At 70.7% G+C, this 55,881-nt stretch carries 60 protein-coding genes and 1 pseudogene (1 of these 61 only partly in view); 41 read left to right on the forward strand and 20 right to left on the reverse strand.

The window, feature by feature from the left end; translation table 11 throughout:
• Nucleotides 1–317: transposase family protein (locus LV75_RS05185; protein WP_253885494.1), on the forward strand; the 317-nt coding region annotated here is incomplete at its 5' end.
• Between the two features lie 237 nt (nucleotides 318–554).
• On the opposite strand, the gene LV75_RS05190 is transcribed toward LV75_RS05185, so the two are convergent.
• Genes LV75_RS05190 through aroA form a run of 3 tightly spaced genes read right to left on the reverse strand, consistent with a single transcriptional unit; the run spans nucleotide 555 to nucleotide 3,678 of the window.
• A complete protein-coding gene (locus LV75_RS05190) occupies nucleotides 555–1,394 on the reverse strand; it encodes a PhzF family phenazine biosynthesis protein (RefSeq protein ID WP_253885495.1) in 840 nt (279 codons plus the stop codon).
• A 9-nt stretch (nucleotides 1,395–1,403) separates the two neighbouring features.
• Nucleotides 1,404–2,408 (reverse strand): ribosome small subunit-dependent GTPase A, encoded by a 1,005-nt coding sequence (gene rsgA, locus LV75_RS05195; RefSeq protein WP_253885496.1) that lies wholly within the window; start codon nucleotides 2,406–2,408, stop codon nucleotides 1,404–1,406.
• A 1-nt stretch (nucleotide 2,409) separates the two neighbouring features.
• Nucleotides 2,410–3,678, reverse strand: coding sequence for a 3-phosphoshikimate 1-carboxyvinyltransferase (aroA, locus tag LV75_RS05200; protein ID WP_253885497.1), 1,269 nt, complete (start codon nucleotides 3,676–3,678; stop codon nucleotides 2,410–2,412).
• Nucleotides 3,679–3,811: 133 nt separating this feature from the next.
• Between aroA and LV75_RS05205 the strand changes: the two genes are divergently transcribed.
• The 4 genes from LV75_RS05205 (at nucleotide 3,812) to LV75_RS05220 (ending at nucleotide 6,460) form a co-directional block, all read left to right on the forward strand.
• Nucleotides 3,812–4,615, forward strand: a complete 804-nt coding sequence (locus tag LV75_RS05205) for an SOS response-associated peptidase (protein WP_253885498.1) — start codon at nucleotides 3,812–3,814, stop codon at nucleotides 4,613–4,615.
• 4 nt (nucleotides 4,616–4,619) lie between these two features.
• The gene (locus tag LV75_RS05210; RefSeq protein ID WP_253885499.1) at nucleotides 4,620–5,240 is read left to right on the forward strand and encodes an alpha/beta hydrolase family protein; all 621 of its coding nucleotides are present in this window, start codon (nucleotides 4,620–4,622) and stop codon (nucleotides 5,238–5,240) included.
• Between the two features lie 85 nt (nucleotides 5,241–5,325).
• Nucleotides 5,326–6,141 (forward strand): SCO4651 family lipoprotein, encoded by an 816-nt coding sequence (locus LV75_RS05215; RefSeq protein ID WP_253885500.1) that lies wholly within the window; start codon nucleotides 5,326–5,328, stop codon nucleotides 6,139–6,141.
• 97 nt (nucleotides 6,142–6,238) lie between these two features.
• The gene (locus LV75_RS05220) at nucleotides 6,239–6,460 is read left to right on the forward strand and encodes a hypothetical protein (RefSeq protein ID WP_253885501.1); all 222 of its coding nucleotides are present in this window, start codon (nucleotides 6,239–6,241) and stop codon (nucleotides 6,458–6,460) included.
• Nucleotides 6,461–6,478: 18 nt separating this feature from the next.
• Here LV75_RS05220 and ybaK read toward each other — a convergent pair whose 3' ends face one another.
• The gene (gene ybaK / locus LV75_RS05225; protein WP_253885502.1) at nucleotides 6,479–6,955 is read right to left on the reverse strand and encodes a Cys-tRNA(Pro) deacylase; all 477 of its coding nucleotides are present in this window, start codon (nucleotides 6,953–6,955) and stop codon (nucleotides 6,479–6,481) included.
• Between the two features lie 250 nt (nucleotides 6,956–7,205).
• Here ybaK and LV75_RS05230 point away from each other — a divergent pair, with 250 nt between their 5' ends.
• Entirely contained in the window at nucleotides 7,206–7,919 is a 714-nt protein-coding gene (locus LV75_RS05230; protein WP_372504141.1) for a sigma-70 family RNA polymerase sigma factor, read from the forward strand.
• On the forward strand, nucleotides 7,916–8,236 hold the full coding sequence (gene rsrA / locus LV75_RS05235; protein WP_253885504.1) for a mycothiol system anti-sigma-R factor: 321 nt from the start codon (nucleotides 7,916–7,918) through the stop codon (nucleotides 8,234–8,236). Before LV75_RS05230 ends, rsrA begins: the two co-directional genes overlap by 4 nt.
• An 82-nt stretch (nucleotides 8,237–8,318) precedes the next feature.
• On the opposite strand, the gene LV75_RS35815 is transcribed toward rsrA, so the two are convergent.
• On the reverse strand, nucleotides 8,319–8,393 hold the full coding sequence (locus tag LV75_RS35815) for a 50S ribosomal protein bL37 (RefSeq protein ID WP_096498094.1): 75 nt from the start codon (nucleotides 8,391–8,393) through the stop codon (nucleotides 8,319–8,321).
• 134 nt (nucleotides 8,394–8,527) lie between these two features.
• Between LV75_RS35815 and LV75_RS05240 the strand changes: the two genes are divergently transcribed.
• Complete coding sequence (locus tag LV75_RS05240; RefSeq protein ID WP_253885505.1) at nucleotides 8,528–8,743, forward strand: biotin/lipoyl-binding carrier protein; 216 nt, start codon at nucleotides 8,528–8,530, stop codon at nucleotides 8,741–8,743.
• Nucleotides 8,744–8,759: 16 nt separating this feature from the next.
• Complete coding sequence (locus tag LV75_RS05245; protein WP_253885506.1) at nucleotides 8,760–10,271, forward strand: sensor histidine kinase; 1,512 nt, start codon at nucleotides 8,760–8,762, stop codon at nucleotides 10,269–10,271.
• Between the two features lie 220 nt (nucleotides 10,272–10,491).
• Here the strand turns inward: LV75_RS05245 and LV75_RS05250 are convergent, their stop codons facing one another.
• On the reverse strand, nucleotides 10,492–10,746 hold the full coding sequence (locus LV75_RS05250) for a WhiB family transcriptional regulator (protein WP_054051690.1): 255 nt from the start codon (nucleotides 10,744–10,746) through the stop codon (nucleotides 10,492–10,494).
• Between the two features lie 264 nt (nucleotides 10,747–11,010).
• Nucleotides 11,011–11,940: a diacylglycerol/lipid kinase family protein gene (locus LV75_RS05255; RefSeq protein WP_253885507.1), complete on the reverse strand. Its 930-nt coding sequence runs from the start codon at nucleotides 11,938–11,940 to the stop codon at nucleotides 11,011–11,013.
• Between the two features lie 282 nt (nucleotides 11,941–12,222).
• On the opposite strand from LV75_RS05255, the gene LV75_RS05260 reads away from it, so the two are divergent.
• Together LV75_RS05260 and LV75_RS05265 are read left to right on the forward strand one after the other, a co-directional pair.
• Entirely contained in the window at nucleotides 12,223–12,615 is a 393-nt protein-coding gene (locus LV75_RS05260) for a hypothetical protein (RefSeq protein ID WP_253885508.1), read from the forward strand.
• Nucleotides 12,612–13,088 (forward strand): GNAT family N-acetyltransferase, encoded by a 477-nt coding sequence (locus tag LV75_RS05265; protein ID WP_253885509.1) that lies wholly within the window; start codon nucleotides 12,612–12,614, stop codon nucleotides 13,086–13,088. The genes LV75_RS05260 and LV75_RS05265 overlap by 4 nt, the downstream gene beginning before the upstream one ends.
• Here the strand turns inward: LV75_RS05265 and LV75_RS05270 are convergent.
• Both LV75_RS05270 and LV75_RS05275 read right to left on the reverse strand, forming a co-directional pair.
• Nucleotides 13,069–13,533 (reverse strand): GNAT family N-acetyltransferase, encoded by a 465-nt coding sequence (locus tag LV75_RS05270; RefSeq protein ID WP_253885967.1) that lies wholly within the window; start codon nucleotides 13,531–13,533, stop codon nucleotides 13,069–13,071. The genes LV75_RS05265 and LV75_RS05270 overlap by 20 nt on opposite strands.
• A gap of 2 nt (nucleotides 13,534–13,535) precedes the next feature.
• Nucleotides 13,536–14,078: a histidine phosphatase family protein gene (locus LV75_RS05275; protein WP_253885510.1), complete on the reverse strand. Its 543-nt coding sequence runs from the start codon at nucleotides 14,076–14,078 to the stop codon at nucleotides 13,536–13,538.
• A 243-nt stretch (nucleotides 14,079–14,321) separates the two neighbouring features.
• Between LV75_RS05275 and LV75_RS05280 the strand changes: the two genes are divergently transcribed.
• Entirely contained in the window at nucleotides 14,322–14,849 is a 528-nt protein-coding gene (locus LV75_RS05280) for a helix-turn-helix domain-containing protein (RefSeq protein ID WP_253885511.1), read from the forward strand.
• A 27-nt stretch (nucleotides 14,850–14,876) separates the two neighbouring features.
• Nucleotides 14,877–15,458, forward strand: a complete 582-nt coding sequence (locus LV75_RS05285; RefSeq protein WP_253885512.1) for a PIN domain-containing protein — start codon at nucleotides 14,877–14,879, stop codon at nucleotides 15,456–15,458.
• 89 nt (nucleotides 15,459–15,547) lie between these two features.
• On the opposite strand, the gene sodN is transcribed toward LV75_RS05285, so the two are convergent.
• On the reverse strand, nucleotides 15,548–15,955 hold the full coding sequence (sodN, locus tag LV75_RS05290) for a superoxide dismutase, Ni (protein WP_253885513.1): 408 nt from the start codon (nucleotides 15,953–15,955) through the stop codon (nucleotides 15,548–15,550).
• A gap of 84 nt (nucleotides 15,956–16,039) precedes the next feature.
• Here sodN and LV75_RS05295 point away from each other — a divergent pair, with 84 nt between their 5' ends.
• Nucleotides 16,040–16,354 carry a S26 family signal peptidase gene (locus LV75_RS05295; RefSeq protein ID WP_253885514.1) on the forward strand — a complete coding sequence of 105 codons (315 nt, stop codon included), beginning with the start codon at nucleotides 16,040–16,042 and terminating at the stop codon, nucleotides 16,352–16,354.
• On the opposite strand, the gene LV75_RS05300 is transcribed toward LV75_RS05295, so the two are convergent.
• Entirely contained in the window at nucleotides 16,351–16,953 is a 603-nt protein-coding gene (locus tag LV75_RS05300) for a dTDP-4-dehydrorhamnose 3,5-epimerase family protein (protein WP_253885515.1), read from the reverse strand. The genes LV75_RS05295 and LV75_RS05300 overlap by 4 nt on opposite strands.
• Before the next feature lie 393 nt (nucleotides 16,954–17,346).
• Here LV75_RS05300 and LV75_RS05305 point away from each other — a divergent pair, with 393 nt between their 5' ends.
• Nucleotides 17,347–18,528, forward strand: coding sequence for an NAD(P)-dependent malic enzyme (locus LV75_RS05305; protein ID WP_253885516.1), 1,182 nt, complete (start codon nucleotides 17,347–17,349; stop codon nucleotides 18,526–18,528).
• 61 nt (nucleotides 18,529–18,589) lie between these two features.
• Nucleotides 18,590–21,148: a sensor domain-containing protein gene (locus tag LV75_RS05310; RefSeq protein ID WP_253885517.1), complete on the forward strand. Its 2,559-nt coding sequence runs from the start codon at nucleotides 18,590–18,592 to the stop codon at nucleotides 21,146–21,148.
• 1 nt (nucleotide 21,149) lies between these two features.
• On the opposite strand, the gene LV75_RS05315 is transcribed toward LV75_RS05310, so the two are convergent.
• Entirely contained in the window at nucleotides 21,150–21,974 is an 825-nt protein-coding gene (locus tag LV75_RS05315) for a hypothetical protein (protein WP_253885518.1), read from the reverse strand.
• Nucleotides 21,975–22,133: 159 nt separating this feature from the next.
• On the opposite strand from LV75_RS05315, the gene LV75_RS05320 reads away from it, so the two are divergent.
• From LV75_RS05320 to LV75_RS05330, 3 genes are all read left to right on the forward strand, one after another.
• Nucleotides 22,134–22,496, forward strand: coding sequence for a hypothetical protein (locus LV75_RS05320; RefSeq protein WP_253885519.1), 363 nt, complete (start codon nucleotides 22,134–22,136; stop codon nucleotides 22,494–22,496).
• Nucleotides 22,497–22,694: 198 nt separating this feature from the next.
• Nucleotides 22,695–23,441: a GntR family transcriptional regulator gene (locus LV75_RS05325; RefSeq protein ID WP_253885520.1), complete on the forward strand. Its 747-nt coding sequence runs from the start codon at nucleotides 22,695–22,697 to the stop codon at nucleotides 23,439–23,441.
• Between the two features lie 175 nt (nucleotides 23,442–23,616).
• Complete coding sequence (locus tag LV75_RS05330) at nucleotides 23,617–23,922, forward strand: hypothetical protein (RefSeq protein WP_253885521.1); 306 nt, start codon at nucleotides 23,617–23,619, stop codon at nucleotides 23,920–23,922.
• Between the two features lie 22 nt (nucleotides 23,923–23,944).
• Here the strand turns inward: LV75_RS05330 and LV75_RS34760 are convergent, their stop codons facing one another.
• Complete coding sequence (locus tag LV75_RS34760; RefSeq protein ID WP_308210863.1) at nucleotides 23,945–25,435, reverse strand: bis-aminopropyl spermidine synthase family protein; 1,491 nt, start codon at nucleotides 25,433–25,435, stop codon at nucleotides 23,945–23,947.
• A gap of 153 nt (nucleotides 25,436–25,588) precedes the next feature.
• Between LV75_RS34760 and LV75_RS05340 the strand changes: the two genes are divergently transcribed.
• From LV75_RS05340 to LV75_RS05360, 5 genes are read left to right on the forward strand one after another with little or no spacing between them, the layout of a single operon-like run.
• On the forward strand, nucleotides 25,589–26,695 hold the full coding sequence (locus LV75_RS05340; RefSeq protein ID WP_253885522.1) for an ABC transporter ATP-binding protein: 1,107 nt from the start codon (nucleotides 25,589–25,591) through the stop codon (nucleotides 26,693–26,695).
• Nucleotides 26,692–27,342 (forward strand): ABC transporter permease, encoded by a 651-nt coding sequence (locus LV75_RS05345; RefSeq protein ID WP_253885523.1) that lies wholly within the window; start codon nucleotides 26,692–26,694, stop codon nucleotides 27,340–27,342. The genes LV75_RS05340 and LV75_RS05345 overlap by 4 nt, the downstream gene beginning before the upstream one ends.
• Nucleotides 27,339–28,043, forward strand: coding sequence for an ABC transporter permease (locus LV75_RS05350; RefSeq protein WP_253885524.1), 705 nt, complete (start codon nucleotides 27,339–27,341; stop codon nucleotides 28,041–28,043). Before LV75_RS05345 ends, LV75_RS05350 begins: the two co-directional genes overlap by 4 nt.
• Nucleotides 28,044–28,069: 26 nt before the next feature.
• A complete protein-coding gene (locus tag LV75_RS05355; protein WP_253885525.1) occupies nucleotides 28,070–28,999 on the forward strand; it encodes an ABC transporter substrate-binding protein in 930 nt (309 codons plus the stop codon).
• A 52-nt stretch (nucleotides 29,000–29,051) separates the two neighbouring features.
• Nucleotides 29,052–29,834 (forward strand): class I SAM-dependent methyltransferase, encoded by a 783-nt coding sequence (locus LV75_RS05360; RefSeq protein WP_253885526.1) that lies wholly within the window; start codon nucleotides 29,052–29,054, stop codon nucleotides 29,832–29,834.
• 61 nt (nucleotides 29,835–29,895) lie between these two features.
• Here the strand turns inward: LV75_RS05360 and LV75_RS05365 are convergent, their stop codons facing one another.
• The 5 genes and pseudogenes from LV75_RS05365 to LV75_RS05380 form a co-directional block, all read right to left on the reverse strand.
• A complete protein-coding gene (locus tag LV75_RS05365; protein ID WP_253885527.1) occupies nucleotides 29,896–30,309 on the reverse strand; it encodes a hypothetical protein in 414 nt (137 codons plus the stop codon).
• 62 nt (nucleotides 30,310–30,371) lie between these two features.
• A complete protein-coding gene (locus tag LV75_RS05370; protein ID WP_253885528.1) occupies nucleotides 30,372–31,091 on the reverse strand; it encodes a hypothetical protein in 720 nt (239 codons plus the stop codon).
• A gap of 51 nt (nucleotides 31,092–31,142) precedes the next feature.
• Nucleotides 31,143–31,577: an NB-ARC domain-containing protein gene (locus LV75_RS05375; protein WP_308210884.1), complete on the reverse strand. Its 435-nt coding sequence runs from the start codon at nucleotides 31,575–31,577 to the stop codon at nucleotides 31,143–31,145.
• 78 nt (nucleotides 31,578–31,655) lie between these two features.
• A pseudogene (locus tag LV75_RS35390) lies at nucleotides 31,656–31,748 on the reverse strand (BTAD domain-containing putative transcriptional regulator); the annotation flags it as partial.
• A gap of 219 nt (nucleotides 31,749–31,967) precedes the next feature.
• Nucleotides 31,968–32,771, reverse strand: a complete 804-nt coding sequence (locus LV75_RS05380) for an IclR family transcriptional regulator (protein ID WP_253885530.1) — start codon at nucleotides 32,769–32,771, stop codon at nucleotides 31,968–31,970.
• A 72-nt stretch (nucleotides 32,772–32,843) separates the two neighbouring features.
• Between LV75_RS05380 and LV75_RS05385 the strand changes: the two genes are divergently transcribed.
• The 9 genes from LV75_RS05385 (at nucleotide 32,844) to hutI (ending at nucleotide 42,910) form a co-directional block, all read left to right on the forward strand.
• The gene (locus tag LV75_RS05385; protein WP_253885531.1) at nucleotides 32,844–33,341 is read left to right on the forward strand and encodes a SigE family RNA polymerase sigma factor; all 498 of its coding nucleotides are present in this window, start codon (nucleotides 32,844–32,846) and stop codon (nucleotides 33,339–33,341) included.
• Nucleotides 33,338–34,339, forward strand: coding sequence for a hypothetical protein (locus LV75_RS05390; protein ID WP_253885532.1), 1,002 nt, complete (start codon nucleotides 33,338–33,340; stop codon nucleotides 34,337–34,339). The genes LV75_RS05385 and LV75_RS05390 overlap by 4 nt, the downstream gene beginning before the upstream one ends.
• A gap of 74 nt (nucleotides 34,340–34,413) precedes the next feature.
• Nucleotides 34,414–34,908 (forward strand): RNA polymerase sigma factor, encoded by a 495-nt coding sequence (locus tag LV75_RS05395; protein ID WP_253885969.1) that lies wholly within the window; start codon nucleotides 34,414–34,416, stop codon nucleotides 34,906–34,908.
• On the forward strand, nucleotides 34,905–35,945 hold the full coding sequence (locus tag LV75_RS05400) for a hypothetical protein (protein ID WP_253885533.1): 1,041 nt from the start codon (nucleotides 34,905–34,907) through the stop codon (nucleotides 35,943–35,945). The genes LV75_RS05395 and LV75_RS05400 overlap by 4 nt, the downstream gene beginning before the upstream one ends.
• A gap of 70 nt (nucleotides 35,946–36,015) precedes the next feature.
• On the forward strand, nucleotides 36,016–37,542 hold the full coding sequence (gene hutH / locus LV75_RS05405; protein WP_253885534.1) for a histidine ammonia-lyase: 1,527 nt from the start codon (nucleotides 36,016–36,018) through the stop codon (nucleotides 37,540–37,542).
• Nucleotides 37,543–37,636: 94 nt separating this feature from the next.
• A complete protein-coding gene (gene hutU / locus LV75_RS05410; protein ID WP_253885535.1) occupies nucleotides 37,637–39,298 on the forward strand; it encodes a urocanate hydratase in 1,662 nt (553 codons plus the stop codon).
• Complete coding sequence (locus tag LV75_RS05415) at nucleotides 39,295–40,479, forward strand: allantoate amidohydrolase (RefSeq protein ID WP_253885536.1); 1,185 nt, start codon at nucleotides 39,295–39,297, stop codon at nucleotides 40,477–40,479. The genes hutU and LV75_RS05415 overlap by 4 nt, the downstream gene beginning before the upstream one ends.
• Nucleotides 40,476–41,753, forward strand: coding sequence for a formimidoylglutamate deiminase (locus tag LV75_RS05420; RefSeq protein WP_253885537.1), 1,278 nt, complete (start codon nucleotides 40,476–40,478; stop codon nucleotides 41,751–41,753). Before LV75_RS05415 ends, LV75_RS05420 begins: the two co-directional genes overlap by 4 nt.
• Nucleotides 41,753–42,910: an imidazolonepropionase gene (gene hutI, locus LV75_RS05425; protein WP_253885538.1), complete on the forward strand. Its 1,158-nt coding sequence runs from the start codon at nucleotides 41,753–41,755 to the stop codon at nucleotides 42,908–42,910. The genes LV75_RS05420 and hutI overlap by 1 nt, the downstream gene beginning before the upstream one ends.
• Here the strand turns inward: hutI and LV75_RS05430 are convergent.
• On the reverse strand, nucleotides 42,858–45,410 hold the full coding sequence (locus tag LV75_RS05430) for an NACHT domain-containing protein (RefSeq protein ID WP_253885539.1): 2,553 nt from the start codon (nucleotides 45,408–45,410) through the stop codon (nucleotides 42,858–42,860). The genes hutI and LV75_RS05430 overlap by 53 nt on opposite strands.
• An 86-nt stretch (nucleotides 45,411–45,496) precedes the next feature.
• Here LV75_RS05430 and LV75_RS05435 point away from each other — a divergent pair, with 86 nt between their 5' ends.
• The 8 genes from LV75_RS05435 to LV75_RS05470 all read left to right on the forward strand — a co-directional run bounded on the left by LV75_RS05435 (nucleotide 45,497) and on the right by LV75_RS05470 (nucleotide 55,688).
• On the forward strand, nucleotides 45,497–46,477 hold the full coding sequence (locus tag LV75_RS05435) for an aldo/keto reductase (RefSeq protein ID WP_253885540.1): 981 nt from the start codon (nucleotides 45,497–45,499) through the stop codon (nucleotides 46,475–46,477).
• Between the two features lie 19 nt (nucleotides 46,478–46,496).
• Complete coding sequence (locus tag LV75_RS05440; RefSeq protein WP_253885541.1) at nucleotides 46,497–47,489, forward strand: aldo/keto reductase; 993 nt, start codon at nucleotides 46,497–46,499, stop codon at nucleotides 47,487–47,489.
• Nucleotides 47,490–47,733: 244 nt separating this feature from the next.
• Nucleotides 47,734–48,048: a hypothetical protein gene (locus LV75_RS05445; protein WP_253885542.1), complete on the forward strand. Its 315-nt coding sequence runs from the start codon at nucleotides 47,734–47,736 to the stop codon at nucleotides 48,046–48,048.
• A 74-nt stretch (nucleotides 48,049–48,122) separates the two neighbouring features.
• Complete coding sequence (locus LV75_RS05450) at nucleotides 48,123–49,742, forward strand: SulP family inorganic anion transporter (RefSeq protein ID WP_253885543.1); 1,620 nt, start codon at nucleotides 48,123–48,125, stop codon at nucleotides 49,740–49,742.
• Entirely contained in the window at nucleotides 49,739–52,453 is a 2,715-nt protein-coding gene (locus LV75_RS05455; RefSeq protein WP_253885544.1) for a YbcC family protein, read from the forward strand. Before LV75_RS05450 ends, LV75_RS05455 begins: the two co-directional genes overlap by 4 nt.
• Nucleotides 52,450–53,652 carry a proton-conducting transporter transmembrane domain-containing protein gene (locus LV75_RS05460; RefSeq protein WP_253885545.1) on the forward strand — a complete coding sequence of 401 codons (1,203 nt, stop codon included), beginning with the start codon at nucleotides 52,450–52,452 and terminating at the stop codon, nucleotides 53,650–53,652. Before LV75_RS05455 ends, LV75_RS05460 begins: the two co-directional genes overlap by 4 nt.
• Complete coding sequence (locus LV75_RS05465) at nucleotides 53,649–54,794, forward strand: hypothetical protein (RefSeq protein ID WP_253885546.1); 1,146 nt, start codon at nucleotides 53,649–53,651, stop codon at nucleotides 54,792–54,794. The genes LV75_RS05460 and LV75_RS05465 overlap by 4 nt, the downstream gene beginning before the upstream one ends.
• Nucleotides 54,795–54,845: 51 nt before the next feature.
• Nucleotides 54,846–55,688 carry an ADP-ribosylglycohydrolase family protein gene (locus LV75_RS05470; protein WP_253885547.1) on the forward strand — a complete coding sequence of 281 codons (843 nt, stop codon included), beginning with the start codon at nucleotides 54,846–54,848 and terminating at the stop codon, nucleotides 55,686–55,688.
• A 125-nt stretch (nucleotides 55,689–55,813) separates the two neighbouring features.
• Here the strand turns inward: LV75_RS05470 and LV75_RS05475 are convergent, their stop codons facing one another.
• On the reverse strand, nucleotides 55,814–55,881 hold the 3' portion of the coding sequence (locus tag LV75_RS05475) for a DUF6104 family protein (RefSeq protein ID WP_253885548.1). Its footprint extends 112 nt past the window's final position; only the last 68 of its 180 coding nucleotides appear in the window; its start codon lies beyond the right edge, outside the window — the gene reads right to left on this strand; the stop codon is at nucleotides 55,814–55,816.

The raw sequence follows: 55,881 nt of genomic DNA on the forward strand, positions 1-55,881 counted from the left end.
CGGGAAGCCGACACGACTCGTACTGCCTGCGGACATCGGGGATCCTGGACGAATACGATGTGACCGCCTGGATGGGCGACAAAGGCTACATCGGTACCGCGATGCTGACACCGATCAGGAAACCCAAACATCGCGACCTGCTCGACTGGGAGAAGGACTTCAATTATCACCACAACAAGAAACGAGCCATCGTCGAACACGTCATCGCCAACCTCACAACCTGGCGCATCCTCCACACCGACTACCGGCGGCCCATCGACACCTTCGCGACAACCATCTCCGCGGTCCTCGGCCTACAGTTCTACAGACAGGCGTGAATAACCCTCACAGCCTACCGAGGAACCCCGACAAACCCGGACCAGCGAACGAACCCTGTGCACAGCCGAGCACGTTGTGGGCAACCAACCACCGCAGGGTGCATCCGCAAGATCATCCGCGCCAAGAGCCCCCAAATACACAGCTTACCGAGGAAGTCCGACACAACGGCAGCGGCAAACAGCGGCCTGTGGATAACCAGAGCCATTGTGGATAGCTGGCACCGTTGCTGTGAACAGCTACTCGATCAGCACAGCATGTCCCGTCACGTGAATCCCCGCGCTCAACTCCGACGGGATCCCCACGGTGATCACCCCCGGTCGCCCGAGGTCGTCTCCCTGGTACACCGTCAGCGCCGCTGGCAAGGAGACCAGGCCCAGTTCTCGCAAGTAGCCGCCCAACGCCGCTGCTGCGGCTCCCGTGGCTGGATCTTCCACGACCCCGCCCGGTGGGAACGGGTTGCGCGAATGGATCACCGCCTCTGACTCGCGGTAGATCAATTGAACAGTCGTCCACCCCTGCTCGGCCATCAGATCTGCCAACGCCGGGAAGTCGTAGTCCAACTCAGCCAATCGCGAACGCGTTCCGGCGGCCACCACCGGATGCCACGCGCCCGCATAAGCCGCCCGCACCGGCAGCGCGGCATCAAGATCTTCAGCCGACCAGCGCAGCGCCGACAACAGAGCCGCTTGGATCTCCGCGGGGATCTCCTCCGTTCGAGGTGTCACGCTCGCCAGGGTCGCGGTGATCTCACCGGCCTCGGACTCCGTCGTGCTCACCTCCACCAACCCGGCTCGTGTGTGCAGCCTCAGCGGGCCCGCGCCGTGGGCTGCGGCGTGGGCCACGGAGGCCGCGACGGTGGCGTGGCCGCAGAAGGGGACTTCGGCCAGGGGGCTGAAGTAGCGGATGTCCAGGTCGCCGTCGGGGCGGGGGAGGAGGAAGGCGGACTCGGAGTAGTTGATCTCGGCGGCGGCCGCTTGCATCTCGCTGTCGGGTATGCCGGTGGCGTCCAGGACGACTCCGGCGGGGTTGCCGCCGTCGGGGTCGGTGGTGAAGGCGGCGTAGCGAAGGATCTGCACGAGGGCAGATTAGTCCTCGGACTTGGACTTCAGCAGTCTGCGAAGGGATTCCAACCGACCGGTGGTCGCTGTGCCCTCGTCGACCACCGTGTCCAGGTAGCAGTCGGGGTCCTCTGGCGCGCCGAGGTGGCCGCACCCCGACGGGCACTCTTCGGCTGCCGCGACGAACTCGGGGAAGGCGGAGACGATGTCGTTAGGCTTGATGTGGGCTAGGCCGAAAGCCCGGACGCCGGGTGTGTCGACTACCCAGCCGCCGCCGGGCAGAGGTAGGGCTACCGCTGATGTTGAGGTGTGCCGACCCTTGCCGACGCCGCTCACCGCGCCGATGGCTCGGGCCGCGTCCGGGACCAGCTTGTTGACCAAAGTGGACTTGCCCACCCCGGAGTGACCCACGAGCGCCGACACCCGGTCCGCGAGTAGCGACCGCACCTCATCCGGGTCGACGTCGAAACGGCTGACGACGACAGGTAGGTCCAACTCCTCGTACGCCGCCATCAGCGCTGCCGGGTCGCCTAGGTCTGCCTTGGTCAGGCACAGCCACGGTTCTAGCCCGCCTGCGAAAGCCGCCACCAGGCACCGGTCGATGAACCCGGTGCGAGGCGGCGGGTCTGCCAGCGCGCAGACGATCAGTAGCCGTTCGGCGTTGGCGACGACGACGCGTTCGTAGGCGTCCGTGTCATCGGAGGTGCGGCGCAGTTCGCTGACGCGATCGGCGACGCGGACGATGCGGGCCAGGGTGTCCGGGTCGCCGGTGGTGTCACCGACGATGTCGACCTGGTCGCCGATGACGATCGGGGTGCGGCCCAGTTCCCGGGCCCGCATGGCGACCACCAGGTGGTCCGGGTCGCGGTCCACCGCGCAGGTCCACCGGCCGCGGTCCTTGCCGACGACCATCCCGGTGACCGCGTCGGCGTGCTCCGGTCGCAGCTTGCTGCGCGGACGACTGCCCTTGCCGGGGCGCACGCGGACATCGGCCTCGTCCAGCCTGCTCCAGTCGCCGCGCCGGGCCGCCACGTCAGCGCGCCTCGTCCAGCATCCTGGCCCACATGGCGGGGAAGTCCGGCAGCGTCTTCGCGGTGGTCGCGATGTCGTCCACGCTCACCCCCGGCACGACGAGGCCGACGATCGCGCCCGCGGTCGCCATCCGGTGGTCGGCGTAGGCGCGCCACAGGCCGCCGTGCAGCGCGGTCGGGCGGATCGCGATGCCGTCCTCGGTCTCGGTGGCGTCGCCGCCGACCGCGGTGATCTCGGCCGTCAACGCGGCGAGCCGGTCGGTCTCGTGGCCGCGCAGGTGGGCGATGCCGCGCAGGACCGACGGCCCGTCGGCGAGAGCGCACAGCGCCGCCACGGTCGGGGTGAGCTCGCCGACGTCGCGCATGTCGATGTCCACACCGGACAGCTTCGACGGTCCCCGCACGGTGAGCGTGCCGTCGACAAGAGTCACCTCAGCGCCCATCTGCGCCAAGATCTCGCGGATAGCGTCACCGGGCTGGGTCGTGCTGGAGGGCCACCCGGTCACGGTGACCTCGCCGCCGGTGACAGCCGCCGCGGCCAAGAACGGCGTGGCGTTCGACAAGTCCGGCTCGATGACCCAGTCGACAGCGTTAACGGTGCCCGGTTCGATCCGCCACGTGTTGGGCTCACCGTCGTCGACGGTCACGCCCGCGGTGCGCAGCATCTCCACGGTCATCTCGATGTGTGGCATCGATGGAACGGGTTTGCCGCTGTGGTGCACGGTCAACCCCTTGTCATACCGGGCACCCGACAGCAGCAACCCGGAGACGAACTGAGAGGAGCCAGAGGCGTCAATTGTGACTGTGCCGCCGGTAACCCCACCGGTGCCGACCAGCGTGAACGGCAGGGCGTCCCCTTCGACTACCGCGCCGAGCCCGCGCAGCGCCTCCAAGATGGTGCCCATCGGCCGCTCCCGCGCGCGGGGGTCACCGTCGAAGCGGATCTTGCCGTCGGCGAGCACCGCGGCGGGGGGTACGAAGCGCATGACCGTGCCCGCGAGCCCGCAGTCGATCTCCGCCGGGCCGTGGAACCCGTCGTGGGCGCCCACGACGATCGTCGTGCCGTCGACCTCGACGGGCACGCCGATGGCGCGCAGCGCGCCGGTCATCATGTCGGCGTCGCGGCCGGTGAGCGCTCCGGTCACGGTGCTGGCCCGCCCGCTGAGCGCGGCGAGGACCAGGGCGCGGTTGGTGATGGACTTGGATCCGGGGATGGTGACAGTGGCGCTGATGGGTCCCGGTGCGACCGGGGCTGACCAGGGCTGCGGCATGCCGCAATCCTCGCGCACCGGCCGCCGCATCGGGTGACCGGCTCGCCACTGTCGGCCCGGCATGTCACGATTCGCCCACACCGTGGGTGGCGGTGGCGCTCCCGGTCGGGCGCGGAAGGGAAGGTGATCGGCCTTGTGCGGCAGGTACGCGTCCGCGAAGGACCCGGCGACGCTGGCCGCGGAGTTCGACGCGGTCGACGCCATGGGGGAGTCGGCACCCGATCTGGACTACAACGTCGCGCCGACCAAGAGCGTGGTCGCGGTCGTGCAGCGGCACCCGCGCGATCCCGACGGCGCCGTTGACCGGAGCCGGACCGAGCGCACCCTGCGGGTGATGAAGTGGGGCCTGGTGCCCGCCTGGGCCAAGGACGCCTCCGGCGGCGCGAAGATGATCAACGCCAGGTCGGAGACCGCGGCCGAGAAGCCCGCCTTCCGCAAGTCGCTCGCCGAGCGGCGCTGCATCCTGCCCGCCGACGGCTGGTTCGAGTGGCGCCGGGACAAGACCGCCAAGACCGCCAAGCAGCCGTTCTACACGACCCCGCGCGACGGCAGCAGCCTCGCGATGGCGGGTCTGTGGACGACCTGGCGGGACAAGGCCGACCCGGACTCGCCGGTGCTGATCACCTGCGCCGTCCTGACGACCGACGCGGTCGGCCCGCTGGCCGACGTCCACGACCGCATGCCGCTGCTGCTGGGCCGCGACAGCTGGGCCGGGTGGCTCGACCCGGACGCCACCGACGTGGCCGACCTGCTCGCGCCGCCCTCCTGGGACCTGGTCGACGGGCTGGAGATCCGGCCGGTGGCGCAGATGGTCAACAGCGTGCGCAACAACGGCCCCGAGCTGCTCGCCCCGCTCGACCCCACCGCCCTGCCCGATCTGGACCGGCCCGCCGACCAGCCCGCCGACGCGCCCGACCTGTTCAGCGGCCGGGCCTGACCCGATGACCCGCGCCGAGATCGACACCCCGCACGGCCCGGCGATCGCCGAACTGCACTGCGCCGCCGAGGGCCGCGCGGGCCTGCTGCTCGGGCACGGCGCAGGCGGTGGCATCAGCGCTCCCGACCTGGTCGCCGCCACCCGCGGTGCCACGGCGGCTGGCGTGCACGTCGCCCTGATCGAACAGCCCTACCGGGTCGCGGGCAGGCGCGCCCCGGCCCCGGCGGCGCAACTGGACACGGCGTGGCTGGCGGTCGTCGAGAGCCTCTCCGCCCAGTGGTTCGAGGGACTCCCGCTGCTGTTCGGCGGCCGTTCCTCCGGCGCGCGCGTGGCGTGCCGCACAGCGGAGGCGGGCGAGGCGGTCGGTGTGGTCTGCCTCGCGTTCCCGGTGCACCCGCCGGGCAAGCCGGAGAAGACCCGCCAGCCCGAGCTGGACGCGGTGACGGTGCCCACGCTCGTCGTGCAGGGCGAGAGCGACCCGTTCGGCCAGCCCGAGCCCGCGCACCTGCGGGAGATCGTGGGGATGCCCGGCGACCACTCGCTGCGAAAGGACATTTCGGCGATATCACGTGTCGTCGAGGAGTGGCTGCACCGTATCCTGCGACCGCTGGACCAGTTGGGTTGAGCGTGGCGGTGATCCCCGGTCCGGGGCACCTGTCTCTGGGGTAGAGCACCGAACATTTCGAGGGGATAGCACCACCATGGGGTTTTTGGGTAAGTCACGCCTGCTCGTGGCCGTGACGGCCGTCGCGACGCTGTCGCTGACCGCGTGCGACAGCGCGTCGCCGCAGGCCACCGGGGGCACCGTCGCCGCGGCGCCCGGGCAGGGCAAGAGCGCCTTCGACACGCTGCGCGGGCTCACCGACGCGGTCAAGGCCAAGAGCACCACCGCCAAGTCGGCGCACTTCACCTTCATCGGCTCCGCGGCGGGCCAGGAGTTCAAGGGCGAGGGCGACTACACCTTCGGCACCACGCCCGGCATGCAGATGACCATCGACACCCCCGAGGGTGCGGTCTCCATGCGGCTGGTCGACCCGATCGTCTACATCAAGACGCCGCAGGAGCTCGAGCCGGGCAAGCCGTGGCTCAAGCTCGACCTCAACGACAAGGACAACCCGCTCGCCGCGACGCTGGGCAAGTCGCTGGAGTCCGCGCGCCAGACCGACCCGACCAAGACCCTCGAGCAGCTCGCCGACGTCAGCGAGATCACCGGGGTCAAGGACGAGGAGGTCAACGGCCAGAAGACCACCCGCTACTCGCTGACCGTCGACGTCGCCAAGCTCAAGGGCAAGGCGGCCGGGATGGGCATGGACCCGGACAGCATCGCCGAGATCGAGAAGGCCGGGGTCAAGAGCGTCCCCGCCGACGTGTGGGTCAACGCCGACAGCCTGCCGGTCCGCTACGTGATGGAGTTCCCGGTCAAGTCCGAGAAGGTCAAGATCCAGGCCGACTACAGCGACTGGGGCAAGGCCGTCGACATCACCGCGCCGCCCGCCGACCAGGTCGCCGAGTTCCCGACCGGCTGAGCAGGCGCTCGCCCCCGCGAGGCGCCCCCGCACCCCACCGGTGCGGGGGCGCCTCGGCGTTTCGGCATGATGCCCGCGACAGCCCACGACGGAAGCGGTGCGCGTGAACGACGGCGACAGGGACGACCCGGACGACGACGATGACGACGACGTCCCCGGCCAGGTGCAGACCATCTGCCACTACTGCGGTGGCGGCGGGATGATCGCCGACCCCAAGCACGCCGTCATCGGGGGTGCCCCCCGCACGGTCGACAACGGCCGCCCCTGCCCGCACTGCGCCACCGACGGGCACTTCACCGGCATCATCCCGCCCGTCTAGGCGTAGACCAGCGGGGGACTACTTGGCGGCGATGTCGGCGACCACGGCGTCGGCCAGGGTGACCAGGTCGGTGCTGGCCAACTCGATCTCCAGGCCGCGGCGGCCACCGGAGCAGAACATGGTCGGGAAGCGGGTCGCCGAGGTGTCCAGCACGGTCCGCAAGCGTTTGCGCTGCCCGAGCGGGGAGATGCCGCCCGCCACGTAGCCGGTTGTGCGCTCAGCCACAGCGACCTCGGCCATCTTGGCCTTCTTCCCGCCCACCGCCGCCGCCAGCGCCTTGAGGTCCAACTGCGCGTCGACCGGCACGACCCCCACCGTGAGCACCCCGTCGACCTCGGCCAACAGCGTCTTGAACACCCGCGACGGTTCCACACCCAGTGCCGCGGCCGCCTCCAGGCCGAAGGACGCCCGCGGGTCGTGCTCGTACGAGTGCACCTTGTGCTCGACCTTGCGCTTGACCAGAAGCGCCGTCGCCGGGGTTCCCTGTCCTGCCACGGCCCCGAAGTTTAGGCGCTGTCCGGCGGGTCCGGCACGCGCTATCCGCGCCCGCGCGGCCCCTGGCCGCACGGGCGGAAAGCCCAAGTACAACCCGGTACGTGCGGCTTCCCGTCCGCGCACCCAGGAACCACGCGGATCACCGATCCCACGCACCGGACCCACCGGACAGCGCCTAGGGAATGGCCCGCCCCCGCCCGGTGTTGACACAGGCGTGCAGACAGGTGCGGTGGCGGACCGGCGGGTTCCGATGGTGCGGCTTGCGGAAGGCGGCCCGCGCTCACGGGGCCGCGTAAACTCGGGGGCGCCATACGCGCACCTGAACACGGGTGTGCGAGCCCCCGAAAGGAGCCCGGTGCCCCGCACCGACGCCCAGACCGAACCGGAGACCCCGGCAGTGCGGGCCGACCGGTTCGAGCGCGACGCCATGCCGCTGCTCGACCAGCTCTACGCCGCGGCGCTGCGGATGACGCGCAACCCGGCCGACGCCGAGGACCTCGTGCAGGAGACCTACCTCAAGGCCTTCGCCGCGTTCGCGTCGTTCTCCGCCGGGACCAACCTCAAGGCGTGGCTCTACCGCATCCTGACGAACACCTACATCAACGGCTACCGCAAGCGGCAGCGGCAGCCGGTGCAGGCGCCGACCGACGAGATCACCGACTGGCAGCTGGCCAAGGCGGAGAACCACACCTCCAGCGGCCTGCGCTCGGCCGAGGCCGAGGCGATGGACCTGCTGCCCGACGACGACGTCAAGCAGGCGCTGCAGCAGCTGCCCGAGGAGTTCCGGCTCGCGGTGTACCTCGCCGACGTCGAGGGTTTCGCCTACAAGGAGATCGCCGAGATCATGGGGACGCCGATCGGTACGGTGATGTCCCGATTGCACCGGGGCAGGCGCCAGCTGCGCGACCTGCTCGCCGATGTCGCCCGCGAGCGCGGGTTCGTCCGGGAGGTGACCGGAGCGTGAGCGCCGAGAAGACGCCCTGCTCGGACGTGCTGTCCGAGGTGTGGCTGTTCCTCGACAGCGAGTGCGACCGCGACCGGCGCGACGCGCTGCAGCAGCACCTCGACGAGTGCAGCCCGTGCCTGGCGCAGTACGGCCTGTCCGAGCAGCTCAAGGTCCTGCTCGCCCGCAAGTGCGGCGGCGAGCAGGCGCCGGACGAGTTCCGCGAGCGGGTCCGCGCCTCCATCAGGCAGACGGTCATCCAGCACCGGGGTGCCCGGGTCGAGGTGACCAGCGCGCGCGTCGAGGTGAGCGCCCCGGTCGAGCAGCGCGACGACTGAGCCCGGTCGCGCCGCCCGATCACGCGAACAGGCCCCGGTACCGCACGGGTACCGGGGCCTTCGACGCGCTGGGAGCTGGTGCTCAGGCGTTGGGGCGCTTGCCGTGGTTCGCGCCGCCCTTCTTGCGGTCGCGACGCTTGCGTGCGCGCTTCGACATGCTGCCTCCTCGGTCGAGCGTTTGGCTTGAGTGCACAATTTTGCCACGTCCGCGTTGTCGTCCTGGCAGGGCCCGGTCGTGGTTGGATTGTCGCCGGGGAACACACCAGCGCCAGCTGAAGGGGAGTCGGGCAGATGGCCCACGAGATCCACGCCGAGATGGTCGCCAACGTGCTGAACGTGGTGGCCAGGGAGGGTGACACCCTCGTCGAGGGGGACACGGTCGTCATCCTGGAGTCGATGAAGATGGAGATCCCGGTGCTCACCGAGGAGAACGGGACGCTCACCCGGCTCGCGGTCAAGGAGGGCGACGTGGTCCAGGAGCACGACCTGATCGCCGTCGTCGAGTAGGCGGCGCGACCCAGGGATGTCCACCCTCTCCGACCTGCTCGCCGAGCACACCGGGCTCTCCGGTGGCGCCGTCGACCACCTGCAGACGGTGGTCGCGGAGTGGCAGCTGCTGTCGGACCTGTCCTTCGCGGACTTCCTGCTCTGGGTGCCCGAGACCGCCGCCGACGGCACACCGCTGCCGCCCGGCGCGCAGGGCCGCTACATCTGCGTCGCCCAGGCCAGGCCGACCACCGGCCCGACCGCGCACCCCGAGGACGTCGTCGCCAGCCACACCAGCGCCCAGGAGCACCCGCAACTGCGCCGGGCCGTGGCCGAGCGGCGGATCTGCCGGGAGGAGGACCCGCGTTGGTACCTGGGCGTCCCGGTCCGCCGGGAGGTCATCCCGGTCACCTTCGCGGGCGAGGTCATCGCGGCGCTCTCGCGCGAGACGAACCTGGCGGTGCCCCGGGTGCCCAGCGCCCTGGAGATCGCCTACCTCGGTATCGCGGGCGACCTGTGCCAGATGGTGGCCGACGGGACGTTCCCGACCACCGAGCCGTCACCGGACGTGCACACCAGTCCCCGGGTGGGTGACGGGCTGATCCGGCTCGACACCGCCGGGGCGGTCGTGTTCGCCAGCCCCAACGCGCTCTCGGCGTACCACCGGATGGGGCACGCGTCGGACCTGGTCGGGGTGCGGCTGGCCCCGCTGACCCGGTCGTTGATCGGCGACCCGTTCGACGCGACCGAGGTGGCGCAGCGGATCGTGTCCGCCCTCGACGGCCAGCCGGGCATGCGCACCGAGGCCGAGTCCCGCCGCGGCGCCGCGGTGCTGTTCCGGGCGCTGCCGCTGCGGCCAGCGGGCAAGGCGGCCGGGGCGCTGGTGCTGTGCCGGGACGTGACCGAGGTGCGGCGCAGGGACCGGGCGCTGCTGTCCAAGGACGCCACCATCCGCGAGATCCACCACCGGGTGAAGAACAACCTGCAGACGGTGGCCGCGTTGCTGCGCCTGCAGTCGCGGCGCACCAGCAGCCCGGAGGCCAAGGAGGCGCTGGCCGAGTCGGTGCGCCGGGTGGCCGCGATCGCGATGGTGCACGAGACGCTGTCTACGTCGGTAGACGAACGGGTCGACCTGGACGCCTTGGTGGACAAGGTGATCCCGGTGGTCGGGGACGTGGCGGTGGCCGAGAGCCACGTGAAGGTCCGCAAGAGCGGCCAGTTCGGTGTGGTCGCCGCGGAGACGGCGACCCCGCTGGTGATGGTGCTGACCGAGCTCATCCAGAACGCCGTCGAGCACGCGTTCCCGCCCGGCTCCTCCGGCGAGGTCGTCGTCTCGGCCACCAGGTCCGCGCGCTGGCTCGACGTGCTCGTCGCCGACGACGGCCGCGGCCTGCCCCCGGGCTTCTCCCTCGAACGGACCAACGGCCTCGGTCTGCAGATCGTGCGCACCCTCGTCGAATCCGAACTCCGCGGCACCCTCTCGCTGCGCCGCCGCGACGAAAGCGGTACCGAAGCCGTCCTTCGCGTACCCCTTTCCCACCGCCGCTAACTTTGACGAAATGTGCCAAAGTCCTCGGCTATTCTCTTGTCTATCCAATGAATAGCCACAGGCACCATTGCCTTCTGGGGCTTACTCAACCTTGGACCGGGGGGTCCGGGGGGCGAAGCCCCTCCGGCCGGGGGTGTGGGGGCTTGGCCCCCACAGGGCACAATGCAGAACGACCCCTGTCTGCGCTTTCCGCAGACAGGGGTCGCTCAGTCTCGTTCGGCTACGCGTTGCTCCGGGCCCGAGTCCGGGCGTTGCGGCGCTTGAGCGCGCGACGCTCGTCCTCACTCATACCGCCCCAAACGCCAGCATCCTGGCCGCTTTCGAGCGCCCAGGACAGGCAGTTGGAAGCGACGGGGCAGCGGTGGCAAACGGCCTTCGCCTCGGAGACCTGAAGGATCGCAGGACCGCTGGTTCCCACCGGGAAGAACAGCTCGGGGTCCTCGTCACGGCAGGCCGCGCGGTGGCGCCAGTCCATTTCTACTGCTCCTCGCTCGGGGCGCGTGTGGGCGCGCCTCTAGTAGTCATCCGGTCGTCGGGGTGCTTGTGAATGCTTTCACGAACCAGGGAGATGTCAAGAGTTCTTCTCCGCCCGGTGAGTGAACTCACCCGAAAGTGACTGGTCAGCGGCCTGCGGGTGCGGAGAGCAACGATTTGATCACGACGCTGTTCGCTCGGGTCGTACGTCCGGGGCAGTGCGCCCACCCGTCCGGGCGGCGCGGTGACCGGCTGGAATTGTGGTCTAGACCACAGCCACCGCGAGTGCGGAAGGGACGGACACGAACTCGACTCGCGTGCGCTCGCCGATCAGGTCGCCGTCGCACTGCAGCCGAACCGGCTCCGGTGCGCTGACCACGATCCTCGCCACGTCGTCGCGGCGCACCAGGTTTTTCCCGCGGCGCACGCCCTTGTCGCTCAACGCCTGCCGGAAGTGCCGCAGGACGGTGGGCGCGCTCAGCGTGCGCAGGGAGAAGAAGCCGAGCCCGGTCTCGAAGCCGCAGCCGGGGTTGAGGTGGATCGGTCGCGCGCCGAGGTAGGTCCAGGGGTCGGTGTTGGAGACGAACGCCAACCGAAGTCCGGTGATCGGATCTTCCCCAGGTAGCTCTACCGTCAGATTCGGGCGACTGTGCTTAGGGCGGGCATAGCGGGCGATCGAGACCCGCGCATAAAGAGAAGGACTGGCTCGCTTGCCGCGCCTGCGATCGACGTCCGCGACCACATCGGCGTCCCAGCCCATGCCCGCGTTGAAGGTGAACCACCGCCGCGAAGGTCCGGACTCGACCAGCCCAAGTCCGACCCGGCGACTCTGCCCTTGCTCGATAGCGCGCAAGAGCACGTGCGTCGCTTCGACTGGATTGCGCGGTAGGCCCAACGCGCGTGCGAACACGTTCGCCGAACCCCCGGGAACCACGCCCAGCATCGGCGTCGCTCCGGAGGGTCCTGCCGCCAAGAGGCCGTTGACGACCTCGTTGACGGTGCCGTCGCCACCGTGCGCGACCACCAGGTCCGCCCCGTCGACGGCCGCCTGCGCGGCGGCGGTGAGGGCGTGACCCCGGTAGTCGGTCTCGACGACCTCCAGTTTCACCTGACTGGCCAGGGCGTGCGCCAGCACGTCCCGACCCGCCGGGGTGGTGGCGGTCGCCTGCGGGTTCACCACTAGGACAGCGCGCATTACCCGAGAGTAAGCGAGGCGGGCGGGATTACCCGCCGCCTGAGCCCGGTGGTGAGGGGTGACACATGCTCGCCGAGGACGCGGCTCCCTTCGTCGCAGCCTGGACCTCGGGTTCGGCAGGTGCACCCAGACGACCGTCTGTCCCGTCGTACCGCGAGGAGCTGACACCGCTGATCTTGCCCGCCCCGGTCGCCGGAAACGACCGGCCGTCCGGGTGGCATACGATCGGCGGTGTGCACGCAGGGTCATCGTGCGCTAGCCAACGACTCCGGGAAGGCCGTCGTGCCACTGTCCTCCGCCGCCCCCCGCACCGTCCGCGCCGCGGGTGCCATCGTCGGCCTGCAGGGCCTCGTCGCGCTCGTGTTCACGGTGCTGCTGCTGATCAGGGGCCTGTCCGGCGAATCGGAGCTGGGCACCAACGTCTTCGGTGAGGCGGCGTACTTCGCGGTGCTCGCCGCCGCGGTGCTCGCCTGCGGCGCAGGCCTGCTCATCGGCAAGACCTGGGCCCGCAGCCCGGCGATCGTCATCCAGGTCCTGCTCCTGGGCGTCGCCTGGTACGCGACCGGCCCGTCCGGCCGCCCGGAGTACGGCATCCCGGTCGGCGTGGTGTGCCTGGCCGCCCTGGTCTTCCTGTTCAACCCGGCCACCACCCGGTGGGCGCAGGGGGAGGAGTGATCATCCGGCTCGCCCGCGCCGAGGAGTGGGACCGCCTCTGGCCGCTGTGGCACCGGGTGGTCGCCACCGGCACGACGTACATGTGGGACCCGGCGACGGACTACGAGACCGCCCGCGGCCTGTGGATGGCCGGCGAGGTCTTCGTGGCCCTCGACGGCGACGAGGTGGTCGGCACCGCGTTGCTCAAGCCCAACCAGCTCGGCCTCGGCGACCACATCGCCAACGCGGGCTTCATGGTCGACCCCGACCGCGCGGGCCGGGGCATCGGCCGCCGCCTGGCCACCGAGGTGCTGGCCCACGCCCGCGCCGCGGGCTACACCGGCATGCAGTTCAACGCGGTGATCTCGACCAACACCGGCGCCGTGGCCCTCTGGACGTCCCTGGGCTTCGAGATCGTGGCGACCATCCCCGGCGCGTTCCGGCACGCGTCGCTGGGACGCGTGCCGGTGCACATCATGTACCGAGATCTGTGAGCGCCTGGTCGGTCAGCCGGTAGACGGTCCACTCGTCCATGGGGACGGCGCCGAGGGACTTGTAGAAGCCGATCGCGGGCTCGTTCCAGTCCAGCACCGACCACTCCAACCGCTGGTACCCGTTGTCGACGCACTCCTTGGCCAGGGTCTGCAACAGCGCCTTGCCCAACCCGTGCCCGCGCATGCTGGGTGTGACGTACAGGTCCTCCAGGTAGATCCCGTGCTTGCCTCGCCACGTGGAGAAGTTCAAGAACCACAAGGCACACCCGACGACACGACCGTCCACTTCGGCCACGTGCCCGAACAGCGCCGGGCTGTCGCCGAACAGCGCCGCGGTGAGCTGTTCCGCGGTGAGGTGGCACTCGTGCCTGGCCCGCTCGTACTCGGCCAACTCGTACACGAGCCCCACAATGGCGTCCACATCGGACGGTTCAACGCGCCGAATGCTCAACTGCTGACTCCTAGTCTGGCGATCTGCGGCGACTCACGCTCGTGGTCGAGCACGGTGACCGTAGCCGGATCATGCCTGAAATGAACCCCGAACCCCGCCGCCTGACCGATCCAGACCGCGGCCAGCACCCGGCTGAAATGCCCGTGCCCCACCAAGACGACGTCCTCCGACACCCTGCCGAGCACCCGCCGCGCCCTGCCAGTGACCTCGTCCGCGCTCTCCCCGTTGGGGCAAGGGTGTGTCCACACGGTCCAGCCGGGCACGGTCTCCCGGATCTGCGGCGTGGTGAGCCCTTCGTAGTCGCCGTAATCCCACTCGGCCAGGTCCTCGGTGACCTCGGTGATGGTGAGGCCCGCGAGCTCAGCGGTCCTGATCGCCCGACTCCTGGGACTGCACAGAACGGGGATGTCCTTGGGCAGACCCGCGATCAGCCTGGCCCGCTCCTCACCCACCACCGTGAGCGGCACATCCGTCCTGCCGGTGTGCTTCCCCGTGTCCGACCACTCAGTGGCCCCGTGCCGCAACAGGTAGACGGTCATGACTCGGATCTAACCACTCAGTACCCGAGCGGGTTCGTCGACCTCAGGGGCATCGCAAGTACACAGAGGACTGCATGTGAAGCCTGAGATCAAGTGGGCGCCCAACTCTCAACGCCTGATCGACCCACCCTGCACCGACTACACGCCAGCTTCGCCGCGCCACCCCGCACGTGATCTCGCCCGACCAACGGCGTCTAGACGAACGAAACGAAACTTGCTATGTTTTGTGCGTTGGAGGTACCCATGGAGCAGTCCCTCAAGCAAGAGACCTTCCTGCCCGAACCTGACGGCCAGGACCGGATGGGGCAGGTCATCAGCTTCCTCGAGGCTCAGGAACGTGCTGGTCGCGGCACGCCCAGGACCACCTGTCTGCTGAGCGGCGCCGAGCCGCACGATCAAGTCGAGCTGCCGCCGGAGCTGTACCGCGTGTTGCGCCAAGCCGCGGAAGCGCTGCAACGCGGCTTAGCGGTGACGATCGCACCGGTGGGGCAGAAGCTGACGACCCAGCAAGCGGCGGAGCTGCTCGGTATCAGTCGCCCCACGCTGGTGAGGCTGCTGGAAGACGGCGAGATCCCCTTTGAGCGCGTGGGCAGCCATCGCCGGATTTCGCTGAGGGAACTCCTGGACTACCAAAGCAAACGGCGAGCTGCGCAATACGCATTCCTGGCGGCGACCACGGTCGATGAAGATGAGGATATTGAGACCGCGCTGAAGCGTGTACGTGAAGCCCGCCGAGAGGTTGGAACCCGACGGCGGGGTCGTTCTTCTTAGGAGACGGCGCACTGGCAGGATGGCGGCGTGTTCGCCGCACTGCTAGACACCTGCGTTCTTTGGCCCAGCCGTCAGCGGGACTTCCTGCTGTCGCTGGCGATCGAAGGCTTGTACCGCCCGCTCTGGAGCGGTGCGATCTTGGAAGAGCTCGAGTACGAGGAAGCGCGGAAGTTGGTTGAGCGTGGATTCGCGCCTGAGGGCGCCGATCGCCGTGCTCGCAACCTGATCCTTCAGATGAGGCAGGCATTCAACGATGCCGAAGTCGTCGGCTGGGAAGCCCTCGTGGGCAGCTACGGCCTACCGGACCCCGATGATGAGCATGTCGTCGCCGCTGCCGCGTTCGGTCACGCTGGGGCACTTGTGACCCACAATATAAAAGACTTCCCCGAGGCTAAGATGCCCAACGAGGTCCAAGTGGTCACGCCTTCAACCTTCGCGAGCAACACGGTCGCCCTCAGTCCTACACGTGCCCTGGTCGCACTGGAACAGATGGCGAGCCGGTCCGGTGCCAATGGACCGAAGATGGATGTGCGCGCAATTCTCGCCATCCTGAAAGAGCGCTACAAAATGCACGATGCGGTTGGTCTGATCTGGCCGTTGCTACCATAGCAACAAGTCATCCGCGCTGGTGATGCCGCACAAAAAAATGGTGCTGACCAGCTTGATCGCCGGTCAGCACCATTTGCGGTCCGGGTAGCTCAGGCCTGCTTGGTCTCCCAGAAGATCTTGTCGATCTCGGCGATCAGGTCGAGCAGGGCCTGGCCGGTGGCCGGGTCCATCGAGCCCTTCGTCCCGCTCGCACCCGCGGCCTTGGTGGCGCGGTTGAACAGGTCGTGCAGGTGCGGGTACTTCTCGAAGTGCGGCGGCTTGAAGTAGTCGGTCCACAGGACCCACAGGTGGTGCTTGACCAGGTCGCTGCGCTGTTCGGCGATCAGGACGGCCCGGGTGCGGAACTCGGGGTCCGCGTTGTCCTGGTACTTCTGCTGGACAGCCTTGACCGACTCGGCCTCGATGCGGGCCTGCGCGGGGTCGTAGACACCGCAGGGGAGGTCGCAGTGGGCGGTGGCCTCCAGGCGGGGGGCGAGCAGGCGCGACAGCAGTCGCATTGTTCCTCCATGGGCAGGATGCTCCGACGGGGACGACCCTACTCCCGGCATCATCTCCGGGCAGGTGGAGGTGATCAGGTGGTCATGGGCGGGATGCCGGTGCGCCGGGTGCGGGTGCGGGGGCCGTCGATGTCGCCCGCGCTGGGGGACGGGGACACGGTGGTCGCGGTCAAGCGGCGACCACGGGTGGGTGACGTCGTTCTGGTCACCTGGGAGCTGCGGCCGGGGCAGGTGTCGGTGAAGCGGGCGGTTCGGCGGGAGGGTGCCGGGTGGCACGTGGAGGGGGACAACCCGTTCGCGTCCACCGATTCCCGCACTCTGGGACCGGCGAGAGTTCACGCGGTCGTCACCTTCCGGCTGTGGCCGCGGCCGGGCAGGCTGCGGCCACCCGGGCCCTAACGAGCGCGCTGCTTCTCGTACCAGGCGACGCAGTCGGAGTACCGCGGCAGCAGGCCCGCCGCTTCCGCCTCGGCCAGGGACGGCGCCGCGACGTCCTTGTCGGACATCAGCGGCTCCAGCTCCGGTGCCCAGGGCAGCGCCAACGTCGGGTCCAGCGGGTTGATGCCGCGCTCGGCCGACGGGTTGTAGCCGGTGGAGCACAGGTACGAGATGACCGTGTCCTCCTCCAGCGCCACGAACCCGTGCCCGACGCCCTCCGGCACGTACACCGCGCGGAAGTCGACCGGGTCCAGCCGCACCACGTCCCAGGCGCCGAAGGTGGGCGAGCCGACCCGGATGTCGACGACGAAGTCGAGCAGGGCGCCCTGCGGGCAGTAGACGTACTTCGCCTGGCCGGGCGGGACGTCGGCGAAGTGCAGGCCGCGGACGGAGCCCTTGCGCGAGCGGCTGTGGTTGGTCTGCGCGACGGTGAACGGGTGGCCGACCGCCTTGGTGAAGGCCTCGCCCTGGAACGGGGAGACGAACACGCCGCGGGTGTCGGGGAAGGTGCGCGGGGTGAACTCGAAGGCGTCGGGGACGCGCAGCTCTCGTGCCTGCATGGGGAGCAGCGTAGGCGCCCGGTCGGACCGCCCCGCAGCAGGCGCTGGTCACGCAGCGAAAACGTTAGTCGGCGCTAGCACGCGCTTAGAAAACCGGACGGACGTCTTGGGAAACCGCCCCTGACCTGCGGAAAATGCCGCCACGATGTGATCCCCACCGCAGACACCGGTGTCCGCGTGCTGGCAGACTGTGGCCACCGCAGCGCCACGCGGCCGCCCGCCCCACACCCCGGGGTGACGGCCCCGAGCCGCACACAGGCAGCCGAACCACCGACTCCGCACGTCCCGCGGGCACCCCACGCACACCCCCTGTGCCGTAGGCGCGCGCCCGCGACCCCACCCGCTCCGCGCCAGCCCTGCGTCGAGCACTCGCAGCGAGATCCAGGAGGACGCATGACCGCGTTGAACGAGAGGACCAGCAGTCCCGTCACCGACGAGGAGATCTTCGCCGCGCACGAGGGCGGCAAGCTCGGCGTCGCGGTGACCAAGCCGCTGGCCGACCCGCGTTCGCTCTCGATCGCCTACACCCCCGGGGTGGCCAGGGTGAGCCGCGCGATCGCCGAGGACAAGGCCCTCGCCGCCCGCTACACCTGGGCGTCGCGCCTGGTCGTGGTGGTCTCCGACGGGACGGCGGTGCTGGGCCTGGGTGACATCGGCGCGGCCGCGTCGCTGCCGGTCATGGAGGGCAAGGCGGCGCTGTTCAAGACCTTCGGCGGCCTCGACTCGATCCCGCTGGTGCTCGACACGACCGATGTGGACGAGATCGTCGAGACCCTGGTGCGGCTGCGGCCCTCCTTCGGCGCGGTCAACCTGGAGGACGTCTCGGCGCCGCGCTGCTTCGAGTTGGAGGCGCGGCTGATCGAGGCGCTCGACTGCCCGGTCATGCACGACGACCAGCACGGCACCGCGATCGTGCTGCTGGCCGCGCTGCGCGGGGCGAACACCGTGCTCGCCAAGGACATCGCCGACCAGCGCGTGGTCATCGCGGGCGCGGGCGCGGCGGGTGTGGCCTGCGCGAAGATCCTCATCGCCGCGGGCGCGGGTGAGGTGACCCTGCTGGACTCGCGCGGGATCATCCACTCCGGCCGCGACCACCTGAACCCGGTCAAGGCCGAGTTGGCCGAGCTCACCAACGCCTCCGGGCTGCGCGGCGGCCAGGCCGAGGCGCTGCGCGGGGCGGACGTGTTCGTCGGGCTGTCGGCGGGCACGGTGCCCGAGGAACTGGTCGCCACCATGGCCGACGACTCGATCGTGTTCGCGCTGTCGAACCCGGACCCGGAGATCCACCCGGAGGTCGCCGCCCGGCACGCCGCCATCGTGGCCACCGGCCGCAGCGACTTCCCGAACCAGATCAACAACGTGCTGGCCTTCCCTGGCATCTTCCGCGGCGCGCTCGACGCAGGCGCGCGGCGGATCACCGAGGCGATGAAGCTGGCCGCGGCGGACGCCATCGCCGCGGTGGCCGCGGACGACCTGGCGGTCGACAAGATCGTGCCGAGCGCGCTCGACCCGAGGGTCGCCCCCGAGGTCGCGGCGGCTGTGGCACGGGCGGCGCGGGTGGACGGGGTAGCCTGAGAGCCGGCGGGATGCTCGGCAGGTGCCCCACCCGCCTACTCGAGGGTGGAGGGAACGCGCCGTGGCCGAGCATGTCGTGCGCGCCGGACTCCCCCGGGTCGCGCTGCCACCCGGCGGGTTCGACAGCGACGCGGGTCGGGTGCTCGCGCCCGACCTGACCCGACCGGACGTCGTGGGGTTCACCGACGACCCGGCCGCTGAGCGCGCCCTGCTGCTGGAGGCCCAGCGGATCGCCAGGATGGGCAGTTGGACGCTGGACGTGCTCACCGGCGAGGCGTACCTGTCCGACGGCCTGCGCGGGCTGTGCGGCCTGCCCGCCCGCGCGACGCTGACCGACCTGCTCGCGCTGGTGCACCCCGAAGACCTGCCCGTGCTCAACGACTTCCAGGCGGCGCTGCGCGCGCGGCGCTCGTCGCAGCCGCTGGAGCTGGAGGTCCGCGACGACACGGGGAAGCGGTCGTACCTGGTCCGCGCCCGCCCGGAGTTCGAGACCGGCGGGCGCGTGGTCCGGGTGCACGGCACCGTGCAGGACTTCACCCGCTTCCGCGCGCTGGAGCGGCAGCTCAGCCAGGACGGGCGGCTCTTCCGCGAGGCGCAGCGGGTGGCGCGGCTGGGCACCTGGGAGTGGAACACGGTCTCCGGTGAGTGCCTGTGGTCCTCGATGCTCTACGAGCTGTTCGGCGTCGAGGCGGGCACCAAGATCACCTACCGGGACTACCTGCAGCTGGTGCACCCGGACGACCGCAGCTGGGTCGACCAGCGCTGGCAGGAGCTGGCGGGCACCCGGCGACCGGTCGAGTGCGAGCACCGGGTCATCCGCCCGGACGGCAAGCGCCGGGTGTTCCGGGTGCGCGGCGAGGCGGCGGGCACCGACAACGACCGCAACGTCATGATCGGCACCGCGCAGGACGTCACCGAGCAGCGCTCCACCGAGACCAGGATGCAGCGCTCGAGCAAGCGGTTCACCGACCTGGTGGCCATAACGCCGGTCGGGATCGCGCTGTTCGACGACGCCGAGCGGCTGGTCGACGCCAACGACGCGCTGTGCTCGCTGCTGGGCCTGGACCTGGAGCGGCTGCGCGGGATGAGCGCCGAGCAGCTGACGCACCCGGACGACCGGGAGGCGCGGCGCGGGCGCGAGTCGCACTCGTTCCACAGCGGCCAGCGGGTGCTGGTGACCGCGACCGGCAAGCCGGTCTACTGCGAGCTCAACGCCACGGTGTCGGTCGCCGACGACGGGCAGCGGTTCTGGTTGGTGGTGTTCGCCGACGTCACCGACCGTCGCCGGGCCGCCGAGCGACTGCGCTACCAGGCGACACACGATGAGCTGACAGGGCTGCCGGGGCGTGCGGCGGTGAAGGAGTTGCTCGGCAAGCTCCTCGGCGGGCGCGACTACGAGCGGATCGCGCTGCTGTTCTGCGACGTGGACAACTTCAAGCGGGTCAACGACTCCCTCGGCCACGACGTCGGCGACGAGCTGATCACCGCGCTGGCCAGGCGGTTGGAGCGCGGGCTGCCGCCCAGCTGCACGGTCGCCAGGATGTCCGGCGACGAGTACGTGATCATCTGCTCGGACGTGGAGGAGGCGGGCGGGGTCGAGGCGCTGGCCAACCAGGTGGCCAGCCTGCTGCGCACCGCGGTCCCGGTCCGCGACCAATTGTTGCGGGTCTCGGCGTGCATCGGCGCCGCTGTCCCGAGCGGCCCGGAGACCAGCGGCGCCGACCTGCTGCGCTACGCCGACGCCGCCATGTTCGCCGCGAAGGCCCGCGGCACCGGCCGGGTCTCCATCGCCTCGGACAAGCTGATCGCCTCGGCCAACAGCCAGATGCTGCTGGAGGGCCAGCTCCGCGAGGCGATCATGAACGACCAACTGGTGCTGCACTACCAACCCGTCGTCGGCCCGGACGGCGCCGTGCTCTCCGCCGAGGCGCTGGTCCGCTGGCCGCACCCCGAACGCGGCCTGCTCTACCCCGGCGACTTCCTCCCGGTGGCCGAGCAGGGCGACCTCCTCGGCGAACTCGACCGCTGGGTCCTGCGCGCCGCCTTCACCGAGGCCGCCGAGTGGCCCCAGCTCTGCGGCGCCATCCTCGGCGGCGGCGTCGGCATCGCGGTCAACCTCTCCGGCCTGGTCCCCGGCGACCCCGAGTTCGTCGACGTGGTCTCCGCTTCCGTTGCGGCGACCGGGATCGCGTGGGACCGGGTGGTCCTCGAACTGGTCGAGACCAGCCTGATCGACCTGCCCTCGCGCAGCCGCGAGGCGATGGCGGAACTGGTCGAGCGCGGCGTGCGCTTCGCGGTGGACGACTTCGGCACCGGCTACTCGTCGCTGGCCCGGCTCAAGGAACTCCCCGCCCAGATCATCAAGATCGACCGCCGCTTCGTCTCCGGCGTGGCAACGGACGCCTCGGACTTCGCGGTGGCGCGGGCGCTGGTGGACATGGCCCGCGCGATGGGCCGCAGTTGCGTCGCGGAGGGCGTGGAGAACGCGACGCAGTTCCACGTGCTGCGGGGCGTGGGCGTGGACGCCTACCAGGGCTGGCTGTTGTCGAAGCCGCTGCCCGCCAAGGAGTTCCGGGAGATCTTGAAGCTCGGGCCGGTGCACATCCCGCGCGGCACCTGAGTCACCACGCGGCGGGGTCGGCGACGAGCTCGCTACTGGTGATGGCGTCCTCTGTGTACTCGCAGCGGATGACAGCGCTGAACTCGTTGTCGCCGAACGCTTCCCAGAGCTCCGTGAGGTTCTCTGCCAGGTAGTGGACGACACCGTGCGATCCGAACGCGCTGATCCCGGCAATGTGGATGACTGTCCGGCCATCGATGCTGTGGCGAGCCAGGTAGCCGAGATCGGCGTCGGTCGGTGTCGCATCGTTGCGCGGAGAGCCGTGCTTGGCGCCGTTCTCCCGGTCCATGATCCACCACCGGTTGTCGACCTTCACCATGTCCAGCCGAGGATCCCTCACGAGCAACGTCGCCGCGATCGGCGCCGACTTCGGCCCGCAGATGACCACCGAGTCGCCCTCGAACAACTCCGCGTGATCCGACCGGATCACCTCGCTCTTCGCCAAGAGCGCCAACTCGCCGAGCAGCCTTTCCACGCCGCGCTGTGCGCCCACGTCAGCCGCATCGATGTAGCTCCGCGCCTGGTCATCCACCCCGCGGCGCAACGGCACCCCGACGGTGACCGGCCCAACCCCGAAGAACGCCCGCTCCGACGGCGGCGCGGTGCCGCGGATCTGCGTGATCCGCCCCTTGCTCACCCCGAGCGCCCCGGCGATCTCGGTGTAGCTCATCCCCAGCGCCCGAGCCTCATCGATCGCCACCCGCCGAAGCCTGGCCAGTTCGTGCTGCCGCTGCCGATAGGCGTCGCCCAAGTCGCCCGCGCGCCGCGCCCGCCGCAGCGGATCGGGCTCGGATCGGACGCTGTCCAACTCATCTCGCCAGCTCATAGGCTTGTTTAGGCCCCCTTGACCCTCTCGCGCGATCGTCGTGACAGTACGAGTTTATACCCCCTCAACAGCAACCCGCACCGAGTGCTTGGAGAGGTCATGACGCACACCTCAGACCCGCGCGAGAGCCGCACGACACTGTGGGTCGAGTTGCCCCGGTTGATCGACTCCGCCCGAGCGCACCTCGACAGCCACCCGGCCCTCGATGTTGCCAGCATCGACATCTCAGCCACCGCGATCGCTCCGGGACGACTGGAAGTTCACGTATCCGGCTCCCGCCCCGTTGCCAGCGCCCGCGTGCTCGACTGGCTGGACACGCTCACCAATACGTCTCTGTTCTTGCAGGTTGAAGCCAATCCCGAACAACCCAAGGCCATGGTCTTCGGCCGCCTACCCGACGGGACGCCAGCCACCGTGATCGCCCCACTCGCGGAAGACGACGTCGTGGGTATCACGCGCGACCGGATCGGCGACTGGGTGTTGCACTGGCTTCGCATGCAAGCCGTGGATGTCGCGGCGTAGACGAACGGCTGCGCGGACCGGGTTACTCCGCTGCGGTGAGGATGGCGCGGAGGGGGAGTTCCGGGAGGTCTTGAAGCTGGGGCCGGTGCACATCCCGCCCGGCACCTGAGTCACCACGGCGTTGCGCTCCGGCGGGTCGGTTGTCATCGCGCGGGCCCAGGTGCGCTGATAGCGTGATCCGCTGTACAGAAGTCGTGGGTGGAGGTGGCGGTGGAGCGGGTGGGGTATCGGGCCATCGCTGACGGGGTTCGGGGGTTGATCGACTCGGGCGAACTCGGGGCGGGCGACCGGGTGCCCAGTGAGAACGAGCTCATGGCGACCTACGGGGTGGAGCAGCCGACGGCGCGGCGGGCGTTGGAGGTGCTGAAGAACGAAGGGCTGATCGTCGCTCGGCGTGGGGCGGGGACGTTCGTGCGGGAGTTCCGGCCGTATCGGCGGGTTTCGCCCGACCGGCTCCGGAGTTGGGGTGCGGGGACCTCGATCTGGGCGGCCGACGACGAACGGCGGCCGGTGGTGGCGGGCGTCGAGGTCGCGGAGGAGCTGCCGCCCGGCCATATCGGGCGGGCACTCGACTTGGCGGACGGCGACCTGGTGCTGGTCCGGCGGCGGTCGTATGTCGTCGAGGGCAAGCCGATCCAACTGGCCGAGACGTACTACCCGGCGGAACTCGTGCGGGGCAGCCGGATCGCCGAGCCCGACACCGGACCGGGCGGCGCCTACGCCCGACTCGCCGACCTGGGCGCGGCGCCGGTGCGGTTCCGGGAGGAACTCCGCTCGCGCATGCCCCGCGAAGAGGAGCGGAAGGCGCTGGACCTAGCCCAGGGCACCCCGGTGATTTGCGTCGTTCGGACCGCGTACACCGCCGACGGCACACCGGTGGAGGTCAACGAAATGACCTTGGACGCGGGCTCCTACGTCCTGGAGTACCACTTCACCGCAGAGTGAAGGCTTCTGTACAGAACAACTTGCGCGTAGGTCCGCCGCGTGCTCCACTGGTGAAAAGTTCTGTACAGAGGAGCAGTACCTGGACGCACTGGCCACCACCTGGACCGCTCTCGCCCAGTTGACCGAATCCGCACGGGCGCACCTTGATCGCCACCCTGATCTCCCAGTCGCCAGCGTGGATGTCTTCACGGCCGGCATCGGCCCAGGTCGGGTGGAGATCTACGTTTCCGGGCCGCGCGCCGAGGCGTGCTCTCGGCTCCTGGCGTGGTTCGAGACGCTGGCCCGCGCATCCTTGTGCCTTCAGTTCGAAGACGACCCACATCAGCCGAAGGTCATGCTCTTCGGGCGTCTGCATGACGGCACCCCGGCCGTTGTGGTTGCACCGCTTGCGGAAGACGACGTCGTGGGCATCACGCGCGACCGGATCGGCGAGTGGGTCCTGCATTGGCTTCGCATGCAAGCCGTGGATGTCGCTGCCTAGACGAACGGCTGCGCGAACCGGATTACTCCGCTGCGGTGAGGATGGCGCGGATTCGGTGTAGGGGGAGGTCGATGAGGCGTTCTTCGGCGTCGTCGGGGGTGGGGAGGAGGGTGGTTACTTGGTCTCGGGCTTCGCGTTTGGTGAGGGTGCCTTTGGAGTTGAGGATCAGGGCTTCGCGCCAGATGTTGGAGAGTTTGCCGTGGACTCGGGAGAGGAGGGTGCCTCGGGTACTTGGAGTGTCCACAGGGGACGCGAGGACCACGGCGTGGCGGCCGCCTGCGAGGCTGCGGTGGTAGGTGAGGGTGTACTTGCCGCGGACCAGGTCGGCTAGGGCCTGTTGTGAGCGCTGGTCGGTGATGTCGGGGTGGTTGTTGGGGACTAGGGCGCCCACAACAGAAAGCGGGCCTGCCAGGAGGACTCGGGCGAGCCAGGAGCCGGGGTCGGCGGTCAGGTCGTAGGCGACGGGGCCGTTGGCTCGGATGGGGTCGGTCCAGGCGGGGGTGGTGGGGGTGGCGGCGGTCAGGCGGGTCAGTTCGGCGAGGGCGGGGGCGGGGGTGCCGCCTGCTTCGATCGACTGGGGGCCGTGGGTGTAGATGCCGGAGAGCAGGTCCCGCACGGCCGCCTCGGCGAGGCGTGAGGAGCGGGAAGTCTGTTGCAGGACATACAGATCGCTCGCGCTGCCGACCGCTTGGGCGCCGTGGTAGCGGTTGAACGCGGGCAGCACCGCCTCGAACACCAGGCCCAGCCGCTGGATCTCCTGCTGCACCTTCAATCCCAGTGCGGGCGTGCGCGTGCTGTAGCCGTACGCCACGATCGCGCGGCCTTCGGGGTCGCGCAGGGACTCGATGGCGCGGGCGAGGAACAGGCGCATGCCCTCGGGGGTGTACGGGGGGTCGGTGAAGACCAGGTCCGCGGTGCCGACCACCGAGGGCGGCAGGGCGTGCCGGAAGTCGGCGTAGCGGCAGCGGATGTCCAGACCACGGGCGCGGGCGGTGCGGTCGACGTACTCGAGCAGCCGCTCGTCGACGTCGACCACGGTGGCCGAGAGCTCCGGGCGCAACGTGCACACCGCCAGCGCCGTCAGGTCGTGGTCGCCCACGCACAGCAACCGCGCGCCCGGCAGGTCGTAGGTCTGGTCCAGCCAGCGGGCGCGGCGCAGCATCGTCGCGGCGTCGGCCTGGACGTGGTCCAAGGCGCGGGACGGCGCGGGCACCTCGGTGAGATACGCCTCGTAGGCGGCGAGCAGTTCCCCGTCCGGGCGGTCCGGATGCTGGGCGGTCACCGCGCGGTAGTGGTCCACCCGCGACGGCGCCACGCGCCATGAGTCGGCCTCGTTTTCGGCGTCCTGGCCGAGCGCGGAGATCAGTTCCTGGACCGTGCGCCGGGGCACCGCGGTGCTCCTGACCAGGTCGTCGAGGCCGTGCCAGCCCGAGCAGAGCAGGCCGACCACGGTGCGCAGGGGACGGGCGTGCACGCCCCGGGCGGTGAGGTAACTGGTCACGGAGTCGGCCACAAGCCGATTAGCCTAGGAGAGCCGTCCACGCCACCCGGACCCGGCCGGGACGTGAGCAGCCACATCGTGGAACGGCCTGCCCACGTCAGCCGTTCGGGTTAAGGTCGTTCGGTCCACGGCTGGCTAGGGGCCGTGCCGACCCGAGGGGTCCGAGTGATCGAGTTCCAATCCGTGACCAAGCGCTACGACGACGGCACGGTGGCGGTGGACGAGCTCGACCTCACCATCGACGACGGCAAGATCACCGTCCTCGTCGGCCCGTCCGGCTGCGGCAAGACCACCTCGCTGCGCATGATCAACCGGATGGTCGAGGCCAGTTCCGGCACCATCCTGGTCGACGGCGCGGACATCCGCTCGCAGCGCCCGGCCGCCCTGCGCCGCGGCATCGGCTACGTCATCCAGAACGCGGGCCTGTTCCCGCACCGCACCGTGCTGGACAACATCGCCACCGTCCCGATCCTGTTGGGCACCAAGAAAGCCGCCGCCCGCCGCCGCGCCGAGGAGCTGCTCGACACCGTCGGGTTGCCGCGCGAGCTGGCCAAGCGCTACCCCGCGCAGCTCTCCGGCGGGCAGCAGCAACGCGTCGGCGTCGCCCGCGCGCTCGCCGCGGACCCGCCGGTGTTGCTGATGGACGAACCGTTCAGCGCGGTGGACCCGGTGGTGCGCGACGACCTGCAGGAAGAGTTGCTGCGCCTGCAATCCGAGCTCGGCAAGACCATCGTGTTCGTCACCCACGACATCGACGAGGCCATCAAGCTCGGCGACAAGGTGGCCGTCCTGCGCGTGGGCGGCAAACTCGCCCAGTACGACACCCCGGCGACGCTGCTGGCCAAGCCGGTGGACGACTTCGTCGCCGGGTTCGTCGGCCGCGACCGCGGCTACCGCGCGCTGGGTTTCCTGTCCGCGCACGGTGTCGAGGTCGCCCCGCTGAGCACGCTCACCCTGGGCGAACCCGCCCCGGTCGTGACCGGTTGGACGGTCGTCGTGGACGAGCGGCGCAGGCCGCTCGGCTGGCTGTCCGCGAAGTCCACTGTGGAAGGTGAGATCCGCTCAGCCGACCTCGTCGCCGGTGGCTCCCTCTACGTCGCCGACTCGACCGCGGCTGGCTCGCTGCGCGCCGCCCTCGACTCGGCGCTGAGCTCCCCGTCCGGCACCGGCATCGCCGTCGACGCCGAGGGCGCCGTGGTCGGCGGGGTCACCGCGGACTCGGTGCTCAAGGTGCTCGACGCGGCCAGGCGCTCCGGCGAGGTGCCCTCGTGAACTGGATCATCGACCACCTCCCGCAACTGCTCTCGGTCAGCGGTGAGCACCTCCAGTTGGCTCTCGTCCCGGTCGCGGTCGGCCTGCTGCTCTCGCTGCCGCTGGCCTGGGTCGCCAACCGGTGGCCGGTGGCCCGCGCGATCCTGGTCCCGGTGTCGGCGCTGCTCTACACGATCCCGTCGCTGGCGCTGTTCGTGATGATGCCGCTGCTGCTGGGGACCAAGGTCCTCGACCCGATCAACGTGCAGGCCGCGCTGACCATCTACACGGTGGCGCTGCTGGTCCGCGCGATCGCCGACGCGCTGGCCGCCGTCCCGGAGTCGGTGATCCAGGCCGCCTCGGCGATGGGGTACCGCGCCGTGGGCCGGTTCTTCGCCGTTGAGTTGCCGCTCGCGGTACCGGTGCTGATCGCGGGCGTGCGGGTGGCCGCGGTGTCCAACATCAGCCTGGTCGCCGTCGGCCAGATCATCGGCGTCGGCGGCCTCGGCTTCTTCCTGTTGCAGGGCTTCCAGTCCAGCCCGCCGAACTACCAGGAGATCGTCGGGGGCATCGTGCTGATCGTGGTGCTCGCCCTCGTCGTCGACGGGTTGCTCGCGCTGGCCGGGCGCGCACTGGCCCCCTGGAACAGGAAGGCGGTGTCGCGGTGAGCATCTTCGACCAGATCAGCGCGTGGCTGAGCGACCCGGACCACTGGAAGACCACCCTGGGCATCGCCGGGATCCCGCAGCGGCTGGCCGAGCACGTGCAGTACACCGTGCTCGCGGTGGTGATCGCGGCCGTGATCGCCATCCCGCTCGGCGCCTACATCGGGCACACCGGCCGCGGCGGCACCCTCGTCGTCGGGATCGTGAACTCCTTCCGGGCGCTGCCCGAGCTTGGCCTGCTGATCCTGCTGGTGCTCGTCATGGGGCTGGCGTTGGCGCTGGAGGCGGTCACCATCGCCTTGGTGCTGCTGGCGATCCCGGTGCTGCTGGCGGGCACCTACGCGGGCGTGCGCAACGTCGACCGGGCCGCCGTGGACGCCGCGCGCGGGATGGGGATGAGCGAGTGGCAGGTGCTCGTCAAGGTCGAGCTGCCCAACGCGTTGCCGCTGATCTTCGGTGCCCTGCGCTCGGCGACCCTGCAGGTCATCGCGACCGCCACCATCGCGGCCGTGGTGTCGCTCGGCGGCTTCGGCCGCTACGTCATCGACGGCAACTCCCAGCGCGAGTTCGACCAGATGGCCGCGGGTGCGGTGCTCATCGCCGCGCTGGCGATCGTGGCCGAACTGCTGCTCGCGGGCGTGCAGTGGCTGGTGGTCTCGCCCGGCCTGCGCAAGAACTCACGCGGACGCGCCCGCGTCCGCTGACGGCAAGACGACAGAGGAGACCCTCGATGAAGCGCGTACTCGCCGTACTGGCGACCGCGGTCGCGGCCACGCTCACCATGACGGCGTGCGGGGGCTCGTCCGACCCGCTGGCCACCCCGGCATCGGGTGGCGCGTCCTCGGGCACCCCGGCGCCCGCGGGCACCATCACCATCGGCTCGGCGAACTTCCCGGAGAGCACGCTGCTCGCCGAGATCTACGCCAGCGCCCTGGAAGCCAAGGGCGTCAAGGTGACCAAGAAGCTGGGCATCGGCAGCCGCGAGGCCTACTACCCGGGTCTGCAGGACGGGTCGATCGACCTGATCCCCGAGTACACCGGGGTGCTGCTGACCCACATCGACAAGACGGCCAAGCAGAGCGCGCCGGACGAGGTCTACGCCGCGCTGCAGAAGGCGCTGCCGGAGAAGCTGACCGTCCTGGACAAGTCCGCGGCCGAGGACAAGGACGCGGTGGTGGTCACCAAGGACACCGCCACCAAGCTCAACCTCAAGACGATCGAGGACCTGGTCAAGTCCGGCCCGGTCACTTTCGGCGGCCCGCCGGAGTTCCAGAAGCGCGCCGACGGTCTGCCCGGTCTCGCCGAGACCTACAAGCTGGAGGTCAAGGAGTACAAGTCGCTCGACGCGGGGGGCCCGCTCACCGTCGAGGCGCTCAAGTCCGGTGTCGTGCAGGCGGCCGACCTGTTCACCACCGACCCGGCGATCACGGCCAACGACTTCGTGGTGCTCGAGGACCCGAAGAACAACTTCGCCGCGCAGAACGTGGTGCCGCTGGTAAACAAGAGCAAGGCCGACGACACCGTCAAGCAGGTGCTCAACGCCATCTCGGCGAAGTTGACCACCGAGGTGCTGATCGAGCTCAACGCCAAGCTCAGCGCGCCGGACAAGCCGGACGCGGCCAAGGTCGCCAAGGAGTGGCTGGCCTCGGTCGGTCTCTGACCCGCTCGCTGATCTGCTCGCGGCGCGGCCGGGTCCGCCCCATGATGGGGGTATGACGGACCCGGTCGCGTTGCGCGCGAAGATGTACGGCGAGGACGACCTGAGCTCGATCCCGGTCTTCGGGGGCGGGTTCATCAATTTCGGCTACTGGCGGGACATCCCGCTGACCGGTGTGCTCACCGAGCAGGACCGGGTGCGCAGCCAGCTCGACCTGTACCGGCAGGTGTACGCGGGAGTCGGTGCGGGGGACCGGGTCGTCGAGGTCGGCAGCGGGCTCGGGGTCGGGGCGACGTGGGCGCTCGGCGAGCTGGGACCAGCGTCGATCACCGGGGTGGACCTGAACCCGGCGCAGGTGGAGCGGGCCTGTTCCCGAGCTCCCCAAGACGACCGGCTCACCTTCGTGGTCGGCGCGGCGGGTGATCTACCGCTGGCGGACAGCTCCGCCGATGTTGTGCTCTCGCTGGAAGCCGCGCAGCACATGGACGACCTGCGGGGTTTCGCCCGCTCGGCACACCGGGTCTTGCGCCCAGGCGGGCGGTTCGTCGTCTCCACGTTCTTCGTGCCGGACCCCTCGACGGTGGGGCAGGTGTCCGAGCGGCTCGAAACGTTCGCCTCGGGGGTCGATCGCGAGCACCCGTTGCCGTTGTTCCTGGAAGACCTGGCGGTGGCCGGGTTCAGTGAAGTGTCGGCGGTGTCGATCGGCGAGCACGTGTGGCCGGGACTGGACCTGTGGATCGCTCAACTCGGGTACGCCGAAGACACCTGGCCGCGGCGCTGGTTGACCTCGTACCGCGATGGCCTGCTGGACTACTACGTGGTCACCGCGACGGCGTGATCGCCGCTTGATGGCCGCGTGATCACGGTCGCCTGCCCGGCTTTCGCCCGCGACCGCGTGGTCACCGCGGTGGTGTGCCGGTGTTCGCCGGGGGTTTCACCGGGTTCGTCGCGCCGAGCACGATTCCCCAGCGGTCGCCGTCTTTGGACACCGTGACCCGGTCGGTGACCGGTTGCCCCGACCTCGTCGCGGTGATGGTGGCGACCGCGACGTCCGGGAACTCGCCGCGCCGCCAGGTGATCCGCACGTCCGACACCGGCCCGCCGAACGCCTCGACCCGCCGCTCGGCCTCGGCCGGGTCGTCGGAGCCGCGCACCGCCAGCGAGCGGACGCGCTCGACCTCGCCCGAGGTGAGCGCGGCGAGGTAGTCGGTCACCACCTTGTCCTGCGCGGCGACCGGATCGGGCTCGTCGGCCTGGCACCCGCTGACGGCCAGGAGCAGCGCCAGGACAGCGGCGCCGAGGGCGAATCGCATCGGGAGTCCTTCCCGCGCGAGGGGCGCTCCACCGAAGTCGAGCGCCCCCAGCGTCTCGGTGATTACGTGCGGTAGTCGTTGTCGTTGTAGTGGTCCCAGTACTGGCGGGCGTAGTTCTCCATGCAGGAGTAGCAATAGCTCGCCGCCGCGGTGACGCTGTCGCGCTTGGCGGCGGGCGTCGCGCTTGAGCGCTTGCCGACCTCGGCTGCCACCGGACGCGTGCCGGGCGCGGCGTCGTGCTGCTCGACGACGGCCGTGCCGGTGCGGGCGACGTCCGGTCGTTCGGTGATGGGTGCCAACGTGTTCGCCGCCGCGTCGAGCTCCTGCTCGTCGAGCCGCCAGCGGTCGGTGCGCTGGAAGGTCACCACGCGGTCGACCGCGTACGAGGTCGCCGGGTTCTCCGCGCCGCGCGCGGGCGCGAGGGTGGTGACCTCGTGCAGGTGCAGTGTCGCGGTGTTCGACTTGATGTCGGACTTGGCGACGGTCAGGTCGACCTTCGCCGAGCCGTAGCGGACCCCGTGCTTGGCGAGGTTGTCCCGCGCGCCGGACACCCAGGCGTCCACCGAGGTCGCCCGGTCGGCCATGCGGTCGGTGAGCGCGGCGGGACGCGCGGTGGTGCCACCCACCAGCGTGGTTGCCCTGTCCTGCAGGTATTCCCGGGCGATCGTGGTCAAGTGCGCCTCGGTCGCGCCGGTGTCGGCCGAGGCGGTGGCCGCGACCCCGGTGAACGCGAGCGCGGTGATCGACAGCAGCGCGGCGGTTCTTCGGCACTTGCTGGTCATCGTGTTCCTCCCAGTTCCGGCGCGGTCGGGTCCGGCCGGGTGACCCCCACGCTACGAACCCGGCCTGGAACGGACCTGCAACACCGCCGATTGTCCATTGTGGACGTGTATCGATGCCGCGTCCCGGTTGGTGACCAGCACGAGGTGGCGGCCGCTACCGGGGTGCAGGTCGACCGCGGTCCGTCCGTCCCGCACGTCGTCGAGCACCACCACCATGGCGCGGGTGGCGCACAACCGTTGGTAGAGCTCGCGGCGATCGCCTACACCTGTTGGCAGATCGGTTGTGCCCAGTGCGCGCAGCAGTTGCCCGAGCACGTCTTTGACGGGCGTGTTGCCCACCGCGGCGAACAATTGACCGTCGGGGTAGGAACCCTTGAGCAGGTGGGCGATGTGCACGGCGAGGGCGGATTTGCCCGCGCCCGCTGGTCCGGTCACCACGATCGTCGCCCGCGCGCCGCCCGCGGCGACCCGGCTCGCGGTGTGCACTTCCCGGTCCCGGCCGATGAACCCGGCGATGTCGGGTGGGAGCTGCCGGGGTCGGGCGGGGCCGGTGAGGATGGCCTGGTGCGATTCCCGGAGTCGCCTGCCGGGGTCGACGCCGAGGGCGTCGCGCGCCAGGGCCCGTCCGTGGTGGTAGGCGGCCAACGCCTCGGCCGGGTGGTCAACGCGGCCAGCACGGTCCTCGGCTTCGCCCCACCAAGCTCGGCGTCATCCCCGTTCACCAGGACCCGCACCGGCCCGAGCAGTTGCACGGTCATGTCGACTCCCCCAAGACGGCACTGTCGTGGATAGCACGTCGGGGGCGGCAGATCGGTCAAAACGGGATGAAAGGGGCCGATTCCTGCCGGAGTGGGTGTCCCGGTGGCCAGCTCGGCACTAGCCGGCGGGCGGGGTGCCGCCGATCCGCTGGGTCAGGTCGGCCGCGGCGGCCCGGGTGTCCTCGGCCAGGTCGGGCCAGGTCTGGCCGCACTCGGCCGGACCACACCCAGCCGGACCGCACTCGTGGCGGAAAGTGCTGCTGATGGCGGCGATCGGGCGGCCGCCGTGGTCGAATACCGCCACCGCCACCGAAGCCGACCCCGGGGTCACGTAGCCGTCCTCGACTGCCCAGCCCCGGCGGCGTTCGACGGTCAGGAGGCCGCGCAGCGCGGGGAGGTGGGCGGGGCCGCGGCCGGTGCGGTCGACGAAGCTCGCGCGGGTGGGGAACAGGGCACGGACTTGCGCGGGCGGGAGGTGCGCCAGCATGGCCCGGCCGGACGCCGGGAGGTGGGCGGGGAGGCGGACGCCGACGTCGGTGACGACCGTGTGCGGGTGGGGCGGCTGTTCGCGCAGCAGGTAGAGCGCCTCGCGGCCGTGCAGGACGCCCAGGTGCGCGGTGTGGCCGGTGCGCTGGATCAGCCGGGCGAGCACCGGGCGGGCCAGGCGCTCCAGCGGGTCGTGGCGCAGGTAGGCGGAGCCGAGTTCGAAGGCGCCGACGCCGAGGGCGTAGCGGCGGTCTTCCGGCAGGTGTGTGACGAATCCGGCGTCGACCAGTTCCGCGAGCAGGTGGTAAACCGTTGACCGCGGCAGCCCCAGCTCCCTGGCGATGGCCGCCGCCGCGACCGGACCCGCTTTGCCCGCCAGCAGGCGCAGCACGGCCAACCCGCGGCGGAGGGCGGGGACGTCGCTGCTGGCGCCCATGGCCACTCACCTTACGGGGCGGTTCAACAGATCCTGGTTCGCGCGCGTTGATCAGGGGAGAGGGGGACTGCCGTGACCTTCGACGAGTTCCTGGCGCAGCGCCTCGACGGGTTGTTGCGTTATGCCACCACGCTCACCTGCGATCCGCACCAGGCGCAGGACATCGTCCAGGAGGTTGTGTTGCGAGCCCAGCAGCGCTGGTCCCGGATCGGTAAGACCGAGCAGCCCGCGGCGTACGTGACCAGGATGGTGACCAACGAGTTCCTGTCCTGGCGGCGGCGGTGTCGCGAATTGGTGGTCACGCCGAGCGCGATGGACGCCTTCGGCGCGGTGCAGGCCGACCTGACCGGTCAGGTCGACGACCGGGCGGTGCTGCTGGCCGGGATCGCCCGGCTGCCGCGCAAGCAGCGGGCCGCGGTGGTGCTGCGCTACTACCTCAACCGCACCGACGAGCAGATCGCCGAGGAGCTGGGTTGTTCGACCGGCACGGTCCGCAGCCACGTCTCGCGCGCGGTGGCGGCGCTGCGGGTGGAGCTGGCGTCCGTCGAGCGGGTCCGGGAGGCGCTGTGAGGACCGACGACTTCGAGAACCTGTTGCGCGAGGCGTTGGAGCACCAGGCAGCGCAAGCGCCGAGCGGTGTCCGTGTGCTGGCTAGAGCGACAAGGCGGCCTCGCCGACGGTGGTGGCTGCCAGTTGGGATTACCGTCGCCGCCGCGTTGGTGACCGTCGCGCTGCTGCCGACCGGAGAGATGCGGCCGACAGTTGAGCCTGCCGCGACCGTGGGGGTCACTGTGACCGCGGAACCGCAGCGGCTCACCTGGGAACCGACGTGGATGCCGCCGAACATGGTCGAGCGGGACCGCTCCGCGGCCACCAACGGCAGTTGGGCGGCGTCGACCTGGGCGAACGTGTCGCTCACCAGCGGGCAGAAGATCGTCTTCATGGTCAACCGGCTCAAACCGGGGGAGCCGACTGGCCCGGACGGGTTCCGCGAGAAGGTCGAGGTGTCCGGGTACGCGGGCCAGTGGCACGAGAACGACTCCAAGACCAACATGCTCGTCTGGTGGGTTGGCTCCAGCAGGCTCACGTTGACCTCTTACTCGATCTCGCCCGCTAGGCCTGTCTTGCTTCGCGTGGCCGAGTCACTGAGGTACGTCCCGGAGCAACCCCTGAAGATTCCGCTGTCTTCGCCTGAACTGCCCACTACGGCGGAGAGCAAGTTCGGCATCACCGGTGACAGCCCGGGCAAGGCCACGATGTACACCGAGTCGATCCTGGACGGTGAAGGCACCGTCCGCGTGGAGGTCCGGCCCGACGAACCCGACTTCTCCGGCGCGAAGGTCCCCCTCCGCGGTGGCGACGGCCGGTGGCGCGTGACCAGCTCCCCACGGGGAGCCGAGCCGAACGAGGTGTTGTGGTTCGACCTGGGTGGGCGGTGGCTGACGGTCACCTACTACGCCTACGACCGCACCAAGTCCGGTCAGCACCTCGCCGCCCTCACCCGCATCGCCGAGTCGGTCACCGCGGGCCCCACCCCGTCCGCGCCTTGGCTGGGCAAGACGCCGTGATCAGCGGGTAGGGCTAACTCCACATTCAGCCCCATCCGGGCGTTGTATGGGCGGAAGGGGGTGGGCCGGTGTTGATCAGCTTCGAGCAATACGTTCGCGACAACGCCCGTGACCTACTGCGCTACGCGACCGCACTGACGTGCGACCCGCACCCGGCGCAGGACATCGTGCAGAGCGTGCTGCTGCGGGCCGGGCAGAAGTGGGCCGGGATCGAGCAGTTGGCGTCGCCAGCCGCCTACGTGCACCGGATGGTGACCAACGAGTTCCTGTCGTGGCGCAGGCGGGCTGTCCGCACGGTGTCACTCCCGCACGGCGTGATTGACGCGGTAGTCCCGCCGTCGGCAGATGAGACTGACTCGGTCGATCAGCGTCAACTGGTGTTCGAGGGCATCGCTCGGTTACCGCGCAAGCAACGTGCGGCGGTAGTGCTGCGCTACTACGCCAACAAGTCTTTTGCCGAGATCGCCGGTGAGCTCGCTTGCTCCGAGGCGACCGCGCGCAGCCACATCTCCCGGGCACTCGCCGCGCTGCGCAGCGACCTCCCGGCACGCGCGAAGGAGGCGCTGTGAAGACCGACGAGCTGGAAATATTGGTCCGCGAGGCGCTCGGCGACCACGCCGACCGCGCCGCTGAGCCCGCCGACACGATCGCCGCGGTGCTCGCCCCCCGTCGCCGCCGCCCGGTCATCGCCTACGCCGCCGCCGCGGTGGTCGCGCTGATCCTGCTGGTCGCCGCGCCCCTCTTCCTGCGCGACGCCGAGCCGGGGTCGTCCAGCGTGGGCTCCGCGGGCCGGTTGATGGTCGCCCCGAAGGCCGTGGAGTTCCCGGTGCGCATCGGCCCGACCTGGTTGCCGGAGGGCATCAAGGAGCAAGAGCGCTACGCCTTGCTCGACGGCACCGGCATGACCCGCAGTTGGTGGTCCGACGATCCGCAGGTGAACGGGTACAACGTCAACGTCGTCGTGTACGACGAGTACTCGACGACACGTCATTGGTTGTACGGGTGCGACGACGCGACCGAGCAGGTCGACATCGGTGGCAAGTACGGGCGGATTCGGCCGCCCGCTGTCGACGACCAAACCACGTGCCTGCGGTTCTCCTACGAACCGGGCAAGATCGTAGTGGTCTTGATGGCTGGGTCGGTCAACGATGTGGACACCCTGCTGCGGGTCGGGCGGTCGATCCAGCCGGTGAGCTCGCCGCCGCTGGTAGTCGCGGGGGTGTTCGGCGAGCTGCCCGCCGACCTGAGTCCGGGCTTCGCCGGGGTGACCCGGGACGTGGGCGCCCCGGGGACCTGGTTGGTCGCCGTGCCCGCGGTGGGCGCGCAGAAGTACGTGCAGGTCAACTGGACCACCAAGGGGCCGGAAAGCGCCTCCCTCGGCAAGCCGAAGACCGTGCGCGGCAGACCCGCGTTGTACTTCCCGGCGGGTGTGCGCGACTACATCCGCAGTGACGAGCTCTGGGTCCAGTTCGGCGACCACTGGCTGAAGGTGCTCTACCACGACGAGAAGGACCTGAAGGGCGACCACGTGCCGTGGTTGCTCAAGGTCGCCGAGTCGGTGGCCGTCGGGCTGCCGCGCAACGACTGGATCGGCGGCAGGCCCTGAGTCTGGGATACCAGACACTGTCACCCGATCCCGGGTCGTGCCCCGGCCGGGATCGCGCTGTGATGGCCACATGGAACCTGTTGCCCTCGACGGCGGTCCGCTGACCACCGAGGACGTGGTCGCGGTCGCCCGCGGCGGCGCCACCGTGACGCTCACCCCCCGAGCGCTCGACGGCGTCGCCGCGACCAGGGCGCACATCGAGAAGCTCGCCGACGCGACCGAGCCGACCTACGGCGTCTCCACCGGGTTCGGCGCGCTCGCGGTCCGGCACATCCCGGTGGAGCGCCGCGCCGCGCTGCAGCGCTCGCTGATCCGCTCGCACGCCGCCGGGGCCGGGGCGGAGGTCGAGCCGGAGGTGGTCCGGGCGCTGATGCTGCTGCGGTTGCGCACCCTGGCCACCGGCCGCACCGGCGTCCGCCAGTCCACTGTGGAGACCCTGGCCGCGGTGCTCAACGCGGGCATCCTGCCGGTGGTCCACGAACACGGCTCGCTCGGCTGCTCCGGTGACCTCGCCCCGCTCTCGGCCGTGGCGCTGGCGCTGATGGGCGAGGGCCAGGTCCGCCACGACGGCGAGCTCGTCCCGGCCGCCACCGCGCTCGCCGCGGCGGGCATCGAGCCGGTCGAGCTGGTCGAGAAGGAGGGCCTGGCGCTGATCAACGGCACCGACGGCATGCTCGGCCAGTTGGCGCTCGCGATCACCGACCTGCGCGCGCTGCTCGAGGTCGCCGACCTCACCGCGGCGATGAGCGTCGAGGCGCTGCTGGGCACCGACCGGGTATTCGCCGCTGACCTGCAGGCGCTGCGCCCGCACCCCGGCCAGGCCGCCTCGGCCGCCCGGATCACCGCCCTCCTGACCGACTCGCCGATCGTGGCCAGCCACCGCGGCCCCGACTGCACCCGGGTCCAGGACGCCTACTCGCTGCGCTGCGCCCCCCAGGTGCACGGCGCGGCCCGCGACACGGTCGCGCACGCCGAGACCGTCGCCGCCCGCGAGCTGTCGGCCGCGGTGGACAACCCGGTCGTGCTCCCCGACGGCCGGGTCGAGTCCAACGGCAACTTCCACGGCGCCCCGATCGCCTACGTGCTGGACTTCCTGGCCATCCCGGTCGCCGACGTGGCGAGCATGGCCGAGCGGCGCACCGACCGGATGCTCGACGTCGCCCGTTCGCACGGCCTGCCCCCCTTCCTGGCCCACGACCCCGGCGTCGACTCCGGCCACATGATCGCCCAGTACACCCAGGCCGCGGTCGTCGCCGAACTCAAGCGCCTCGCCGTCCCCGCCTCGGTCGACTCCATCCCGTCCTCGGCGATGCAGGAGGACCACGTGTCACTGGGCTGGTCGGCCGCCCGCAAACTCCGCAAGGCCGTCGACGGCCTCACCACGGTGCTGGCGGTGGAGTACCTGACCGCCGCCCGCGCCCTCGACTTCCGCGCCCCGCTGACCCCGGGCCCCGCGACGGCCGCCGCCGTCGCGGTGTTGCGCGAGCGCGTGCCCGGACCCGGCCCGGATCGGCACCTGGCGCCGGAGATCGCGGCCGCGGAGGACCTGATCCGGTCGGGCGCCCTGCTGGCCGCCGTCGAGGGCAGGTCCGTGTGAGTGCCCCGGAATCCTTGCCGCTGCGTGGTTCTGAGCTCGCTGACAAGCTGATCCGTTCCGGCGTCCTGGTGGGCGCTGTGCAGAGGAGGACCGTGTGACCACCCCCGGACCCCGTCCCGTGCGCGCCGCGCGCGGGACCGCGCTGACCGCGCGCAACTGGCAGACCGAGGCCGCGCTGCGCATGTTCCACAACAACCTCGACGCCGAGGTGGCCGAGCGGCCGGATGACCTGGTCGTCTACGGCGGTACCGGCAAGGCGGCGCGCAACTGGGCCAGTTTCGAGGCGATCAGCCGGGAGCTGACCACGCTCGCCGAGGACGAGACGCTGCTGGTGCAGTCCGGCAAGCCGGTCGGGGTGATGCGGACGCACGAGTGGGCGCCGCGGGTGCTGATCGCGAACTCCAACCTGGTCGGCGACTGGGCCACCTGGCCGGAGTTCCGCCGCCTGGAGGCCGCCGGGCTCACCATGTACGGGCAGATGACCGCCGGGTCGTGGATCTACATCGGCACCCAGGGCATCCTGCAGGGCACCTACGAGACCTTCTCCGCCGTGGCCACCAAGCGGTTCGGCGGGTCGCTGCGCGGCACGCTCACGCTGACCGCGGGCCTGGGCGGCATGGGCGGCGCGCAACCGCTCGCGGTGACGATGAACGGCGGTGTCGCGCTGGTCGTCGAGGTCGACCCGGACCGGGCGCGCAGGCGCGTGGAGACCCGCTACCTCGACGAGCTCGCGCTGGACCTCGACGACGCGGTGGCGCGGGTGGAGCGGGCCAAGCGCGAGGGCGAGGCGCTGTCGGTCGGCGTGATCGGCAACGCCGCCGAGGTGCTGCCCGAGCTGCTGCGCCGCGGCGTCGAGATCGACATCGTCACCGACCAGACCTCCGCGCACGACCCGCTGGCGTACCTGCCGCGCGGCGTGGACCTGGCGGACTGGAGCGACTACGCGGCCAAGAAGCCCGACGAGTTCACCGACCGCTCGCGCGACTCGATGGCCGAGCACGTCGAGGCCATGGTCGGGTTCATGGACGCGGGCGCCGAGGTGTTCGACTACGGCAACTCCATCCGCGGTGAGGCGAAGCTGGGCGGCTACGACCGGGCGTTCGACTTCCCCGGGTTCGTCCCCGCCTACATCCGGCCGCTGTTCTGCGAGGGCAAGGGCCCGTTCCGCTGGGCGGCGCTCTCCGGCGACCCGGCCGACATCGCCGCGACCGACCGGGCGATCCTGGACCTGTTCCCGGAGAACGAGTCCCTCGCCAGGTGGATCCGGTTGGCCGGGGAACGCGTTGCCTTCCAAGGACTCCCGGCGCGCATCTGCTGGCTCGGCTACGGCGAGCGTCACGAGGCGGGCCTGCGGTTCAACGAGATGGTCGCCTCCGGTGAGCTTGCCGCGCCGGTTGTGATCGGCCGCGACCACCTGGACTGCGGCTCGGTGGCCTCTCCCTACCGCGAGACCGAGGCGATGGCCGACGGGTCCGACGCGATCGCCGACTGGCCGCTGCTCAACGCGCTGGTCAACACCGCGTCCGGGGCCAGTTGGGTGTCCATCCACCACGGCGGCGGGGTCGGCATCGGTCGGTCCATCCACGCCGGGCAGGTCACGGTGGCCGACGGGACGCCGCTGGCGGGCCAGAAGATCGAGCGGGTGCTCACCAACGACCCGGCGATGGGCGTGATCCGGCACGTCGACGCGGGCTACGACCGCGCCGACGAGGTCGCCGCCGAGCGCGGTGTCGCCGTCCCGATGGCCCGGTCGTGACCAGCCTCGCCGACATCGCGGGGGTCGGCGCGGACCCCCGCCGCGGCGGGTACTCCCGGCACGGGTTCGACCGCGTGGAACTGGAGTTGCGGACCTGGTTCACCGAGGAGGCGACCCGGCGCGGGCTCGACGTCGAGTGCGACCGCAACGGGAACCTGTGGGCGTGGTGGGGTCCGCCGGGGGACGGGGCCGTGGTCACCGGCAGCCACCTCGACTCGGTGCCCGGCGGCGGCGCGTTCGACGGGCCGCTCGGTGTGGTGTCGGCGCTCGAAGCGGTGGACGTGTTGCGGGCCAAGGGGTTCGTGCCGTCGAAGCCGTTCGCGGTCGTGGTGTTCGCCGAGGAGGAGGGTGGCCGGTTCGGGGTCGCCTGCCTCGGGTCGCGGCTGCTGACCGGGGCCATCGCGCCGGAGGCCGCGTTGCGCCTGTCCGATTCGGACGGTGTGACGGTGGCCGAGGCGATGGCGGCTGCCGGGCTCGACCCGGCGCTGGTCGGTCCGGACGCGGTGGCGCTGCGGCGGATCGGGGTGTTCGTCGAGCTGCACGTCGAGCAGGGGCGCGGGCTGGTCGACCTGGGTGCCGCGGTCGGGGTGGCCAGTTCGATCCTGGCGCACGGGCGGTGGCGGTTCAGCGTCCGCGGCGAGGGCAACCACGCGGGCGCGACGCTGATGGTCGACCGGCGGGACCCGATGATCGCCGCCGCCCGGGTGGTGCTCGCCGCCCGCCAGGCCGCGACCTCGGGCGCGCGGGCCACGGTGGGCAAGCTGGTGCCCAACCCGGGCGGGACCAACGTGATCCCGTCCAGCGTCGACCTGTGGCTGGACGCCAGGGCCGAGGACGACGCGCGGACCAGGGCCGTGGTCGAGGAGATCAGCGCCGCCGCGTCCGCCGCCGCCGCTGAGGAGGGCTGCTCGGTCACGGTGACCGAAGAGTCCTATGGGGACACAGTTGTGTTCGACGCCGCCTTGCGCGACTCGCTTTCCGGTGTTCTGGGCGGTGTTCCAGCGTTGCCGACCGGGGCAGGTCACGACGCGGGGATCCTGGCCGGGCACGTGCCGACGGCGATGCTGTTCGTGCGCAACCCGACCGGCGTCAGCCACGCGCCGCAGGAGCACGCCGAGCCGGACGACTGCGCCGCAGGGGTCGTGGCGTTGGCGGCGGTGCTGGAGGAGTTGGTCAGGTGAGCGCCTACTGGTGCGCTTCGGCCTGGCTGCCGGACGGGATGGCGTCGGGGGTGCTGGTCGAGGTGGCCGACGGGGTGATCACCTCGGTGTCCCTTGTGGACTCACCGGGGGCCGCCCAGGTGCTGCCCGGGGTCGTGTTCCCCGGGTTCGCCAACGCCCACTCGCACGCCTTCCACCGCGCCCTGCGCGGCCGCACCCACGGCGACGGCGGCACGTTCTGGACCTGGCGCGAGCGCATGTACGAGCTGGCCGACCGCCTGGACCCGGACTCCTACTACCTGCTGGCCCGAGCCGCCTACGCCGAGATGGCCCTCTCCGGCATCACCTGCGTCGGCGAGTTCCACTACCTGCACCACGCCCCCGGCGGCGCTCGCTACAACGACCCCAACGCCATGGGCGACGCGGTGATCCAGGCCGCACGCGACGCGGGCATCCGGATCACCCTGCTGGACGCCTGCTACCTGGCAGGCGGCATCGGTCAACCGATTTCCCCCCAACAACAACGCTTCTCCGACGGCGACGTCCTCGCCTGGGCAGCCCGCGTCGCTGACCTGCGGCCATCTGCCCACGCCCGAATCGGTGCGGCGATCCACTCGGTTCGAGCTGTACCAAGGGAAGCACTACCGGTGGTCGCCGGGTTCGACGGACCGGTCCACGTCCACTTGTCCGAGCAACCTGCCGAGAACGACGCTTGCCTTGCCGCATACGGGGTTACACCCACGCAGTTGTTGGCCGACGCGGGCGCGCTGGGTCCACGGTTGACGGCTGTGCACGCCACCCACCTGACGGCTGAAGACATCCGACTACTCGGCGAATCCGGGACGGGTGCGTGCCTTTGCCCGACAACCGAAGCCGACCTCGCCGACGGCATCGGTCCCGCCCGAGAACTGGCGGACGCGGGCTCACCGCTGTCGCTGGGCAGTGATCAGCACGCGGTGGTGGACATGCTGGTCGAGGCCCGCGCCCTCGAGCACGGCGAGCGGCTGCGGACCGGTCAGCGGGGCAGGTTCGCACCCGCGGAACTGGTGCGCGCGATGACAGCGCACGCGAGCTTGGGCTGGCCCGAGGCCGGTCGGATCGCGGTGGGCGCACCTGCCGATCTGGTCGCGGTGCGACTGGACAGCGCGCGGACGGCGGGATCGCTTCCGGAGCAGGCGGTCATGGCTGCTACTGCGTCTGATGTGGACACTGTGGTGGTGGGCGGTCGGGTGGTGGTGCGCTCGGGCGAGCACGTGTTGGGTGATGTGGGTCGATTGCTGGCGGAGGTGCTCTAGTGAGCGTATTGGTGACCAACCTTGGTGAGCTGACCACCAATGACCCCGAGCTGGGCACGCTCACCGACGCGGCCATCGTCCTCGACGGTGACCGCGTGGCGTGGGTCGGGCACGCCCGGAAGGTGCCCGCGACGGACACCCGGGTGGACGCCGGTGGTCGGGCTGGGCTGCCCGGGTGGGTCGACAGCCACACGCACCTGGTGTTCGCCGGTGACCGCACGGCCGAGTTCGGTGCGCGCATGGCGGGCCAGCCCTACACCGCCGGCGGTATCGCCGTCACCGTGGAGGCGACCCGCGCGGCAGACGACGACCAGCTGCGGGCCGGGCTGCGCGCGCACGTCGCCGAGGCCGTGGCGCAGGGGACGACGTGCATCGAGACCAAGACCGGGTACGGGCTGACGGTGGAGGACGAGGTCCGGTCCGCCCGCATCGCCGCCGAACTCGTCGACGAGGTGACCTACCTGGGTGCCCACCTCGTCCCCCCGGGCGCCGACGCCGACGAGTACGTGGCGCTCGCGTCCGGTGAGATGCTCGACGAGGTCGCCCCTTACGTGCGGTGGGCGGATGTCTTCTGCGAGACCGGCGCGTTCGACGAGGCCCAGTCCCGGCAGGTCCTGCGCGCCGCCGCCGCCCGGGGGCTCGGTCTGCGCGTGCACGGCAACCAGCTCGGCCCCGGCCCGGGCGTTCGCCTGGCCGTGGAACTCAACGCCGCCAGCGTGGACCACTGCACCCACCTCACGGAGTCCGATGTGGACGCCCTCGCGGGTTCCACCACCGTCGCCACCCTGCTCCCCGCCTGCGACCTCTCCACCCGCCAGCCGCTGCCCCCCGCCCGCCGCCTCCTCGACGCGGGCGCCACGATCGCCCTGGCCACCAACTGCAACCCCGGCTCGTCCTACACCTCGTCCATGGCTTTCTGCGTGGCCACGGCGGTCCTGCAGATGCGCCTGTCGGTCCCCGAAGCCATCCGAGCCGCCACCCTCGGCGGCGCCCAAGCCCTCCGCCGACCCGACGTCGGCGTCCTGCGCCCCGGCACCCGCGCCGACCTCCACCTGCTCGACGCCCCCTCCGCCACCCACCTCGCCTACCGCCCCGGCGTCCCCCTCACCTGGGCGGTCTGGCACTCAGGCTCTCCGGCGCGTCCGCCGCGAGAATGATCATCTCTGTTCGCGCCCGCTCCCCGGTCCGCCACTGATCCCACAACGTCGCCGCGGCCGCCAGCCGGAGCAGGACCGGGTACTGGGACTCGTGCACCTCCGCGGTCAGCGCGAGTGCGGTCAGGCGCAGCCGTGCGGCGTCGGCGTCGTGGAGGGTGTCGGTGGTCGTCCACCTGGCCAGCGTCGCGCGCAGGTCGTTGTGCGCGACCCACGCCCACGTTCGGCCGGAGACCGTCAACCCGTCCAGTTCGGGCTCGAGTTCGCCGGGGTCGGGAACCGCCTCGGTGTGCCAGCGGGTCTCCGGGAGCTTCGCGACGAACAACTCGCCGAAGCGGTCCGCGAACCTCTCGGGCACGTGCTGGATGGCACCTCTGAACGCTGCCCCCATCGTGCCGCCCAGACGGGCGAACCACCCGTCGATTACTTCCTCCGGCCGCCACCGCTCACACATCACCAGCCAGTCGACCGCGCCATCGGCGCCCGGCCCCACAGCGGCTTCAAGGTGACTTATGTGCCTGGACAAGGGTTTCCTGGCGAACACGAACCATTTCAGCAGCGCCAGCAGCCGGGCTGGGCTGAGGTCCGCGCGGGCCGCGCTCACCACTTCTTCGCGGCTCATCAACCGAGGGTGTTCGTCGGGCACCCACAGGCGCGGCGAATCCACCTCCGTGCCCGCGGTCCACACGACCAGCGGTTTCACGGCGGGCAGCACGGCCGGGTCCGCCAACTCGGTGTCGTGCGCCAGCCGGAACTCGTGCGGTGTCAGACGGGCCCCGGTCAACGCGCGGGTGAACCGGACGGCCGCCGCACCGGACATCCCGCGGGCCGGGGCGTCACCGCGCCCCACGACGGCGGGTGAGTCGTCGAACAACCGGTACAGCCCCGCGGCGACCGGGGTGCGCCACACCAGCGAGCCCCCGGCGGTGCGCACTGCGGAGCGCTCCAGCCTGGTGACCATCGCCCGCCGCACCTTGTCCCGCAGGTCTTTGTCCACCGCGGCCGAGCGCAGGATCGCGTCGAGTTCGCCGTGCAGCCGCTCGTCGAGTTCCACCCCCTCGGCGACGCAGTCGAGGGCGAGGCCGAGTGCGGCCGACGTGCGCGAGATCAGGCAGGCGGTGACCACGGGGTCGGCGTCGGAGCCCGCGACGTAGAGCAGGGTCGTCTCCCGCCACCAGTCGTCGTCCACGGCGTAGCAGAGGGTGTCGACCAGGTTCTTCTCCCGGATGTAGGCCGCGGCCAGGTATTCCTGGAACGTCAGGTGGGCGAAGGCGAACTGCTCGCGCTCCCACTCGACCAGCAGGCCGTCGGACACGATCTGGGCCAGGTGGCCCTCGGCGTCAAGTGGTGTGGAGAGCCGCCTCAGCAGCCGGGTGAACTCCGCCAGCAGCACCTCGCGCGCGAGCTTGCGGACGCCGTTTGTCATCATCAGGTACGCCAAGGAGCGCAGCAACACCATCTTGTGCCTGCTGTTACCCGGAGTGGCCAGCTTCTTGGCCTCCTCCCGGTGCCACAGCATTACCTCGCAGATCTCCTTGTAGAGGTCCGCGCGGGAGCCGGGTAAGGCACCCCGGAACTGGTGAACGGTGGCGATCATCGTCAGCAGCAGCGGGTTCACCGTCAGTTCCGCCAACGCGGGTGCCTCGTCGAGGCGGGTGAGCAAGTCCTCGGCCTCTCCCGGGTCGTCGGCGCGGGTGGTCGCCTGGTACCAGCCGTGGATGAAGTCCCGGACCTGTGCCGCGGTGAACGGGCGGACCTGCAGGGCGGTGGCGCCCTCGACCGGCGCGTCCAGGAAACCCCGCGGCCGCGAGGTGAGCACGAAGTCGTTGTTCGGCGACGACGCGACCTGGTGTTCCACCCAGGCCGACACCGATCGGCGGTCCTGCACCCTGGCGACCTCGTCCAAGCCGTCCAGCAGCACCACGCAGCGCCCGGACGCCAACTTGCGCTCGACCCAACCGTGCGGGTCGTCGAGGCCGCGGCGCGCCAACCGCGCCGTGACGATCTCCGCCAACCCGGTGCCTGCGAGGATCTCCCTGAGGTGGTCGCGCAGGAAGAGCAGGACCGGGGTCCCGTGCTCGCAGGTGTCGCGCGCGGTCTTGCGCAGCAGGGTGGTTTTCCCGCTCCCCGGACCACCGAGCACGGCGAGCACGCACGGCTCCGGTGTGCCGAGGAAGTGGTCCAGGCTGAAGCGGCCCTCGACTGTCTCCGGCAACCTCGACAGGACGTCGGTGCGCACCTGGTGCGGGGCGCGGTGCACGAGACCGACGTCGACGTACACTTGGTCCAGTTCCAGGCTGGAGTGGCTCAGGGTCTGCAGGCCCTTGAGGTCGATGTACCGCAGCCCGCGCCGCACGTGCGCGAGGTACTCCCGCTCGAACACCTCATCGGGCGAGGCGGTGTCCGTGTCGGCCGGTCGTTTGCGCTTCCTCGCGAAGAGGAAGAACGTGGCCACGCCACCGAAGCCGATCCCGGTGATCAATGCGACTGCCAGCACGTCCATGCGCCCTCCCCGCCCGGTACTACGTACGATCCCACACCCGGGAAACCGCCCCCAGCTGGAGTAAGTCCGGGGTTAGGTTGGGTGGTATGGAGTACACCAATCTCGGCCGTACGGGGCTGTCGGTGTCGCGGCTGGTGTTGGGGACGATGAACTTCGGCCCGCACACCACCGAGGACGACAGCCACGCGCTGATGGACCGCGCGCTCGAGCACGGCATCAACTTCTTCGACACCGCCAACATCTACGGTGGTGATGGGCTCACCGAGGAGATCATCGGGCGGTGGTTCGCCGGGGGTGGGCGGCGGGACAAGACCGTGTTGGCGACCAAGCTCTACGGGGCTATGGGTGAGTGGCCCAACAGCAACCGGCTGTCGGCGCTCAACATCCGGCGGGCCGCGGACGCTTCGCTCAAGCGACTGCAGACCGACTACATCGACCTCTACCAGATGCACCACGTGGACCGGAACACGCCGTGGGAGGAGGTCTGGGAGGGGTTCGAAGTCCTGCGGCAGCAAGGGAAAGTCCTCTACTTCGGCTCCTCCAACTTCGCCGGGTGGCACCTCGCGCAGGCGCAGGAGGCCGCCAAGAGCCGCCACTTCCTGGGGCTGGTCGCCGAGCAGTCGCTCTACAACCTGGCGAACCGGTTCATCGAGTTGGACGTGCTGCCCGCGGCGAAGCACTACGGCATCGGCGTCATCCCGTGGTCGCCGTTGAGCAGCGGGATCCTGGGCGGGGTGCTCGCCAAGATCAGCAGGGGTGAGTCGGCGCGGCACGACAAGTGGGCCGGGCCGGAGTTGTTGCAGCGGCACCGGTCCCAGGTCGAGGCGTACGAGCTGTTGTGCGAGTCGCGCGGTGTGCACCCCGCCGACCTCGCGCTCGCGTGGCTGCTCTCCCGCGACGGGGTCACCGGGCCGATCATCGGGCCGCGCACGGTCGAGCAGTTGGACGGGTCGTTGCGCGCGTTCGACGTCGAGCTGGACGGCGACCTGCTCGCCGAGTTGGACAAGATCTTCCCGCCGCCCGGGCCGAACGGGGACAAGCCCGCGCCCGAGGCGTACAGCTGGTAACGGAACTAGGTTGGGAAACATGGAATACACACAACTCGGCCGCAGTGGCCTGTCGGTGTCGCGGCTGGTGCTGGGCACCATGAACTTCGGCCCGGAGACCACCGAGGCCGACAGTCACACCATCATGGACCGGGCGCTCGAGCACGGCATCAACTTCTTCGACACCGCGAACGTCTACGGGTGGCAGAAGGGGGAGGGGATCACCGAGCAGATCATCGGCCGGTGGTTCGCCAAGGGCGGGCAGCGGCGGGAGAAGACCGTGCTGGCCACCAAGTTGTACGGCGGCATGGGTGACTGGCCCAACGAGTCGTTGCTGTCCGCGCTCAACATCCGGCGCGCGGCCGACGCCTCGCTCAAGCGCCTGCAGACCGACCACATCGACCTCTACCAGATGCACCACGTGGACCGGAACACGCCGTGGGACGAGATCTGGGAGGCCTTCAGCGTCCTGCGCCAGCAGGGCAAGGTGCTCTACTTCGGCTCGTCGAACTTCGCCGGGTGGCACCTCGCCCAGGCGCAGGAGGCGGCCCGGGACCGGCACTTCCTCGGCCTGGTCAGCGAGCAGTCCATCTATAACCTGCTCACCCGCTGGGTCGAGTTGGAGGTCCTGCCCGCGGCCAAGCACTACGGGCTCGGTGTGATCCCGTGGTCGCCGCTGCACGGTGGCCTGCTCGGCGGCATCCTGCGCAAGCAGCGCGAGGGCGGTGCTTCCCGCGGCCTGTCCGGGCGCTCGGGCGACGCGCTCAAGCAGCACCACGACACCATCGAGGCGTACGAGAAGTTCGCCGCCGACCTGGGCGAGGACCCGGCGCACCTCGGGCTGGCGTGGCTGCTCTCCCGGGAAGGGGTCACCGGTCCGATCATCGGACCACGCACGGTCGAGCAGTTGGACGGTTCGCTGCGCGCGCTGGAGATCAAGTTGGACGCCGCGGCGCTGGCCAGGCTCGACGAGTTGTTCCCAGCACCTGGACCCAACGGCGACAAGCCCGCCCCCGAGGCTTACGCCTGGTAGCGATCAGCGGCCCCCGGCTCACCTGCGCCGGGGGCCGCCGTATTCCCGCAAAAAGGACATAGCCGCCCGCTATGCTCATGTCGTATGTCACAGCGTGTTTAAACGCGAATACTCCACCCTTGACGACGCTTCCCGGCGCTCGGGATGATCGATAAGACCTGGTCACCACTGGCAGGTCATTCTGTGAAACATCGATCCCTTTTCCCGGTAACGGCGGGGCTCGATTTCCACGAGGGGGAGGGGCATGGTGCGCGTACTCCCGCTCGTCCTGGCCGCCCTCCTCGGTGCCGTTGTCGGCATCGGCGCGAGCCCGCTCTGCGCGCTGCCGCACCGCCCGACACCGGCCGAACACCTGCGCGTCGACCAGGAATCCCTGGTCCGCGGTCTGGTCTTCTCGGCCGTCGAACATCACCACGACCTGGCCGACGACGCCACCTCCGGTGCCGGGGCGCACCTGCCCGGCGCCACCGGCGTCGGCCGCGGCCCGGCCGACCGGGTGCTCGCAGGCGAGCCAGCCACCGCCCGACTCCTCGCGCGCGGCCCACCGCGCAGGCGCTGATACCCGACCCCCAACGCCTCGTTGTGAATTCAACGCAGGCGGTCCTGTCGCGCCTGAAAATCGAGGAATTCACGATGTCCGAACAATCGACCGCGCCGGTTTCCGGCAGCACGGAACCGGCCAGACGCCGCTTTCCGCTCGGCGACGTCAAGTCCGGTTTCCTGGTCTCGCTCATCGCGCTTCCGCTGTGCCTGGGCATCGCCCTGGCCAGCGGTTTCCCGCCCATCGCCGGGGTGCTCACGGCCATCGTCGGCGGCATACTCGGCGGTCTGCTCGGCGGCGCCCCGCTGACCATCAAGGGCCCGGCGGCAGGCCTCATCGTCATCGCCGTCGGCGCCGTGCACGACCTGGGCCAGGGGGACGCGGTCGCGGGTTACCGGCGGGCGCTCGCGGTCGGGGTGGTCGCCGCGCTGATCCAGATCCTGTTCGCCGCGGTCCGCGCCGCGGGCATCGGGGTCGCCATGTCGCCGTCGGTGGTGCACGGCATGCTCGCCGCGATCGGCGTGATCATCATCGCCAAGCAGGCGCACGTGGTGCTCGGCGTGAAGCCGACCGCGGAAACCCCGCTCGGGCTGCTCGCCGAGATCCCGCGCAGCATCGGGCGGGCCAACCCGCTCATCGTGCTCATCGGGGTGCTCGCGTTGCTGATCCTGTTCGGGCTGCCGCTCATCAAGGCCAGGTGGAGCAAGGCCGTTCCCGCGCCGCTGATCGTGCTGGCGGTGGCGATCCCGCTCGGTTTGTGGCTGCACCTGTCCAGCCCGCACGACTACCGCTTCGCCGACGCCGGCTACCACCTCGGCCCCGAGTTCCTGGTGCGGCTGCCCGGTTCGGTGCTCGACGCGGTCACCTTCCCGGACTTCTCCCAGGTCTTCAGCGGCACCTCGCTGCAGTACGTGGCGATGTTCGCGCTCATCGGCACCATCGAGTCCACCCTGACCGTGCTCGCGGTCGACTCGATGGACCCGACCAAGCGCCCCTCGGACCTCAACCGCGACCTGTTCGCCATCGGCGCGGGCAACCTCACCGCCGCGTTCATCGGCGGCCTGCCGATGATCTCGGAGATCGTGCGCAGCAAGGCGAACCTGGACGCGGGCGCCAAGACGCGCTGGTCCAACGTCTGCCACGGGGCGATCCTGCTGCTGTTCGTGGCGCTGATCCCCAACCTGGTGCAGACGATCCCGCTCGCCGCGCTGGCCGCCATGCTCGTCTACACCGGGTTCCGGTTGGCTAACCCGCGCGAGGTGGCGCACGTCGGCAAGATCGGCTGGGACCAGCTGCTGCTGTTCCTGACCACCCTCGTGGTCACCCTCGCCACCGACCTGCTCATCGGCGTCGCAGCCGGACTGGCGCTCAAGATCGTGCTGCACCTGGTGCGCGGCGTCCCGCTGCCCGCCTTCCTGCGCCCCCGCCCCCGGGTCACCCGCGAGGGCGACGTGCTGCGGGTCGAGGTCCCCGGTGCCGCGGTGTTCCCCGCCCTGCTCCCGCTGCGCCGCGCGATCATCGGCAACGGCCAGGGCGCGACCGAGGTCGTCGTGGACGTGCGCGGCGCGGCCGTGGTCGACCACACCTTCCTGACCAGGCTCGACGAGCTGGCCAAGGAGTTGCCGGGGGCGACCCTGCGGGTCGAGGGCCTCGACGAGCTGGAGCCGGTCTCGGCGCACCCGCACGCGCTGCGCCGCAGGCGGCGGTCATGAGCGCCCCGATCGGCGACCTCGTCGAGCACGCCGCGCACCTGCTGCCCGAGCAGGGTCCACTCCAGACATTCGTGCACCACAACACGTTGCACGCCTTCGAGGACCTCCCCTTCCACGACGCGGTGGTGCGCGCGGGCGAGCTGTTCGGCGCCCAGCCGTTCCCGACCGAGGAGGAACTGCACGACCACGTCGTGCTCGGTCGGATCACTGACGCGGACCTGGTCGCCGTCGTGGCCGAGGAGGTCGCCGACGACGGTCTGCCGGTCGTGCCGGGCGGACCGACCCGGCGCGAGTTCCACGTCCACCGGTTGCGGCACCTGCTCGACGTGCCGCGGGGGCCTTCGCTGCGCTGGCTGCTGGCGGAGGCGGGCGACCTCGGGCCGACCTGGGCCGAACTGCTGGCCGCCGCGCCGAAGGTGGTCCCGACCGCGGCCGCGGCACCCCGGCCGCGCGACCGGGTGCTCGCCGAGACCGGCGTCGACACCGATACCTTGGTGCACCCGCTGCTGATCCGGCTCGCGGGTGCCTTCCTCGACCAGGGCGTGGCGTACTGGCCGATGCCCGCACGCGACCAGGGCTTCCTCGCCGCTTTCCGCCACCTGTACGCGAAGGCGGGCGGTCCGCCGGATCGGTTCCTGCGCGGCCTGGGTGCGACGCTGCGCGAACAGTCCACTTGGGACGCGGAGCGCACCGTCGCGTGGGCGTTGACCGAGCTGGAGGTGCCGGAGGCCGACTGGGGCGAGGCGATCCTCGCCACGCTGCTGTCGTTGCGCGGCTGGGCGGGCATGATGCGGCAGTTCGAGGTGCGGCCCGACCGCGCCCCGGTCGCCGCGCAACCTGCCCGGCTCGTCGACTACCTGGCCGTGCAGCTGACGCTGGACCTGTTCGCGACGCGGCACGTCCTCGCCAAGGCCCCGGCGCGGGGCGCGGTCGTCGAGGTCACCGCTCGCCCGGATGTCGAACTGGCCTACGAGGCGTTCGTCCTCGCGCAGACCATGGCCGTCGACCCCACCCCGGACCCGGCCGCGTGGCTCGCGCTGGTCGGTGACTGCGACGGGTTGCGTCGACGCCGACTGCTGCACGCCGCCTACGAACGCCGCCACCGGGTCGGCGTGCTGGACGGTCTCGCCGCGCACCAACGCATGTCTACTTCGGACAATACGTCGGTCGAATTTCAAGCGGTGTTCTGCATCGACGAGCGCGAGGAGTCGCTGCGCAGGCACCTGGAGGAGAACACGCCGACCGCGCAGACCTTCGGTTTCGCCGGGTTCTTCGGTGTGGCGATGAACTACCGGGGCGTGCACGACATCCACTCGCGTCCACTGTGCCCGGTCGTGATCACCCCGACGCACGACGTGGTCGAACGACCCATCACCCAGGGGCGCGCCGTGTTCCGCAAGGTCCGGGCCGGGTGGAGCCACCACGTGGGCGTCGGTAGCCGCACGTTGGCCAGGGGCGGGCTGTTCAGCCTCGGGCTCGGCGCGGTGGGTCTGGCATCGCTGGTCGGGCGCTGCCTGTTCCCCCGCCAGGCGCAACGGTTCTCGCACCGGCTTGACGGGCGGTACCCGCGCACCCGGCTCGACATCGGCTACACCGTCGAGGAGATGGTCGGCATCGTCGGGGCGGTCCTGCGCACGACCGGGGTGCTCGCCGCGCCCGCGCCGATCGTCCTGCTGGTCGGACACGGGTCATCGAGCATGAACAACCCGCACGAGTCCGCGCACGACTGCGGCGCGACCGGTGGCGGCCGCGGCGGTCCCAACGCCCGCGCGTTCGCCGCGATGGCCAACAACCCGCTCGTGCGCGCCGCTCTCGGTCTCCCGGACGACATCTGGTTCGTCGGTTCGTACCACAACACCTGCGACGACACGATGACCTACTTTGACGAGGACCTCGTGCCCGCGCGATCGGTCGCCGAGTTGGACCGGGCCAAGACGGCCATGGCCCAGGCCTGCGTGTTCGCCGCGCACGAGCGCTGCCGCCGGTTCGAGACCGCCCCGCACGACCTGGCGCTCGACGACGCGCTCGCCCACGCGCAGACGCACGCGGTCGACCTCGGCCAGCCCAGGCCGGAGTACGGGCACGCCACCAACGCCGTGTGCGTTGTGGGTCGCCGTTCGTTGACCCGCGGTCTCTACCTGGACCGACGCGCGTTCCTGGTGTCCTACGACCCGGCTTCTGACACCGACGACGCGCTGCTGACCTCGTTGCTGCTCGCGGTCGGACCGGTCTGCGCGGGCATCAACCTGGAGTACTACTTCAGCTACGTCGACCCGGCGCGCTACGGCTGCGGGACGAAGCTCCCGCACAACATCACCGGCCTGCTGGGTGTGATGGACGGGCACGCGTCCGACCTGCGCACCGGTCTGCCCTGGCAGATGGTCGAGATCCACGAGCCGGTGCGCCTGCTGCTGGTCGTCGAGGCCACACCGCAACGGCTGTCGGCGATCCTGTCCGCGCACGCCGGTCTCGCCCGGCTCGTGGGCAACGGGTGGATCCAACTGGTGGCGTGGGTTCCCGAGGACGACGCGATGTTCCTGTTCCGGGATGGGACTTTCCAGCCACACCTGCCGGAGACCACGCAGTTCCCCGTCGTGTCGCGGTCGGCGGAGGTCTACGCCGGGCAGCGCGGGCACCTGGGGTGCGCGCACGTCCTGGCCGGGGTGGAGCTGCCGGTGCCGGTGCTCGCCACCGCGCAGGAGGTCAGATGAGCGCGCTCCTGATCGCCGCGCTGGGAGTTCCGCTGGCGGCGTTCCTCGGCCTGGCCTTGGCCATGTGGTTCGGTCGCGTGTGGACAGAAGGTGTCGTGTCCGGCCTCGTCATCGGCGCGGCCGCGATCTCCGGCCTCTCGGGCGTGGCGCTCGCCGTTGTGTGCCTTGTGGACGGTCCGGGGTCGGCCGTGCTGGGGACCTGGTTCGCCGGGTTCCCGCTGCGGTTGACCGCGGACTGGCTGTCGGTGCCGGTGGTCGTCCTGGTGGGACTGCTCGGCTGCCTGATCGGGGCGTTCTCGCAGCGCTACTTGCACCGCGACCCCGGCTACCGGCGGTTCTACCTGCTGCTGGCGCTGTTCGTGGCGGCCGTGCAGGTCGTCGTCCTCGCCGGGACGCTGGACCTGCTTGTGGTCGGCTGGGAACTGGCGGGCCTGGCGTCCGCGCTGCTGATCGCGTTCTTCCACCACCGGCCCGGACCGGTCGCGGGTGGTCTGCGCGCGTTCATCACCTACCGGATCAGCGACATCGGCCTGATCGGGGCGGCTGTCGTGGAACACCACGGCGGCAGCCACACCGTAGTCGGGCTGTTGCTGGTGTGGGCGGTGTTGGGCAAGTCGGCGCAGTTCCCGCTGGGCGGCTGGCTGCCCCGCGCCATGGAGGGGCCGACGCCGTCGAGCGCGATCTGCTACGGCGCGATCTCGGTCAGCCTCGGCCCGTACCTGTTGCTGCGCAACGGCGTTGACGGCCCGGCGGTGATCGCGGTCGGCGTTGTGACCGCGTTGTACGCGACGCTGGTCGGGCGGGCGCAGACCGACATCAAGAGCAGCCTCGCCTACGCGTCGATGACGCAGATCGCGGTGGTGCTGGTCGAGGTCGGCCTCGGGTGGGACGTCCTGGCCCTGGTCCACCTGATCGCCCACGCGCTGCTGCGCAGCGGTCAGATCCTCCGCTCACCGAGCCTGCTGCACGACCACCACCACTTGGAACAGTCCCTCGGCGGGCCGATCCCCGGCACCGGGCGGCATTTCGAGCGGATCCTGCCCGCGCGGGCGCGCACCTGGCTGTACCGGTTCGCGCTCGAACGCGGGTACGTGGACGCGTTCCTGGTCGACCGCGTGGTCGGCGGCCTGGTCCGCACGGTGAACCGGGCCGCGGTCGCCGAAGAGCGCTGGGTCGACCGCCAGGCGGTGACCCGGTGATCGCCCTCGGCCCACTGGCCGTCGCCCTGGTCTGGCTGGTCGGCGCGATCATCGTCGGCCGCGTCGCCGACCCGCGCCAAGCCCGCCGCGCCGCGACCTGGGTGGCCTCGGTCGCCGTCGCGGTGTCGGCGGTCGCGGTGACCTTGCCGGAAGCCCCACTGGCCGGTCAGGTCAGCGCGGGCGCCGGAGCGGCAGGTTGCCTGGCGATCAGCCTGGCAGGCCTGCTAGTGGCCGCCATGAGCCCGGTCGACGGCGCCGCCCCGGTCCTCGCGGCCCGGCTGTTCGCTGTCGCATGTGGACTACTGGCCTTCCGCTACACCGTCGTCGACGCCGCCCTCCTGGCCCTGGCGACCTGGCTGGTCTGGTCCGGTGATCGACTCTTCGCGCGCTACCAGTTCCCCGCCGCGGCCCTGCTGATCGTCGGCGCTCTACTACCGGGGCCGGCGGGAACCATCGCGCTGGCAGCCGGAGTCGCCATCCGCATGGCCGCTTTCCCCGCCCACGCCTGGTTCCCCCGCTTCGTCGACCGCACCCCCATCGGTGTCGTCGTCGCCTACCAAGCGGCCCCGGTCGTGCTGCTGGAACCGTCCACTGTGGTCTTGACCGCCCTCGGCGCGATCACGGCGTTGTCCGCCGCCATCTTCGCCGCCGCCTCCACCGACGGCCGTCGAACCTTGGCCTACCTGCTCATCACCACCAACGGCCTGGTCATCGCAGGCGCGTCCTGGCTGGTCGCGACCCTGGCCACCGCGGGATTGGCCATGACCGTCGGCGCCCTCGCCGCCCGCCGGGACTCCCTGTCCTTCAACGAAGGCGGCGACTTCACGGCCACCCCCCGGCTCGCCGTGTCGTACCTGGTGTTCGGGTTGTCGCTGGCAGGGTTCCCCCTGCTGGCGGGATTCGCCGTGGGACACCACCTGCCACACGCGCTCGCCACCCCGGTGGCGATCATCGTGGTGGTCGCCCTGTCCGTCACCGGCATCGCCGTCGTGCGCGGATTCCTCGCCCTCTTCACCCGCCGCCCCCCGACCACCGGCGAACGCGACCTGACCCCCCTGGAGAACTACGCGGTGGTCCCGGCCATGGCGGTACTGGTGCTGATCGGCCTGGCCCCCGGTCTCCTCACCTGGGCCTCTGCGTGAGCTGTCCGCGCGGGTGGACACCCGGTCCACCCGCGCGGACACTGGAACGCGATGAATCCCGACCGGCGCCTGCGCGCCCTCAACTCCTTGCACGGACTCGCTCTCGGTGATGCCCTCGGCTCACAGTTCTTCGTCCCCGACAACCGCCCCCACCTGACCGCCCGCACTGAACCGCCCGGCCCGTGGCAGTGGACCGACGACGCCGAGATGGCGTGCTCGGTGTTCGCGGAGCTCGACCGGCACGGCCGCGTCGACCAAGACCACCTGGCCGCTTCTTTCGCCCAGCACCACGACTTCGACCGCGGCTACGGTCCCGCGGTCAACCGCATGCTCCGCCTGATCCGCACCGGCGAGTCCTGGCGGTCCCTGGCCCCCGCCCTCTTCGACGGCGCGGGCTCGTGGGGCAACGGCGCCGCCATGCGCGTGGCCCCCCTCGGCGCCTGGTTCGCCGACGACCTCGCCCTGGCCGCCTCGGAAGCCGCCCTCTCGGCCACCGTCACGCACACCCACCCCGAAGCGGTCGCAGGTGCTGTGGCCGTCGCCGTCGCGGCCGCTGTCGCCGCCCGCGGCACAGACGACCTGCTGGCCGAGGTCCTCCCGCACATCCCGCCCAGCGCCCTGCGCGACGCGGTCGACCACGCCCGCACGGTGTCGACCGGGGCGGCAGAGCAGCTCGGCAACGGCAGGCACACCAGCGCCCTGGACACGGTCCCGTTCGCCCTCTGGGTGGCCGCCCACCACCCGGACGACTACGCCGCCGCGTTCTGGACCACCGCCACCGCAGGCGGCGACGTCGACACAACCTGCGCCATCGTCGGCGGCATCGTGGCCGCTCCACCACCGCCCCACTGGCTGGCGAAGTGCGAACCCCTGCCCGCCTGGGCAGGTGTCTAGACCCCCGGAGGTCTCCGGCTCGAGTCCGTCCCACTCAAGCTCGGCTCGACCGGTCTTGGCCTGAGGCGAGTCGGCGAGGTGCGCGGGTTGGAGGCGTTGCGGCCCGGGGTGCGGGTGAATCGCGACTAGTCGTCGATGTCGTCGTCGTCGCGGGCCAGGAAGGTGGCCAGGCGTTCGGTGGCGGTTTCGAACT

The sequence above is a fragment of the Actinokineospora diospyrosa genome (genome assembly GCF_024171925.1).
Taxonomy (GTDB): Bacteria; Actinomycetota; Actinomycetes; order Mycobacteriales; family Pseudonocardiaceae; genus Actinokineospora; species Actinokineospora diospyrosa.

Coding starts and splice junctions, on each gene's coding strand:
- LV75_RS05315 (WP_253885518.1), bottom strand. CDS start 21,974: ATGAGCTGGCGAGATGAGTTGGACAGCGTCCGATCCGAGCCCGATCCG.
- LV75_RS05445 (WP_253885542.1), top strand. CDS start 47,734: ATGGTGCGCGTACTCCCGCTCGTCCTGGCCGCCCTCCTCGGTGCCGTT.
- LV75_RS05470 (WP_253885547.1), top strand. CDS start 54,846: ATGAATCCCGACCGGCGCCTGCGCGCCCTCAACTCCTTGCACGGACTC.
- LV75_RS05210 (WP_253885499.1), top strand. CDS start 4,620: ATGACCCGCGCCGAGATCGACACCCCGCACGGCCCGGCGATCGCCGAA.
- LV75_RS05255 (WP_253885507.1), bottom strand. CDS start 11,940: ATGCGCGCTGTCCTAGTGGTGAACCCGCAGGCGACCGCCACCACCCCG.
- LV75_RS05360 (WP_253885526.1), top strand. CDS start 29,052: ATGACGGACCCGGTCGCGTTGCGCGCGAAGATGTACGGCGAGGACGAC.
- sodN (WP_253885513.1), bottom strand. CDS start 15,955: ATGCGACTGCTGTCGCGCCTGCTCGCCCCCCGCCTGGAGGCCACCGCC.
- LV75_RS05370 (WP_253885528.1), bottom strand. CDS start 31,091: ATGACCAGCAAGTGCCGAAGAACCGCCGCGCTGCTGTCGATCACCGCG.
- LV75_RS05430 (WP_253885539.1), bottom strand. CDS start 45,410: ATGGACGTGCTGGCAGTCGCATTGATCACCGGGATCGGCTTCGGTGGC.
- LV75_RS05450 (WP_253885543.1), top strand. CDS start 48,123: ATGTCCGAACAATCGACCGCGCCGGTTTCCGGCAGCACGGAACCGGCC.
- LV75_RS05440 (WP_253885541.1), top strand. CDS start 46,497: ATGGAATACACACAACTCGGCCGCAGTGGCCTGTCGGTGTCGCGGCTG.
- LV75_RS05300 (WP_253885515.1), bottom strand. CDS start 16,953: ATGCAGGCACGAGAGCTGCGCGTCCCCGACGCCTTCGAGTTCACCCCG.
- LV75_RS05295 (WP_253885514.1), top strand. CDS start 16,040: ATGGGCGGGATGCCGGTGCGCCGGGTGCGGGTGCGGGGGCCGTCGATG.
- LV75_RS05455 (WP_253885544.1), top strand. CDS start 49,739: ATGAGCGCCCCGATCGGCGACCTCGTCGAGCACGCCGCGCACCTGCTG.
- LV75_RS05435 (WP_253885540.1), top strand. CDS start 45,497: ATGGAGTACACCAATCTCGGCCGTACGGGGCTGTCGGTGTCGCGGCTG.
- LV75_RS05250 (WP_054051690.1), bottom strand. CDS start 10,746: ATGGACTGGCGCCACCGCGCGGCCTGCCGTGACGAGGACCCCGAGCTG.
- LV75_RS05355 (WP_253885525.1), top strand. CDS start 28,070: ATGAAGCGCGTACTCGCCGTACTGGCGACCGCGGTCGCGGCCACGCTC.
- LV75_RS05275 (WP_253885510.1), bottom strand. CDS start 14,078: ATGACCGTCTACCTGTTGCGGCACGGGGCCACTGAGTGGTCGGACACG.
- aroA (WP_253885497.1), bottom strand. CDS start 3,678: ATGCCGCAGCCCTGGTCAGCCCCGGTCGCACCGGGACCCATCAGCGCC.
- LV75_RS05365 (WP_253885527.1), bottom strand. CDS start 30,309: ATGCGATTCGCCCTCGGCGCCGCTGTCCTGGCGCTGCTCCTGGCCGTC.
- hutH (WP_253885534.1), top strand. CDS start 36,016: ATGGAACCTGTTGCCCTCGACGGCGGTCCGCTGACCACCGAGGACGTG.
- LV75_RS05305 (WP_253885516.1), top strand. CDS start 17,347: ATGACCGCGTTGAACGAGAGGACCAGCAGTCCCGTCACCGACGAGGAG.
- LV75_RS05280 (WP_253885511.1), top strand. CDS start 14,322: ATGGAGCAGTCCCTCAAGCAAGAGACCTTCCTGCCCGAACCTGACGGC.
- LV75_RS05460 (WP_253885545.1), top strand. CDS start 52,450: ATGAGCGCGCTCCTGATCGCCGCGCTGGGAGTTCCGCTGGCGGCGTTC.
- LV75_RS05240 (WP_253885505.1), top strand. CDS start 8,528: ATGGCCCACGAGATCCACGCCGAGATGGTCGCCAACGTGCTGAACGTG.
- LV75_RS05230 (WP_372504141.1), top strand. CDS start 7,206: ATGGTGCGGCTTGCGGAAGGCGGCCCGCGCTCACGGGGCCGCGTAAAC.
- LV75_RS05380 (WP_253885530.1), bottom strand. CDS start 32,771: ATGGGCGCCAGCAGCGACGTCCCCGCCCTCCGCCGCGGGTTGGCCGTG.
- LV75_RS05245 (WP_253885506.1), top strand. CDS start 8,760: ATGTCCACCCTCTCCGACCTGCTCGCCGAGCACACCGGGCTCTCCGGT.